The organism is Streptomyces sp. NPDC096324 (assembly GCF_044763015.1).
Taxonomy (GTDB): Bacteria; Actinomycetota; Actinomycetes; order Streptomycetales; family Streptomycetaceae; genus Streptomyces.
This window is the reverse complement of the sequence record NZ_JBIWFK010000009.1, coordinates 230,687-286,867: the sequence shown is the minus strand read 5'-3', so window position 1 is coordinate 286,867 and position 56,181 is coordinate 230,687. Positions and strand designations below refer to the sequence as shown.

The 56,181-nt window shown below is 72.4% G+C and carries 54 protein-coding genes (2 of these 54 only partly in view); 30 read left to right on the top strand and 24 right to left on the bottom strand.

What is annotated here, in order from left to right; all coding sequences use genetic code 11:
* The 4 genes from ACIQ7M_RS26255 to ACIQ7M_RS26240 all read right to left on the bottom strand — a co-directional run.
* Positions 1–292: the 5' portion of a choline/carnitine O-acyltransferase gene (locus ACIQ7M_RS26255; RefSeq protein WP_403648630.1), read on the bottom strand. It extends 1,532 nt beyond the left edge of the window; 292 of the gene's 1,824 nt are visible here — the first part of the coding sequence; it begins with the start codon at positions 290–292; the stop codon falls past the left edge of the window.
* Positions 289–1,134, bottom strand: coding sequence for a class I SAM-dependent methyltransferase (locus ACIQ7M_RS26250; RefSeq protein ID WP_355770705.1), 846 nt, complete (start codon positions 1,132–1,134; stop codon positions 289–291). Before ACIQ7M_RS26250 ends, ACIQ7M_RS26255 begins: the two co-directional genes overlap by 4 nt.
* A gap of 88 nt (positions 1,135–1,222) precedes the next feature.
* The gene (locus ACIQ7M_RS26245; protein ID WP_355770703.1) at positions 1,223–2,092 is read right to left on the bottom strand and encodes an arpA protein; all 870 of its coding nucleotides are present in this window, start codon (positions 2,090–2,092) and stop codon (positions 1,223–1,225) included.
* Between the two features lie 259 nt (positions 2,093–2,351).
* Entirely contained in the window at positions 2,352–3,251 is a 900-nt protein-coding gene (locus ACIQ7M_RS26240) for a phosphotransferase family protein (RefSeq protein ID WP_403648626.1), read from the bottom strand.
* Between the two features lie 210 nt (positions 3,252–3,461).
* Between ACIQ7M_RS26240 and ACIQ7M_RS26235 the strand changes: the two genes are divergently transcribed.
* Positions 3,462–4,856, top strand: a complete 1,395-nt coding sequence (locus ACIQ7M_RS26235; RefSeq protein ID WP_403648623.1) for a hypothetical protein — start codon at positions 3,462–3,464, stop codon at positions 4,854–4,856.
* A gap of 108 nt (positions 4,857–4,964) precedes the next feature.
* Here ACIQ7M_RS26235 and ACIQ7M_RS26230 read toward each other — a convergent pair whose 3' ends face one another.
* Positions 4,965–5,249, bottom strand: coding sequence for a hypothetical protein (locus ACIQ7M_RS26230; protein WP_355770692.1), 285 nt, complete (start codon positions 5,247–5,249; stop codon positions 4,965–4,967).
* A 241-nt stretch (positions 5,250–5,490) separates the two neighbouring features.
* Complete coding sequence (locus tag ACIQ7M_RS26225) at positions 5,491–6,642, bottom strand: TDT family transporter (protein WP_403648620.1); 1,152 nt, start codon at positions 6,640–6,642, stop codon at positions 5,491–5,493.
* A gap of 95 nt (positions 6,643–6,737) precedes the next feature.
* Here ACIQ7M_RS26225 and ACIQ7M_RS26220 point away from each other — a divergent pair, with 95 nt between their 5' ends.
* A complete protein-coding gene (locus ACIQ7M_RS26220; protein WP_403648617.1) occupies positions 6,738–7,661 on the top strand; it encodes a LysR family transcriptional regulator in 924 nt (307 codons plus the stop codon).
* 238 nt (positions 7,662–7,899) lie between these two features.
* On the opposite strand, the gene ACIQ7M_RS26215 is transcribed toward ACIQ7M_RS26220, so the two are convergent.
* Positions 7,900–8,580 carry a gamma-glutamyl-gamma-aminobutyrate hydrolase family protein gene (locus ACIQ7M_RS26215; protein ID WP_403648614.1) on the bottom strand — a complete coding sequence of 227 codons (681 nt, stop codon included), beginning with the start codon at positions 8,578–8,580 and terminating at the stop codon, positions 7,900–7,902.
* Positions 8,581–8,775: 195 nt separating this feature from the next.
* Positions 8,776–9,513, bottom strand: coding sequence for a FadR/GntR family transcriptional regulator (locus ACIQ7M_RS26210; RefSeq protein WP_403648611.1), 738 nt, complete (start codon positions 9,511–9,513; stop codon positions 8,776–8,778).
* A gap of 77 nt (positions 9,514–9,590) precedes the next feature.
* On the opposite strand from ACIQ7M_RS26210, the gene ACIQ7M_RS26205 reads away from it, so the two are divergent.
* The 4 genes from ACIQ7M_RS26205 to ACIQ7M_RS26190 all read left to right on the top strand — a co-directional run bounded on the left by ACIQ7M_RS26205 (position 9,591) and on the right by ACIQ7M_RS26190 (position 14,250).
* Positions 9,591–10,961 carry a glutamine synthetase family protein gene (locus tag ACIQ7M_RS26205; RefSeq protein ID WP_403648608.1) on the top strand — a complete coding sequence of 457 codons (1,371 nt, stop codon included), beginning with the start codon at positions 9,591–9,593 and terminating at the stop codon, positions 10,959–10,961.
* Positions 10,962–11,059: 98 nt separating this feature from the next.
* Positions 11,060–12,415, top strand: coding sequence for an aldehyde dehydrogenase family protein (locus tag ACIQ7M_RS26200; RefSeq protein WP_403648605.1), 1,356 nt, complete (start codon positions 11,060–11,062; stop codon positions 12,413–12,415).
* The gene (locus ACIQ7M_RS26195) at positions 12,412–13,203 is read left to right on the top strand and encodes a 3-oxoacyl-ACP reductase (protein ID WP_361679419.1); all 792 of its coding nucleotides are present in this window, start codon (positions 12,412–12,414) and stop codon (positions 13,201–13,203) included. Before ACIQ7M_RS26200 ends, ACIQ7M_RS26195 begins: the two co-directional genes overlap by 4 nt.
* A gap of 129 nt (positions 13,204–13,332) precedes the next feature.
* Complete coding sequence (locus ACIQ7M_RS26190; protein WP_386988181.1) at positions 13,333–14,250, top strand: DUF2510 domain-containing protein; 918 nt, start codon at positions 13,333–13,335, stop codon at positions 14,248–14,250.
* Positions 14,251–14,316: 66 nt separating this feature from the next.
* Here ACIQ7M_RS26190 and ACIQ7M_RS26185 read toward each other — a convergent pair whose 3' ends face one another.
* Positions 14,317–15,519 (bottom strand): amino acid deaminase/aldolase, encoded by a 1,203-nt coding sequence (locus tag ACIQ7M_RS26185; protein WP_355772864.1) that lies wholly within the window; start codon positions 15,517–15,519, stop codon positions 14,317–14,319.
* Positions 15,520–17,743: 2,224 nt separating this feature from the next.
* Here ACIQ7M_RS26185 and ACIQ7M_RS26180 point away from each other — a divergent pair.
* Positions 17,744–18,577, top strand: a complete 834-nt coding sequence (locus ACIQ7M_RS26180; protein ID WP_403648600.1) for a hypothetical protein — start codon at positions 17,744–17,746, stop codon at positions 18,575–18,577.
* Positions 18,574–19,878, top strand: a complete 1,305-nt coding sequence (mycP, locus tag ACIQ7M_RS26175) for a type VII secretion-associated serine protease mycosin (RefSeq protein ID WP_403648597.1) — start codon at positions 18,574–18,576, stop codon at positions 19,876–19,878. Before ACIQ7M_RS26180 ends, mycP begins: the two co-directional genes overlap by 4 nt.
* A gap of 157 nt (positions 19,879–20,035) precedes the next feature.
* On the opposite strand, the gene ACIQ7M_RS26170 is transcribed toward mycP, so the two are convergent.
* Complete coding sequence (locus tag ACIQ7M_RS26170; protein ID WP_403648594.1) at positions 20,036–20,998, bottom strand: serine hydrolase; 963 nt, start codon at positions 20,996–20,998, stop codon at positions 20,036–20,038.
* 149 nt (positions 20,999–21,147) lie between these two features.
* On the opposite strand from ACIQ7M_RS26170, the gene ACIQ7M_RS26165 reads away from it, so the two are divergent.
* Positions 21,148–21,879: an SseB family protein gene (locus tag ACIQ7M_RS26165; protein WP_355772875.1), complete on the top strand. Its 732-nt coding sequence runs from the start codon at positions 21,148–21,150 to the stop codon at positions 21,877–21,879.
* Positions 21,880–21,932: 53 nt separating this feature from the next.
* Here ACIQ7M_RS26165 and ACIQ7M_RS26160 read toward each other — a convergent pair whose 3' ends face one another.
* Entirely contained in the window at positions 21,933–22,289 is a 357-nt protein-coding gene (locus ACIQ7M_RS26160; RefSeq protein ID WP_037628367.1) for a DUF1844 domain-containing protein, read from the bottom strand.
* A 390-nt stretch (positions 22,290–22,679) separates the two neighbouring features.
* Here ACIQ7M_RS26160 and infC point away from each other — a divergent pair, with 390 nt between their 5' ends.
* From infC to ACIQ7M_RS26110, 10 genes are all read left to right on the top strand, one after another.
* On the top strand, positions 22,680–23,396 hold the full coding sequence (infC, locus tag ACIQ7M_RS26155) for a translation initiation factor IF-3 (protein WP_355772878.1): 717 nt from the start codon (positions 22,680–22,682) through the stop codon (positions 23,394–23,396).
* A gap of 107 nt (positions 23,397–23,503) precedes the next feature.
* Positions 23,504–23,698, top strand: coding sequence for a 50S ribosomal protein L35 (rpmI, locus tag ACIQ7M_RS26150; RefSeq protein WP_006374321.1), 195 nt, complete (start codon positions 23,504–23,506; stop codon positions 23,696–23,698).
* A gap of 93 nt (positions 23,699–23,791) precedes the next feature.
* Entirely contained in the window at positions 23,792–24,175 is a 384-nt protein-coding gene (gene rplT, locus ACIQ7M_RS26145; protein WP_003970214.1) for a 50S ribosomal protein L20, read from the top strand.
* A 274-nt stretch (positions 24,176–24,449) separates the two neighbouring features.
* Positions 24,450–25,310 carry a TrmH family RNA methyltransferase gene (locus ACIQ7M_RS26140; protein WP_403648589.1) on the top strand — a complete coding sequence of 287 codons (861 nt, stop codon included), beginning with the start codon at positions 24,450–24,452 and terminating at the stop codon, positions 25,308–25,310.
* Between the two features lie 53 nt (positions 25,311–25,363).
* Positions 25,364–26,539 carry an ATP-binding protein gene (locus tag ACIQ7M_RS26135; protein ID WP_355774339.1) on the top strand — a complete coding sequence of 392 codons (1,176 nt, stop codon included), beginning with the start codon at positions 25,364–25,366 and terminating at the stop codon, positions 26,537–26,539.
* A 182-nt stretch (positions 26,540–26,721) separates the two neighbouring features.
* The gene (gene pheS / locus ACIQ7M_RS26130) at positions 26,722–27,849 is read left to right on the top strand and encodes a phenylalanine--tRNA ligase subunit alpha (RefSeq protein ID WP_355774336.1); all 1,128 of its coding nucleotides are present in this window, start codon (positions 26,722–26,724) and stop codon (positions 27,847–27,849) included.
* Positions 27,849–30,353, top strand: coding sequence for a phenylalanine--tRNA ligase subunit beta (gene pheT / locus ACIQ7M_RS26125; protein ID WP_355774333.1), 2,505 nt, complete (start codon positions 27,849–27,851; stop codon positions 30,351–30,353). The genes pheS and pheT overlap by 1 nt, the downstream gene beginning before the upstream one ends.
* 299 nt (positions 30,354–30,652) lie before the next feature.
* A complete protein-coding gene (locus ACIQ7M_RS26120) occupies positions 30,653–31,891 on the top strand; it encodes a PP2C family protein-serine/threonine phosphatase (protein WP_403648585.1) in 1,239 nt (412 codons plus the stop codon).
* A gap of 413 nt (positions 31,892–32,304) precedes the next feature.
* Positions 32,305–33,645: a transcriptional regulator gene (locus ACIQ7M_RS26115; protein ID WP_355775987.1), complete on the top strand. Its 1,341-nt coding sequence runs from the start codon at positions 32,305–32,307 to the stop codon at positions 33,643–33,645.
* Between the two features lie 120 nt (positions 33,646–33,765).
* Positions 33,766–34,311, top strand: coding sequence for an NUDIX hydrolase (locus ACIQ7M_RS26110; RefSeq protein WP_403648581.1), 546 nt, complete (start codon positions 33,766–33,768; stop codon positions 34,309–34,311).
* Positions 34,312–34,332: 21 nt separating this feature from the next.
* Here ACIQ7M_RS26110 and ACIQ7M_RS26105 read toward each other — a convergent pair whose 3' ends face one another.
* Together ACIQ7M_RS26105 and ACIQ7M_RS26100 are read right to left on the bottom strand one after the other, a co-directional pair.
* The gene (locus ACIQ7M_RS26105; protein ID WP_355775989.1) at positions 34,333–34,590 is read right to left on the bottom strand and encodes a hypothetical protein; all 258 of its coding nucleotides are present in this window, start codon (positions 34,588–34,590) and stop codon (positions 34,333–34,335) included.
* Positions 34,591–34,800: 210 nt separating this feature from the next.
* Entirely contained in the window at positions 34,801–35,661 is an 861-nt protein-coding gene (locus tag ACIQ7M_RS26100) for a 3-hydroxybutyryl-CoA dehydrogenase (protein WP_355774093.1), read from the bottom strand.
* Between the two features lie 168 nt (positions 35,662–35,829).
* Between ACIQ7M_RS26100 and ACIQ7M_RS26095 the strand changes: the two genes are divergently transcribed.
* On the top strand, positions 35,830–37,077 hold the full coding sequence (locus ACIQ7M_RS26095) for a glycoside hydrolase family 10 protein (RefSeq protein WP_403648578.1): 1,248 nt from the start codon (positions 35,830–35,832) through the stop codon (positions 37,075–37,077).
* Positions 37,078–37,113: 36 nt separating this feature from the next.
* Here ACIQ7M_RS26095 and ACIQ7M_RS26090 read toward each other — a convergent pair whose 3' ends face one another.
* Together ACIQ7M_RS26090 and ACIQ7M_RS26085 are read right to left on the bottom strand one after the other, a co-directional pair.
* The gene (locus tag ACIQ7M_RS26090; RefSeq protein WP_403648575.1) at positions 37,114–37,311 is read right to left on the bottom strand and encodes a DUF1918 domain-containing protein; all 198 of its coding nucleotides are present in this window, start codon (positions 37,309–37,311) and stop codon (positions 37,114–37,116) included.
* A gap of 93 nt (positions 37,312–37,404) precedes the next feature.
* Complete coding sequence (locus ACIQ7M_RS26085) at positions 37,405–38,376, bottom strand: DMT family transporter (RefSeq protein WP_403648572.1); 972 nt, start codon at positions 38,374–38,376, stop codon at positions 37,405–37,407.
* Between ACIQ7M_RS26085 and ACIQ7M_RS26080 the strand changes: the two genes are divergently transcribed.
* A complete protein-coding gene (locus ACIQ7M_RS26080) occupies positions 38,375–39,811 on the top strand; it encodes a PLP-dependent aminotransferase family protein (RefSeq protein WP_386985810.1) in 1,437 nt (478 codons plus the stop codon). The two genes, ACIQ7M_RS26085 and ACIQ7M_RS26080, sit on opposite strands and share 2 nt — an antisense overlap.
* 174 nt (positions 39,812–39,985) lie before the next feature.
* Positions 39,986–40,579, top strand: coding sequence for a histidine phosphatase family protein (locus tag ACIQ7M_RS26075; RefSeq protein WP_355774079.1), 594 nt, complete (start codon positions 39,986–39,988; stop codon positions 40,577–40,579).
* Here the strand turns inward: ACIQ7M_RS26075 and ACIQ7M_RS26070 are convergent.
* Positions 40,561–41,004 (bottom strand): DUF6314 family protein, encoded by a 444-nt coding sequence (locus ACIQ7M_RS26070; RefSeq protein WP_403648567.1) that lies wholly within the window; start codon positions 41,002–41,004, stop codon positions 40,561–40,563. The two genes, ACIQ7M_RS26075 and ACIQ7M_RS26070, sit on opposite strands and share 19 nt — an antisense overlap.
* A gap of 1 nt (position 41,005) precedes the next feature.
* A complete protein-coding gene (locus ACIQ7M_RS26065; RefSeq protein WP_386985815.1) occupies positions 41,006–41,818 on the bottom strand; it encodes a LysR family substrate-binding domain-containing protein in 813 nt (270 codons plus the stop codon).
* Positions 41,819–41,900: 82 nt separating this feature from the next.
* On the opposite strand from ACIQ7M_RS26065, the gene ACIQ7M_RS26060 reads away from it, so the two are divergent.
* Positions 41,901–42,290 carry a DUF5997 family protein gene (locus ACIQ7M_RS26060; protein ID WP_355774070.1) on the top strand — a complete coding sequence of 130 codons (390 nt, stop codon included), beginning with the start codon at positions 41,901–41,903 and terminating at the stop codon, positions 42,288–42,290.
* 57 nt (positions 42,291–42,347) lie between these two features.
* Here the strand turns inward: ACIQ7M_RS26060 and ACIQ7M_RS26055 are convergent, their stop codons facing one another.
* Both ACIQ7M_RS26055 and ACIQ7M_RS26050 read right to left on the bottom strand, forming a co-directional pair.
* Positions 42,348–42,692 carry a hypothetical protein gene (locus ACIQ7M_RS26055; protein ID WP_403648564.1) on the bottom strand — a complete coding sequence of 115 codons (345 nt, stop codon included), beginning with the start codon at positions 42,690–42,692 and terminating at the stop codon, positions 42,348–42,350.
* A 30-nt stretch (positions 42,693–42,722) separates the two neighbouring features.
* Positions 42,723–43,733, bottom strand: a complete 1,011-nt coding sequence (locus tag ACIQ7M_RS26050) for a SecDF P1 head subdomain-containing protein (RefSeq protein WP_403648561.1) — start codon at positions 43,731–43,733, stop codon at positions 42,723–42,725.
* Between the two features lie 287 nt (positions 43,734–44,020).
* On the opposite strand from ACIQ7M_RS26050, the gene argC reads away from it, so the two are divergent.
* The 5 genes from argC to ACIQ7M_RS26025 are packed head-to-tail and all read left to right on the top strand — an operon-like array spanning position 44,021 to position 48,876.
* Complete coding sequence (gene argC / locus ACIQ7M_RS26045; RefSeq protein ID WP_403648558.1) at positions 44,021–45,049, top strand: N-acetyl-gamma-glutamyl-phosphate reductase; 1,029 nt, start codon at positions 44,021–44,023, stop codon at positions 45,047–45,049.
* Positions 45,046–46,200 carry a bifunctional glutamate N-acetyltransferase/amino-acid acetyltransferase ArgJ gene (argJ, locus tag ACIQ7M_RS26040; protein ID WP_403648555.1) on the top strand — a complete coding sequence of 385 codons (1,155 nt, stop codon included), beginning with the start codon at positions 45,046–45,048 and terminating at the stop codon, positions 46,198–46,200. Before argC ends, argJ begins: the two co-directional genes overlap by 4 nt.
* Positions 46,197–47,111, top strand: a complete 915-nt coding sequence (gene argB / locus ACIQ7M_RS26035) for an acetylglutamate kinase (protein WP_386985823.1) — start codon at positions 46,197–46,199, stop codon at positions 47,109–47,111. The genes argJ and argB overlap by 4 nt, the downstream gene beginning before the upstream one ends.
* Positions 47,108–48,316, top strand: a complete 1,209-nt coding sequence (locus ACIQ7M_RS26030; RefSeq protein ID WP_403648551.1) for an acetylornithine transaminase — start codon at positions 47,108–47,110, stop codon at positions 48,314–48,316. Before argB ends, ACIQ7M_RS26030 begins: the two co-directional genes overlap by 4 nt.
* Before the next feature lie 23 nt (positions 48,317–48,339).
* Positions 48,340–48,876 carry an arginine repressor gene (locus ACIQ7M_RS26025; RefSeq protein ID WP_328454389.1) on the top strand — a complete coding sequence of 179 codons (537 nt, stop codon included), beginning with the start codon at positions 48,340–48,342 and terminating at the stop codon, positions 48,874–48,876.
* Positions 48,877–48,961: 85 nt separating this feature from the next.
* Here ACIQ7M_RS26025 and ACIQ7M_RS26020 read toward each other — a convergent pair whose 3' ends face one another.
* From ACIQ7M_RS26020 to ACIQ7M_RS26000, 5 genes are all read right to left on the bottom strand, one after another.
* Entirely contained in the window at positions 48,962–49,699 is a 738-nt protein-coding gene (locus ACIQ7M_RS26020; protein WP_403648960.1) for an FAD:protein FMN transferase, read from the bottom strand.
* A gap of 46 nt (positions 49,700–49,745) precedes the next feature.
* Complete coding sequence (locus ACIQ7M_RS26015) at positions 49,746–50,549, bottom strand: FMN-binding protein (protein ID WP_403648547.1); 804 nt, start codon at positions 50,547–50,549, stop codon at positions 49,746–49,748.
* Between the two features lie 19 nt (positions 50,550–50,568).
* Positions 50,569–51,906, bottom strand: a complete 1,338-nt coding sequence (locus ACIQ7M_RS26010) for a ferredoxin reductase family protein (RefSeq protein ID WP_355771228.1) — start codon at positions 51,904–51,906, stop codon at positions 50,569–50,571.
* A gap of 125 nt (positions 51,907–52,031) precedes the next feature.
* On the bottom strand, positions 52,032–52,532 hold the full coding sequence (locus ACIQ7M_RS26005; protein ID WP_355771192.1) for an FMN-binding protein: 501 nt from the start codon (positions 52,530–52,532) through the stop codon (positions 52,032–52,034).
* Positions 52,533–52,539: 7 nt separating this feature from the next.
* Positions 52,540–53,901, bottom strand: a complete 1,362-nt coding sequence (locus ACIQ7M_RS26000) for a ferric reductase-like transmembrane domain-containing protein (protein ID WP_403648543.1) — start codon at positions 53,899–53,901, stop codon at positions 52,540–52,542.
* A gap of 472 nt (positions 53,902–54,373) precedes the next feature.
* On the opposite strand from ACIQ7M_RS26000, the gene ACIQ7M_RS25995 reads away from it, so the two are divergent.
* Positions 54,374–55,063, top strand: coding sequence for a response regulator transcription factor (locus ACIQ7M_RS25995; RefSeq protein WP_403648541.1), 690 nt, complete (start codon positions 54,374–54,376; stop codon positions 55,061–55,063).
* Positions 55,064–55,167: 104 nt separating this feature from the next.
* Positions 55,168–56,181, top strand: the 5' portion of a protein-coding gene (locus ACIQ7M_RS25990; RefSeq protein ID WP_403648539.1) for a sensor histidine kinase. The gene runs 426 nt beyond the window's last position; only the first 1,014 of its 1,440 coding nucleotides appear in the window; it begins with the start codon at positions 55,168–55,170; its stop codon lies off the right edge, out of view.

Here is a 56,181-nt window from a genome sequence, read left to right as displayed (position 1 = left end):
GGTCCCGCCGGCCCAGGTAGCGGTACGGCCAGAAGACGTCGAGCCAGCTCTGCACGCCCTCCGTCGTGTCGTACTCCTCCAGCGCGGCGTGCAGCACCCGGCCGGGGCCGCCGGGTCGGAGGAAGGCGGCGACCTCCGCCTCGGTCGCCGACCGCTCGTCGGCGGTCAGCAGCGGCGTACACCAGGCGAGAAACCTCTCGCAGCTCGCTTCCAGCGTGGGCAGCGGCACACGCGGGAGGCTGTCCTCCTGGGCGAAGGTCGCGTTGTCCGCGCCATCCTGACTGGTCTTCAACTCTGTTCTCGATTCGGATCGTCGGTACCTGTGATGTCGTACGGCCGGGAAAGGTAGAGCTGTGCGTACAGCCAGCCTTCCGCCTCCAGACCCCGCGGATCCACCCCCGCGGCCGACATGCTGTCGAGCACGAGCGCCTGCTCCTGCGGGGAGGCGAACCGCCGCTGTCTGAACACCTCGTCGACGCGGACGGTCCGGTAGCCCAGACCCGCCAACGCGCTTTCGACGGGGTCGAACGGGAACATCCGCAGCACGAAGTGCGCCATCCAGGGCCGGTGGACGCCCTGCGCCCGGACGACGCGCGTGAGCGTCCGCTCGGTGACGTAGCCGACGCAGCCCGTCGAGATCACCAGGTCCGTGCCCGAGAGCTGGGCGCGCTGCCCTGGCGTGGGCTCGCACTCCTCCAGGTCGGCGTGCACCACGTCGTCGAGGAACCCGGCCTCACGCGCGTAGGACAGCGCGCTGCCGGAGGTGTCGAGGCCGACGAAGCGGATCGCCTGCGGGGGCCGGCGCGACCGGGCCAGTTCCCGGTCGCGGGCCAGGAGGGACTCGCGGCTCTCCTCCGCGCGTTCCTCGTCGCCGTAGCGCGCGTACAGCTCGTCCATGGTCGCGTCGTACTTGAGCAGGGCGGCGTTGATCCCGTACGAGCAGCCGATGTCCAGCACCTTCGGGACCGCGACCTGCCGGGACTCCCGGTATTCCGTGATGATCTTGGCGAAGTAGGGCTTGGCCTCCTGCGGAACGCCGTAGTCGAGCGGGCGCAGCACCCTGAAGTAGGTTCGCGGATCGGGCTGGTCGTAGATGTGGTCGAGTGTGACTTTTCCGGTCACGTCGAAACGCACAGGGCTCACTCCTCCGTGGGATCGCGCAAGGGGAAACGGCCTACGGCGACTAGGTGTTCTCGCCGCCCGCCAGGGCCGAAGCGGGCGACTAGTCCAGGAGCCCGTCGCCGCGGACCGCCCGGCCCTCGGCCGCCAGGTGCTCGGGCAGCACCCGGCCGAAGAGCTGCCGGGTCCGTTCCACGCTCCCGATGACGCCGGGGCGCTCGCTGTAGGCGAATATCGCGGAGTGGCGCGCGATCTCGCCGTGCACCGGGCTCACGCGGTGCAGCGAGTAGCGCCCTTTGAACAACTGGAGATCGCCCGGTTGCAGGGGGAGGCGTCGGATCAGCCGCTCGCCCCGGCCGTCCACGACGTCCCGGACGTCGTCGAAGTTCTCGTCCCGCGCGGTCCGGATGTTCGGGCAGTACTCGAAGTCGCCGCCGGACTGCGCCTGTTGGGTGAGCATGCTCACGGTGAACTCGTTGGTGTCGAAGTGCCAGGGGTGTTCCATGCCCGGCGCGACGACGTTGAGAACCAGCCCGGAGAGCGGGTCCGCCAGCTCGTGCAGTTCCGGCAGTTCGAAGCAGCGGGCGACGAAGTCCCGGAACACCGTGTCGGAGTAGAGGCGGCTGATGAGCGAGTCCGCGGGGACGCGGTCCCGCGCGACGAACGCGTTGCCCCGCTCGAAGGTCCTGCGGCCCGGATGGTCCTCCGGCAACGCCGAGTCCACCGCGATGTTGTAGACGTTCACGGTCTCGACGTCGTGGTGCGCCCGGGGCGCGATGGCCGAGCACTCCTGCCGCAGTACATCGCGCAGCGACGGACGGATGAAGTCCGGCAGCACGGTGCAGCCGAGAGCCGACAGTTCGTGCCGGGCACGGGAGACCACGGCCTGTCCGCGGGGGCTCGTGAGTTCCGACAGGGGATAGCGGGCCATGTCGACGACCTGATCGAGCGTCAGGGCTTCCAAAGAGCGCATTCGATCCTCTCCGCACGCGGGCCGCCCGGCCGGACCCACTCTCAGCGCCTCAGCAACTCGGCTGGCACGACGGGCACTTGAAGTTCCCACAGTGACGCCGCGTTGTCTGTGACACGTCACACTGCCCAACTGTGTGCTCCAGCATGCCTCCGTGGGCTCGACACGGGCCGGGTCGCCGTGCAGGTGCCGCGGGGGTCGGCGCACCCTGAGCGGGGGCCGACCGGGCCGTTCCCGACCGGGTCCGCTCGACATGAGGCGGCTATGCCGGAAACAGCCATTGCAGCGCGGCGAGGCTCTTGTCGACGTACTTGCCCTGTTCCGTCTCGATGCCGTGTGCGAGGTCCTCGAAGACACTGCACCTGGCGTAGAACGTGGCGCGCTCGCCGAGAGCCGCGAGGTCGTCGGCGTCGGTTCGATAGCCGCTGAGGGCGGCGCGGGTGGCAGCGGGGCCGAGATCGCGGTGGAGAAGCCCGAAGTCGTAGGCCGGATCGACGATGGCGGCATCGCTCCAGTCGATGATGCCGGTCACCGTCCATGCGACCGGGTCGATGAGAACGTGTTCGATCCCCAGATCGTTGTGGGAGAACGCCGGGGTCCATTCGTCGTGCGGTGGTGCGGCCTCCAGGAACGCCTCGACGGGTCGACGGTAGGCCGCCGGTATCCGCCCGGCCACCGTCACATAGGTCTCCGCGGCCTCATGCAGCCACGCGGCCGACGGCTGGTGGTCCGCGTCCACCACACCGGCCAGCCGTTCGACCGGAACAGCGTGCAGCGCGGTGAGCAGTCCACCGAGCGGGGCGGCGATCGACGCGCCGTGGGCCGATCGCCGGTGCCGCGGTATATCCAGCAGTGGCACGCCGGGGAGCTTGCGGTACGCCAGACATCCCTGCTCCGCGACCGTGAACGCCGGTTCGGGGACGGGCAGCGGCGAGATACCGGCTACGGCGGCGAGCACGCGTGCCTCCCGGCCCACCAGCGCGGTCCGCCGTGCCAGGTCGGGCTCCTTGCTGAAGCGCACGACCAGCTCACCGTTGACCTCGTACGCCAGGTTGTCCTGGCCCTCACCGAGCGGCACGACGGAGTCGATCCGACAGTCGCGCAGGTGCCTGACCACGACGCCGTGGACGTCGGCGAGGCGGTCGCGGCCGCGACTGGTCATGTGCCGAGTATGGCACCCCTCCAGGCACGGAAAAGGGCCGGTGAAACCTGCTGGGTGATCTATGCCAGGCCGTGTTCAAGGACTCCGGAAGGTCGCTCACCATTCTGCGGATGCGCGGCGGAGCATGATCACCGACGTTGACCTTGGATACGTGGCATGTGCACACTCTGCGGGCCCGCGACGGTCGCCGGCGTGCAAGGAGGCCCCGCCATGTACGGAGATCGCGGTCACCGCGAGACCCTCGCCGCGATCGCGAGAAATCCCGCGGCGCCGGCCGACGTTCTGACCAGGCTGCTCTGCGAGGAAGCCGCCTCGGCCTGGAACACGATCGCCTGGCGCGCTCTGCCGGACGAGGTGGTCGACGCCATCGTCGCGCATCCCGACCGCAGGCTGCGGAGTGCGCTGACGGAGAACGTCTCGGTGTCGGCGGAACAACGTGCCAGGCTCGTGAACGATCCCGATCCACGCGTCCGCCTCGGGCTGGCCCTCGGACCCGGCTGGTTCCGGATCCCTACGCCACCCCTGCCCCTGGCCACTCAGCAGCGGCTGCTCGCCGACCCGGAACCGGGAGTCCGCCGAAACGCGGCCTTCTGCCACGACACCGCCCCGAGCCTGGTCGCCGGGCTTGCCGACCACCAGGACGCGAACCTCCGACAGGCAGCCTGCCGCCAGTGGACCTCGCTGTCCGAGGACACCCGAAGCCGTCTGCTCCACGACGCCGCTGACGAAGTCCGCCGAGCGGCCATGTTGGAGGCTTGCCGCGATGACGCGGCCTGCACGGACCTGCTTCTCGACGCAGGGATCGGCGGCCTCGACCGGTGGCGAGTGATCCGGTGCGGAGCCATGAGCAGGTCGACCGCCGAACAGCTCGCGGCAAGCACCGAGGAGCAGGACCGCCGAGAGTTGGCGGCCAACCTCGGCGTTCCCATCGACATCGTCAGGCCGTTGGCGAACGACGACGCGCACGGAGTCCGGCTGGCGGTCTCGGTACGCCCCGAGTTCACGGAGGCCGAACGCGCCGCCATCGATGTCACCATCAGCCCGTCCGACCGGCTCCATCCCGTCGAATGGGTTCGCCTCTGTGCTGATCCCGACGTCCTGCTCCAGTGCGCCAAGTCGGCCAGCACCCTGCTGCGGCGCAGCGCCGCCTACAGCCGGCACCTGCCTGCCGAAGCCGTCGACCTGCTCTCGAAGGACGACGACTACGCCGTACGGCTCCTCCTGTGCGAGAACCAACCGACCGTCGACGGCGAGGTCGTGCTGCAGACGTATCTCGACTGCAAGGTCATCACCAAGGGCGCTCTGCTGGGCCACCCGAACTTCCCGGGCGCGGGCAGCGCGCAACGCTTCGCCGACGACCCGAATCCAGAGCTGCGACGGCTGGTGGGGATGGACCCCGAAGCGCCCGTCGACGCTGTGACCCGGTTGCTCTCCGACCCCGACGTCCGTGTACGTGCCATGGCGGCCGGGCACCCCGCACTGCCAGTCGATCTCATCCTCGAAAGCCGCGGGAATCCGGAGACCTCCTCCAGCGCCCTCGGCAACCCGAGCCTTCCCGCGGAAGCCATGCACGCATACCTGGATGACGCGGGCATCCCTCGCTAGTCGCACCAGCTCGTCTCAGGTACGAACGGCCACCGAGTGGGCGGAGGCGTTGATCAATTCCCGGCAGGTGCGGGCCCGGGAGGCTTCATGTGGCCGGTCCGAACGCTGTCATGCGGAAGCGACCACCTCGCCGGCCATGACCTGGGGAGGGTTGGGGAGCAGTGACGCAAGGTTGTCCCGCACGAAGTCCGCGGCCCTCGAGATCGATTCCTCGGCACCGGCCCGGTCCCGGAAGACGCTGGTCGAGACCATCACCCCGTCCCCGGCGTCGATCCAGTAGTAGGCCACGAAGCCGGGGACCTGGCGCATGAGTGCCACGAACCCCTCGTTCACGAGACGTGCCGCCTCGGCCGAATCGGTCACCCCTTCGTACCGCCGGACTGCTGCGTACATCGCCAAGCTCCTCACGGCGTTGCGGGTTCGTTCTCTGCTGAGACGTCGTACCCCTGCGACGGCTGCCTGGCTCATGAGGCGTCCGGCCGTCACCTGAAGGGCCCCCTCGGGTGATCCGAACGGCGGCCGCCGGCCCGGACACCCGGCCCCGCGCATGTCTGCCACGAGAGGGCATCGACGTGGAGCAGAGCAGCCTCGGGCGGTGACTGCCCGCAGCGTGGAAGAGGCCGTGAACGGTGCTTCAGCGAGGCGCCGCGAGCAGCTTGCCGGTGAGCAGGCCGTGGGTGGTTCGGGCCGCGGCCACCGACCAGGCGGTCAGCAGGAGGGCGTACAGGGCGACGGCCAGCACCTCGAAGGCGGCCAGACCGGTGTGCCGGGCCAGGGCCTCCGCGCCGGTGACGCAGGTGCCCACCGGGAAGGTGAAGGCCCACCAGGTCATCGCGAAACCCATGCCCTGGCGGCGGGCCCGTACGACCATCGCGACGGCCAGCGCGAGCCACAGCAGCGCGAAGCCCAGCACGGGGACGCCGTAGAGCACGGCGAGGAGCGCGAAACCCTGGTCGTAGGGGGCAGGCACGACGCCGGGGGCGACGTCCGCGAACTTGCCCACCGCGGTCGTCGACTGGCCCAGCGGGCCGAGCACGAGGAACAGCGTCGGGGTGAGCGCGAGCGGCAGCGGACCCGAGGTGACGAGCCGGGCGAAGACCATCGGCAGCATCACGAAGGTGGCCACCAGGCTGATCCCGAACATCGCGACACAGGCGAGGAGCAGCGTCTCCCGCGGCTGTCCGGCCGGCAGGTGCGGAACGAGGAGGGGGCCGAGCGCGGCCGACACCATCGGGGCGACGATCGGCAGCAGCCACACGGGGGAGGCCTGTCCGGGCTCGATGCGATGCCGTACGACCATGAGGTACGGGACGGCCACGGCGGCGGTGAGTCCGATCAGCGTCCCGGCGGTGAACAGGACGGCGTCCACGGCGAGGGCCGCCGATGTCCCGATCCAGTCCCGGCCGACCAGCAGAGTGCCGCCGCCCACGGCGAGCAGGGCCATCGACAGGCAGCCGTAGAAGGGGGCCATGGCCGGGTCGAGGAGGTGCGCGCGGGCCTGGTCGCGGTGGTAGGTCCAGTGCAGGGCGCGGGCGGTGAGCAGCGAGAGCAGCAGGGCGAGCGAGAGGGCCCACACGGCGGTGCAGGCGGTGCGCAGGCCCGGGACGTCCCCGGGAAGTCCGGCTCCCGCCGTGGCCACGATCGCCGTACCCATCACGGAGGCGTACCAGTTCGGGCCGAGATGCCGGACCGCGGCGACGGCGCGGTTTGCCGGGACACGGGGGGTGTTCGTGTCGGGGACGATTCCCGCCTGATGGGCGGACAGGGGCTGGGCTGCGGTGACCATGACACCACGGTCGTCCGCCCGGGGGCTCCCCACCAGGGAGTGCGGGCCTATGACGGCATAAGCTGGCTTTATGAGCAGCAGCGCTGAGGATCGTCATGAGTAGCGGTGCTGAGGATCGGCCCGGCGCCGGGATCGCGCACCGGGTGCCCGACCTGGGTGCGCTGGAACTGCTGCTGGCGGTGGCCCGCCTCGGCAGTCTCGGGCGCGCAGCACGGGAGGTCGGGATCACCCAGCCGGCGGCCAGCAGCCGTATCCGTTCCATGGAGCGGCTGCTCGGGGTGGCGCTCGTCGACCGGTCGCCGCGCGGGTCCCGGCTCACCCGCGAGGGGGCGCTCGTCACGGACTGGGCCCGGCGGGTGGTGGACGCGGCCGAGGCCTTCGACGCCGGGGCGCAGGCCCTGCGCGACCGGCGAGACTCGCGGCTGCGGGTGGCCGCGAGCATGACCATCGCCGAGTATCTGCTGCCCGGCTGGCTGATCGCCCTGCGCGCGCAGCGTCCCGACACGGCCGTGTCGCTGCTCGCCGGGAACTCCGTCGCCGTCGCCGAGCGGCTGCTGGCGGGCGAGGCGGACCTCGGTTTCGTCGAGGGGCTCTCGGTGCCGTCCGGTCTCGACGCCACCGTCATCGCGCACGACCGGCTGATCGTGGTGACGGCGCCCGGGCATCCCTGGGCGCGTCGCCGGGCGCCCCTCGCGGCGGCGGAGCTGGCGGCCACGCCGCTCATCCTGCGGGAGGAGGGGTCCGGTACGCGTCAGGTGCTCGACGCCGCCCTCGGTGGGCTCGCCCGACCACTGATCGAGCTGTCCTCCACGACGGCGGTCAAGGCCTCCGCCGTCAGCGGCGCGGGACCCGCCGTCCTGAGCGAACTCGCCCTGGGCGAGGAGCTGTCCGCCCACCGGCTGGTGGGCATCCCGCTCGCCGACGTGCGGCTCACCCGCGCCCTGCGGGCCGTCTGGCCGAAGGGCCACCGGCCCACCGGGCCGGCCCGCGATCTGCTGTCCCTGACGCGGGGTGCGTAGCGGGACGGATTTTTTCGCCCCCTCCGCCCCTTCCCGTCCCGTTCCCGGGGGCGCTGCCCCCGGACCCCCGCTCCTCAATCGCCGGAGGGGCTGAACTTTTCCCGCCGGAGAGTTTCAGCCCGTCCGGCGATTGAGGGCGAGGCCGTCAGGCCGAAGCGGGGGGCCGGGGGCAGCGCCACCGTGGTGGGACGGGTAGGGGCGGAGGGGGCGAGCGGCGTTGGTGCGGGGCCCGGTCCGTTCAGGTCGCCGCTGTCACCAGGCCCCGCATCACCCGCACGTCGTCTCCCATTTCCGGGTGCCACTGGACTCCCAGGACCCAGGCGGAGCCGGGGAGTTCGATCGCCTCAACGGTGCCGTCGGCCGCGTGCGCCGAGGCCAGCAGGCCCGCGCCGAGGCGGTCCACCGCCTGATGGTGGTACGTCGGCACGGCGCACGGCTCCGGTACGAGCCCGGCGTACCGCGTCCCCGGTACGGGTGTCACCTCGTGGTGTCCGATGACGCCGGTGTCCTTCACATGCCCGTCGAGGTGCTGGACGAGCGTGCCGCCGAGGGACACGTTCAGGAGCTGGTGACCCCGGCAGATGCCGAGGAGCGGGGTGCCGGAGTCCAGCGCGGCCCGGATCAGGGCGAGTTCCCAGGCGTCGCGCTCCGGGGCGGGCGGGCCCGTACGCGGGGAGCGCTCGGCGCCGTACCGGGCGGGGTCGACGTCGGGGCCGCCCGCGACGACCACCGCGTCGAGCCGGGCGACCGTCTCGCGCGCCAGGTCCGGATCGTCCGGCGGCAGCATCACGGCCAGTCCGCCCGCCCGCTGCACGAGCCGCGGATAGCCGGCCGGCAGCAGCGCGGCCTCCAGCTCCCACACGCCCCAGCGCGCCCCGGCCTCCAGATACGTGCTCACACCGATCAGCGGCCTGCCCACGCGCTACTCCCTCGGATCCGGATCGCCACCACGCCCACGAACGGCGACGGCTTCCATGGCGGCAATGGCGTCCACGGCGTTCATGGCCTCCATGGCCTCCATGAGTTCCATGACGTCATGGCTTCAATGGAAAGGTCTCATACCTTTGCGGGGCGGGGGAGCGGAAACACAGAGGCTCCACGCGTCACTTCCCGCTCATGCCAGGAACCCCCGCAGCAGTGCCGCCGTGCCCGCGCAGTGCTCCCGCATCATCTCCCGGGCACCGTCCGCGTCCCCGTCGAGCACCGCCTCGACGATCGCGGTGTGCTGGCGCTGCGAATGCTCCAGATTGCGGACGAGGAGCGGGATGCAGTCGAGGAGGTCGTTGACGCCGGCGCGGACGGCCGCGTACCGCGCGGTGAGGGACGGGGAGCCGCACAGCTCGGCGAGGGTCAGGTGAAGCATGGTGTCCAGGCGCCGGTACTCGGCCAGCGGGGCGTCGTTCGTCCGCTCCAGCGCCTCGCGCAGCCGCAGCGCCTGGTCCGCGCCGAGCCCGTGCGTCGCGCACAGCCCGGCCGCGCCCACCTCCAGGACCTCGCGGAACCGCAGTACGTCCTCGATGTCGACCGCGGCGACCCGGCGGCGCAGCTCGTGCTCGCCGGGTGTGTCCGTGCGGGCCAGCACGAAGGTGCCGCCGTACCGGCCGCGCCGCGACTCGACAAGACCCTGGTCCTGGAGCACTTTCAGGACCTCGCGCAGCGTCACCCGGCTGATGCCCAGCCGGTCGGCCAACTCCCGCTCCGAGGGCAGCCGTTCGCCGCCCGGAACCAGGCCGAGCCGGACGATCTGGAGGATCTGCTCCAGTGCCTCCTCGAAGCCGTTGCCCGCCCGCACCGGCCGCAGGACCGGCGTCAGCCGGTCGTCCGTCCCACGGTCGGGTTGCGCCCGCGTCATCAGGTCGCGCCCCCTTCCCAAGCAATGGTTCTCCGCAATACCTTATGGCCCTCGGCTGACCCAAGGAGGCTTTTCCGGTGGCAGACCGCACACCCCCGCTCTCCGTCGACGAACTGCGCGTCCTCGTCGAGGCCGGTGACATCGACACGGTCGTCCTGGCCTTCCCCGACATGCAGGGGCGGCTCCAGGGCAAGCGGTTCGCCGCGGCCTTCTTCCTCGACGAGGTCCTGGAGCACGGGACGGAGGGCTGCAACTACCTCCTCGCCGTCGACACCGACATGAACACCGTCGACGGATACGCCATGTCCTCCTGGGACCGCGGCTACGGCGACTTCGCCATGCACCCCGATCTCACGACCCTGCGACGCGTGCCCTGGAACGCTGGCACCGCCCTGCTCGTCGCCGACCTCGCCTGGAACGACGGCTCCCCGGTCGTCGCCGCGCCCCGCCAGATCCTGCGCCGCCAGCTCGAACGCCTCGCCACGCTCGGCTACACCGCCCAGGTCGGCACCGAGCTGGAGTTCATCGTCTTCAAGGACACCTACGAACAGGCCTGGGACAGCGGCTACCGGGGGCTCACCCCGGCCAACCAGTACAACATCGACTACTCCGTCCTCGGGACCGGCCGCATCGAGCCCCTGCTGCGCCGCATCCGCAACGAGATGCAGGCCGCGGGCCTCACCGTCGAGTCCGCCAAGGGCGAGTGCAACCCCGGCCAGCACGAGATCGCCTTCAAGTACGACGAAGCCCTCGTCACCTGCGACCAGCACGCGATCTACAAGACCGGCGCCAAGGAGATCGCCTCGCAGGAGGGTGTCTCCCTCACCTTCATGGCCAAGTACAACGAGCGCGAGGGCAACTCCTGCCACATCCACCTCTCCCTGGCCGACGCCGACGGCACCAACGCGATGGCGGGCTCCGCCCAGGACCCCGGCGGCATGTCGGAGGTCATGCGCCACTTCCTCGCCGGACAGCTCGCCGCGCTGCGCGACTTCTCCCTCCTGTACGCGCCCAACATCAACTCGTACAAGCGATTCCAGCCCGGCTCCTTCGCGCCGACCGCCGTCGCCTGGGGACACGACAACCGCACCTGTTCGCTGCGCGTCGTCGGTCACGGCCGGTCCACACGCTTCGAGAACCGGCTGCCCGGCGGCGACGTCAACCCGCACCTGGCCGTCGCCGGACTCGTGGCGGCCGGCCTGTACGGCATCGAGCGGAAGCTGGAACTGCCCGAGGCCTGCTCGGGCAACGCCTACACCGCCGAGTACGCGCACGTCCCCACCACCCTGCGCGAGGCCGCCGAACTCTGGGAGAACAGTCCGATCGCCCGGGCCGCCTTCGGCGACGAGGTGGTCGAGCACTACCGCAACATGGCGCGCGTCGAACTGGAGGCCTTCGACGCCGCGGTGACCGACTGGGAGCTGCGCCGCTCCTTCGAACGCATGTGAGGACCCCCTTGCCGCACCCGCACGCATCCCAGCCACCCGCATCGCCATCACCCGCGTCGCACCCGTCCACCTCACCCCCGAACGGCCATGAACTCCTGGTGCTCGACCCGGCCACCGAGGAAGTCGTCGCCACCGTCCCGGCCGCCACCGCACAGGACGTGGCGGACGCCGTCGTACGGGCCGGCCGGGCGCAGGCCGGATGGGCCGCCCTCGCACCCGCCGACCGGGCCAGGCTGCTGCGCCGCTTCGCCTCCGTGGTCGACGCCCACCTCGAGGAACTGGCCCGCCTGGAGGTCCGCGAGGCCGGACACACCCTCGGCAACGCCCGCTGGGAGGCGGGCAACGTGCGCGATCTGCTCGACTACGCCGCCGGGGGAGTCGAGCGGCTGACCGGCCGTCAGATCCCGGTCCCCGGCGGCCTCGACATCACCCTCCTCGAACCGCTCGGCGTCGTCGGTGTCATCGCGCCCTGGAACTTCCCGATGCCCATCGCCGCCTGGGGCACCGCACCCGCCCTCGCCGCGGGCAACGCCGTCATCCTCAAACCCGCCGAGACGACCCCGCTCACGGCACTGCGGCTGGCCGAACTCGCCCTGGAGGCGGGCCTGCCCGAGCACCTCTTCCAGGTCCTGCCCGGCGCCGGGCCCGTCGCGGGCGACGCGCTCGTCTCCCACCCCGGCGTCGCCAAGATCGTCTTCACCGGGTCGACCACCGTCGGCAAGCGGGTGCTGGCGAAGGGCTCCGCCCTCCTCAAGCGCGTCACCCTCGAACTCGGCGGCAAGAGCCCGAACATCGTCTTCGCCGACGCCGACATCGAGGCCGCCGCCGCCTCCGCCCCCATGTCCTTCCTCGACAACTCCGGCCAGGACTGCTGCGCCCGCACCCGCATCCTCGTCCAGCGCTCGGTCCACGACCGCTTCCTCGAACTCCTCGCCCCGGCCGTCGAGTCCGTCGTCGTCGGCGACCCCTCCGACGAGCGGACCCAGATGGGCCCGCTGATCTCCGCGGCCCAATTGGAACGCGTACGGTCCTACGTCGACGCGGACGCCCCCGGCATCCGGGGCAAGGCCCCCGGGGGCCCCGGGTTCTGGTTCCCGCCCACCGTCCTCACCGGCGTCGAACCCGGCGCACGCGTGGCCGTGGAGGAGGTCTTCGGCCCCGTCGCCGTCGTGCTCCCCTTCGAGGACGAGGCCGACGCCGTCCGGCTCGCCAACGCCACCGACTACGGCCTGTCCGGCTCCATCTGGACCCGCGACGTCGGCCGTGCCCTGCGCGTCTCCCAGGCCGTCCGCGCCGGCAACCTGTCCGTCAACTCCCACTCCAGCGTCCGCTACTGGACCCCCTTCGGCGGCTACAAGCAGTCGGGAATCGGCCGTGAACTCGGCCCGGACGCTCTCACCGCGTTCACCGAGACCAAGAACGTCTTCATCAGCACGGAGGGTCCCGCACAGTGACTTCAGACACCCCCGAGACCATCTGCCGCCGCCTGGTGGGCCGCACCGCCGTCATCACCGGCGCAGCCAGCGGCATCGGCCTCGCCACCGCGCGCCGGCTCGCCTCCGAGGGCGCCCACGTCGTCTGCGGCGACATCGACGAGCAGCACGGAAAGGCCGTGGCCGCGGAGGTCGGCGGAACCTTCGTCAAGGTCGACGTGACCGACCCGGAGCAGGTCGAGACCCTGTTCAGGACCGCGTACGACACCTACGGCTCGGTCGACATCGCCTTCAACAACGCGGGCATCTCGCCGCCCGACGACGACTCCATCCTGGACACCGGCCTGGAGGCGTGGAAGCGCGTCCAGGAGGTCAACCTCACCTCCGTGTACCTCTGTTGCAAGGCCGCCATCCCCTACATGCGCCGCCAGGGCAGGGGTTCCATCATCAACACCGCCTCCTTCGTGGCTCGCATGGGCGCGGCGACCTCCCAGATCTCGTACACGGCCTCCAAGGGCGGGGTGCTGGCCATGTCCCGTGAACTGGGCGTCCAGTTCGCCCGCGAGGGCATCCGGGTCAACGCCCTGTGCCCCGGCCCGGTCAACACCCCCCTGCTCCAGGAGCTGTTCGCCAAGGACCCCGAGCGGGCCGCGCGCCGGCTCGTGCACATCCCGGTCGGACGGTTCGCCGAGGCGGACGAGATCGCGGCGGCCGTCGCGTTCCTCGCCAGCGACGACTCCTCCTTCGTGAACGCCACCGACTTCCTGGTGGACGGGGGCATTTCGGGCGCGTACGTCACACCGCTGTAGCGGAGACGGTGGGTCCGCGGGGAGGGCGGCCGCCGGTCGCGCCCGACCCGCGGACCCTGTGCGACCGGCGCTCCGAGGACGTCCTGATGCCGTGGCGAACACCGCCCGCCACGGCACTAGAGTGCCGGGATGAGCATGACGCCTCCTCCCGGCTGGTACCGCGACCCGTCGTACCCGCTCGTCGAGCGCTGGTGGGACGGAACCGCGTGGACCGACCACCGGCGTCAGCCCGAGACCCCGCAACAGCCCCTGATACAGGCCCCGTCGCCCGGCGGATCCGGCTCCGGCCGGGCCAAGGCCGTCGCCCTCGTGACGGCCGCCGTCGTCCTCGTGGCCGCGATCGTCACCGGCGCCGTACTGCTGCGCGACGACGGCGGTGACGAGGCCGCGACACGGACCGACTCCGCGACCGCGTCGCCCACCCCGTCCGACGACCCCGCACCGTCCCCGTCCGGCGCCTCGCCGTCCGCCGGTGACCCGTCCGTCGTCGTGGACGAACTCGACGGCATCACCTTCCCGGTCCTCGACGGCTGGGCGAAACCGCAGTACGTCGCCGACCACGACACGGTGCTGACGACCCCGAGGACCTACGACTGTCCGGGCGACCCCGGTCTGTGCCGGCACGGCCGGGTCGACGTCCGTACCGCGACGGCCACCGACGAGACCTCGCCGAAGGTCCTCGCCGAGGGGGACATCGAGGACGCCGCCGACAGCGCGTACGGCCACGACCTCGTCGGCAGCCGGCCCTTCCGGGGCATCACCTCCCACCGGCTGGTGAAGTCCGGCTCGGTCGCCGTCGCCGGGCGCGCCGGGTATCTCGTGCGATGGAAGGTCACGACCGGTGTGGGGCCCGGGGGCTACGTCGAGTCGCTGGCCTTCCCGTCCAGCGTGGGCTCGCAGTCCCCGGTCATCGTCCGGTTCGCCGTCGACGCCGGCGCCGACGCGCCACCGGTGGCCGACATCGACCGGATCACCGAAGGCATCCGTTCGGTGGGCCAGAAGGACGCCGGCGGCGGTGTGGGCAGCAGCATCGGCCCGTCCGACTGAACGACGCCCACCCGGCCGGAGGGACGGACAGGCGTCGGCCGGGCCGGGCGGGCGTGGTCCCGCGGATCAGAGGAACGTGTGGCCCTCGCCGCGATAGGTCGGGACGGAGGCCGTGACCGTGTCGCCCTCCACGAGGTGCAGGGTGTCGAACCGCTCGCACAGCTCACCGGCCTTCGCGTGCCGGAACCACACCTTGTCGCCGATGAGCAGATCGTCCGCCGGGGAGCCGAGCAGCGGGGTCTGCACCTCGCCGGGACCCTCCTGGGGGTCGTACGACAGTCCCTCCGGCAGATACGGGACGGGCAGCCGGTCCGCGCCCGCGGCCCCGGACGCGGGGTAGCCGCCGCCCAGCACCGTCACCACGCCCACGCCCGGCCGCCGCACCACGGGCTGGGCGAACAGCGCCGCCGGGCGTCCGCTGAAGGACGTGTAGTTGTCGAAGAGCCTCGGCACGTACAGCCCCGAACCGGCCGCGATCTCGGTGACCGCGTCCTCGGCGGCCGTGTGCTGGACGCTTCCGGTGCCGCCGCCGTTGACGAACTCCAGGTCCGGCTCCACGGCCCGGACCGCCCGGACGACGTCCGCGCGCCGCTGGGCGAGCTCCTTGCGGGCGGTGGCCTGCATCAGCCGCACGGCACGCGAGCGCAGCGGCCGTCCCGAGACCGCGTCGCCGACACCGGCGATGTGGCCCTCGTACGCCATGATCCCCACCAGCTTGAAGCCCGGGGCGCGCTTGACGGCACGGGCCATCTCGGCCACCTGGGCGGGGGAGTACAGCGGCGAACGCAGCGCCCCGACCCGGACCCGGCCGCCGAACAGCTTGAGCGAGGTGTCCAGCTCCAGGCAGACCCGCACGACCTCGGTGCCGCCCTCGCGCGCCTCGTCGATCAGACGGAGCTGCGCCGGGTCGTCGACCATCACCGTCACCGCGGCGGCGAGCTTGGGGTCGGAGGTCAGCTCGGCGTAGCCCTTGCGGTCGGCCGACGGATAGGCGAGCAGGACGTCGTCGAAACCGGACCTGGCCAGCCACAGCGACTCGGCGAGGGTGAACGACATGATCCCCGCGAAACCCTCGCGTTCCAGGACGCGTTCCAGGAGGGTCCGGCAGCGGACGGACTTGCTGGCGACACGGATCGGCTTCCCGCCGGCCCGGCGGACCAGGTCGTCCGCGTTCGCGTCGAAGGCCTCCAGGTCCACGATGGCGACGGGGGCGTCGAGGTGAGCGGTGGCCCGGTCGTAGCGGGCCCTGTCGGCGGCACGGGCAGTCATGCACGAAGACTGCCAGACTCCATTACCGCAGGGTAGGGGGACGTTCCGGGCAGATGCCCCGGGGCCTCGGACTGGTTCCCGTCCGGGGCGCGTCAACCCGTAGAGTGACGCGGACGCAGGGAGGAACGACCTTGCCCCGGCGGGCCCTGCCCGGGGTGACGGTCTTCCGGCGCGGGTATGCGTGCCCGTGGCGACCTCTCGCGCGACACGAGACGGCTCGCCGAGTCACGGGGCGTCCGACAGCCCGGTGCGAGGAAACGGGGGGTGCATGAGTACGGAAGCGCGGCGCGCCTCGAATCCCCGGCGTCCCTCCACCCCTCCGGCCGCTGCCCCGCCGGCCCCCCTGACTCCGCCGCCCCCGGCCGACCCGCCGGCCGCTCAGGCTCCGGCCCAGCCCCCGGTTCCGGCTCCGTCGAAGCCCGTCCGGTCGCCCGGACCGGACCTCTCGGCCGGGGAGGACTGGTCCGCCGAGGAACCCCCGCCGGGCGCTCAAAGTTTCCCTTCCGGATTCGGGCAGCCCGCGTCCGACGGCACTCCGTCGGCCCCGCCGCGCCCCGCGAGCCCGCCCCGCGGAACGGTCCCGTCGGTGCCGCCCCAGCCCGTACGGCCCCCGTCCGCGCCGGAACGGTCCGCCGCACCGGAATCACCGGCGCCGAGGCCCACCTCACTGGTCCGTCCGAGAGCGGCCTCGACGAGCGGGTCCGGTCCCACCGGCGCCCCCTCGCCCGGCGCCCCCTCGCCCGGCGGCCCGGCGCCCACAGGCGCGGCCGGCTCACCGGGGCGGCCCGCTTCCCGCACGCCGGCAGGTCCCGCCGCACCCGCCGCCCCGGGTTCCGCCGCACCCGCGGCACCGGAGTCCGTCTCACCCGGCAGACCGTGGTCGACCTCGGCGGGTACGCCGGGATCCGATGAGCGACGGCCGGCTTCGACGGGTTCGGGGTCCGATGAGCGACGGCCGGCTCCGACCGGTACGGGGTCCGACGCGCCCCGAGCCGCTTCCCCGAGCGCACCGGGGTCCGACCCGCGACGATCCGCGCCGACCAGTACTCCAGCCTCCGGCGTGCCCGGCTCCGTCTCGTCAGGGGCACCGGGTTCCGCGCCGCGACGGCCGGCGCCGACCGGTACGCCGGGGTCGGACCCCTCGCGGTCCGCGCCGACCAGTACTTCAGACTCCGGCGTGCCCGGCTCGGTTTCGTCCGGTGCACCGGATTCCGCCCCACGACGGCCGGCGCCGACCGGTACGCCGGGGTCGGACCCCTCGCGGTCCGCGCCGACCAGTACTTCAGACTCCGGCGTGCCCGGCTCGGTCTCGCCCGGTACACCGGATTCCGCCCCACGACGGCCGGCGCCGACCGGCACGCAGGGGTCCGCTCCGGCCGGTTCGGCGTCCTCCGGTGTGCCGCGCACCGTGGCGCCGTCCACCGGGCCGCGCCCCGCGTCGGACGGTGCACCGTCGGACCGCCCGGTCCCGCCGTCGGTGGCTTCACAGCGCTCCGCGTCGGACGCCGCTCCGCAGGGTCCCGGATCCGCGTCGCGGCCGGAGGCCCGGCGCTATCCCCACCTGCGCCCCGAGGGCCGGCCGGGGACGCCGGCCCCGCCGCCCCCCGCGGCCTCCGCACGATTCCCGGACGCCCCGCCCGCGTCCGCCGCACCGGCACGCCCCGACGGGGCGCCGCACCCCGCGGGCCCGTCGCGGCCCGGCGGAACGCAGCGCCCCGCGCCCCGCCCCGCCCGGTCGTCGCACCCCGCCGCGCCGCAGCGCCCGTCCGAGCCCCCGCGTGCCTTCGAGGCTCCGCGCCCCTCGGAGTCCGCGCCACCGTCGGAACCCGCCCGGTCCTCGGACCCGTCGCGCCCCTCCGGCGCCGCGCGGACCCCGGAGTCCGCGCACCCGGCCGGGCTCCAGCGCCCTTCGGTCCCCTCACGCCCGTCCGGGATCTCGCACCCTTCCGTCCCTTCGCGTCCCTCCGGGCCCCCGCGCTCCGCCGATCCGGCACGCGCCGTCGAGCCCTCGGGTCCGTCCCGGCGGACCGCGGCGTCCGATCGGGCTGCCGAAGCCCCGGCGCCGGTCGGAGCGGCCGGGCCTGACCTCGGTCTCGGGGAGCGGTTCGGGGAGGTCACGCGGGAGACGTGGGCCGGGCGGGACGGAGCCGGTGCGGGCTCCGCGAGCGCCCCGCCCTTCATTCCGGCCCCGTCGCCGGCGGCGCCCGCCGAGGCCACCCCGGGCGTGCGGCGCCCCTACGTCTCGTTCGCGGAGCCCGAGACGTACGGCCGCGACACCGCGCGGACGCGTCCGTTCCGCGGGCGGATCCGGCCGGGTGCCGTGACCGCCGCGACGTGCCTCGTGCTCGGACTCGGCCTCATCGGCGGCGCGGTGACCGGCAGTTGGCTCACCGGCGACGACACGGACGCACCCGGTTCGCCCGGCGCGTTCACGGCCGCCGGAGGCCTCTGGCACAGCGTCCCCGTGGACCGGCTCTTCCCGCCGACCGTGCGCGGCGACGGCGCGGGCCCCGGCGGTTCCGACCGCACCTGGACACGGATCGCCGTCGCCCCCGACACCGGCTGCGAGGACGCCTTCGACCCGCTGCTGCGCCAGGCTCTCGCCCCCGTCGGCTGCCTGCGCCTGCTGCGTGCCACCTACGTGGACGCGACCCGCAGCCATGTCACCACCGTCGGCCTGCTGTTCACCAAGGCGGACGCGGCGGGCATGACCTCCCTGAAGGCCCGCTTCCGCAAGGAGGGCCTGGACCGGCGCACCGACCTGCTGCCCCTCCCGTACGCGGCGAAGGACACCGCCGCCGAGGGCTTCGGCAAGGCGCAGCGTGCCGCGTGGACCGTGTCCGTCCTGACGGACGCCCCCGTCGTCGTGTACGCGGTCTCCGGGTTCGCCGACGGGCGTACGGTCCCGGCCCCGCAGCCCGCCGCCGAGGCGATGAAGCCGGAGGCGACCACGGCCGCGGCCCAGTCGGGCCTCGGCCATGAGGCGCGGGGCCTCGCCGACCGGGTCGAGCGAGGCCTTCGCAAGACCGTCACCTCGTCCACGGAGGAGCCGTCATGACCCGCGACGTCGGCCCCGACGGCCGCACCCGGCAGCCCCGCACGACCGGACCCGCCGGCACGACCGGAGCGACGGCCCCCGTCGGCCGCCCCCGGCGCCCGGCCCGGACAGCCCGAGGGCTCCGGCTCTCCCGCAGGTCCGGTGCCCTCGCCGCGTTCCTCGCCGCCTCCCTCGCGCTGGTGCCCTCCGCCACCGCGCACGCCGACGGCATACGTGCCCAGCAGTGGGGCCTCGACGCGATGCACACGCAGCAGGCGTGGCGCACGACCAAGGGCAAGGGCATCACCGTCGCCGTCCTCGACACCGGCGTCGACGCCCAGCACCCGGACCTCAAGGGCAATGTGCTCGGCGACAAGGACCTGGTCGGTTTCGGCGCGAGCCGTGGTGACGTGACCTGGGCCCGGCACGGCACCGCCATGGCGGGCATCATCGCCGGGCACGGTCACGGGCCGGGCCACGCCGACGGCGTGATGGGGATCGCCCCCGAGGCGAAGATCCTGCCCGTCCGCGTCATCCTCGAGGACAAGGACCCGGCCCGCTCCAAGGCCCGCAACACCCGTGGCAACGCCCTCGCGGACGGCATCCGCTGGGCCGCCGACCACGGCGCCGACGTCATCAACCTCTCCCTCGGCGACGACTCCCGTTCGGCCCACCCCGAACCCGCCGAGGACGAAGCGGTCCAGTACGCGCTGAAGAAGGGGATCGCCGTCGTCGCCTCCGCCGGCAACGGCGGGGAGAAGGGCGACCACATCTCGTACCCCGCCGCCTACCCCGGCGTCATCGCGGCGACCGCCGTGGACCGCTACGGAACGCACGCCTCCTTCTCCACCCGCCGCTGGTACGCCACCGTCAGCGCCCCGGGCGTCGACGTGGTCATCGCCGACCCGGACGACCGGTACTACGAGGGCTGGGGCACCAGCGCGGCCTCCGCGTTCGTCTCCGGCGCGGTCGCGCTCGTCAAGGCCGCCCACCCGGGTCTGTCCCCGGCGCAGATCAAGCGGTTGCTGGAGGACACCGCCCGCAACGTTCCCTCCGGCGGCCGCGACGACTCCCGCGGCTTCGGCTTCGTCGACCCGGCCGCGGCCATCAAGGCGGCCGGCCGCATCGATCCGGAGGGCGGCCCCAAGGCGGCCAAGTACGGCCACGAGTACTTCGGCACGGGGCCCGACGCCCCCGAGGACGGCGGCGGTTCGGCCGACTGGGCCGCTCCCCTCGCGGGCGCCCTGGGACTGGGCCTGCTGGTGGCGGCGGTGTTCCTGTGGCGCGGTCGCAGACCCTCGAATCCTTTCGAACGGCCCTAGCCAGCAACGCCGTTCGGGACCCTCGCACCCCCGGCCCCGGTCGCGCCGAGTCCCACCGGCCGATCCGTCGAAGGCCCGTCCTCGAACGGCCGCTCCAGGGCGGACCGTCCTCGAACGGCCGCTCCGGGTCTCCGGGTCGGCCCTCGACGGCCGGCCCTCAGTCCTCGGCCGTGTCCCGGAACGCGGACACCGCCGCCTTCGACACCGCTTCCACCAGCGAAATGCCCTTCGCCTGCGTCGAGTTGCCGTTCGACAGCGTCGCCACCAGAAAGACGTGGCCGTCGGCCGAGATCCGCCCGATGCTGTTGATGTCCCACAGCCCGGTCGTGCTGCGGGCCAGCCACCCGTTCTTCAGCGCCCAACGGGACCCGTCGCCGGCGGCGGACACCCCCCACCGCTGATCGGTCTCGATCTCGCCCATCAGCCCCTGGAGATAGGACCGCGAGGCAGCGCTCAGTTCGGAGTCGTCACCGAACACCTGGCGCAGAAGCGTGAGTTGGTCGCTCGCGGTGGTCTGGGTCAGACCCCACAGCTCCCCGTCGCCGCCCTGGGTGTCCGTCAGACCGAAGCGCTTGTTCGCGGCGTCCAGCCCGTCGGCCCGGCCGATGGAGGCCCACAGCGCGGTCGCCGACGCGTTGTCACTGTTCTCGATCATCGCGGTGGCGTTCGTCTTCTCCCGCGCGGTGAGGTGCCGGTCCGCGTCCTGCGCCTGGAGCAGCAGCGCGGCCAGGATGTTCACCTTGACGATGCTCGCGGTGTCGAAGGCCGCGTCGCCGTAGGCCGCGCTCTCGCCCGAGGCGACGTCGAGGACGGCGACCGACGTCTTCGCACCGGCCGCCACCGTCACCGACTTCAGCGCCTTGGCGAGCAGCGCGTCCCGGTCCACGGAGGGCTCCGCCACGGGTTCCACCGATGCCTCCTCGCTCCCGGCGGGCGACGCGGAGGGCGCCGCCGACGCCGCCGACGATACGACCGCGGGGCCGTCGTGCGCCTGCGCCTTCATGTACACCGTCCCGGCGGCCGTGGCGCCGACGAGGACGACCGAGGCCACCGCGGTGTACAGAAGTGGCGTGCGTCGGGAGGGCCGGGCGCGACGCCCGCGTGCTCTGTGACGGTCCATCCGGCGATGCTCGACGGCCGGGCTGTGTCGTCCGTTAGACGCGTGTGAAAGACGTGTCAGGGAAAACTGAGAAACTCATGAATCCCGTCGCCCGCGCGTTACGGGGGCCGCACAAGCGCAGCAGCATTCCCCCGATAGGGTCGGGGACCGTGGCGAACAAGAACATTCCCGACCCCGGCTTCCCCGACGACGACGGCTCCGCCGACCCCCGGCTGAGCGCCGCGCTCGCGGCCTGGTCCGCCGACCGCAAGGCCGTGCCGGCGGTCCTGGAGGCGCTCACGGGTGCCCGGCTCCTCGTCCCCGTCGTGGCGATGCTCGGTGAGGTCGAGGAGGACGAGAACGGGCTGCGCCGCGAGAAGACCAGTGACATGGCGGTGCCCACGCTCAAGGCCGGGAACCGTACGGCGCTGCCCGCCTTCACCTCCACGGATTCGCTGGCCCGCTGGGATCCCGAGGCCCGCCCCGTCGCCGCGCGCCTGAACCAGGTCCTGGAGGCCGCGGCCCACGAGAAGGCCGACACGATCGTGCTGGACCTGGCCGGGCCCGTGTCGTACGAGCTGACGGGTTCCGCCCTGCTGGCGGTCGCCGAAGGGCGTACGACCGCCGATCCGCTCGCCGATCCCTCCGTCGTCGAGGCGGTACGGGCCGCGGTCGCCGCCGAGCCCCTCGTGGCCCGCGCCCATCTCGGCCCCGGTCCGGCGGACGGCACCCTCGCGCTCGTGCTCGACCCGTCGGCCGCCCCCGCCGAGACCGCTCGCGCGGTGGCCGAGCGGCTCGCGGCCGACGAAACACTGAGGGCCCGCCTGGTGCGCGGCCTCGACCTGGCACTGCTGCCGGCCGAGGCGACGCCTCCGGGCGAGCCCCTGTACGTACGCGGTTAGGCACGCGGGCGGGTCCGTGTCCGTACGGCGGCCCGTACGGACACGGGTACGGGTCAGCCGTAGACGGGTCCCGTGTACTTCTCGCCGGGGCCCTGGCCCGGCTCGTCCGGGACGAGGGACGCCTCGCGGAAGGCGAGCTGGAGGGACTTCAGGCCGTCGCGCAGCGGCGCGGCGTGGAAGGAACTGATCTCGGTCGCGCTCGCGTCGAGCAGACCGGCGAGCGCGGTGACCAGCTTGCGCGCCTCGTCCAGGTCCTTGTGCTCGTCGCCCTCCTCGGTGAGACCGAGCTTCACGGCGGCGGCGCTCATCAGGTTCACGGCGACCGTCACGATGACCTCGACCGCGGGGACCTCGGCGATGTCGCGGGTCATGGTGTCGAAGTCGGGGTTCTGGGGAGGGGTGTCACTCATGCCTCACACGATAGGCCCCGGCGCGCGCGGTCCCGTCCACGGGAGCCCTCCGCCCGGTGAGCGGCGGTGAGGAGGCCTCCGGTTAGCGCGTACCCGGCGGAACTGCTAACCTTGTGTAACGACCGGCCGGATACTTATGTGCTCGGCCCACAAGTGGAGGCTCCGATCTCCCACCTGACCGTCCTCCGGGACGGCGGGTCACCCGGTCAGACGGCCGCCATCGTTCCGTACGGACGATGGAGTCGTCCGAATGCGCGCCCCGCGGTAGACCGCGGCGGTGCTCCGGTTGCCATGGAGCCCCGCCTGTGTCCCGTCCGGGGCATTTTTCATGCCCCACGGCGGTTGGTCAAAATGTCATCAGAGACATACGCGGCTGTCCGCCAGACCGCCGTGTGGTGCTACCGAGGAGGATCCATCAGCACCGAGCCCCGCATCAACGACCGGATTCGCGTTCCCGAAGTGCGACTTGTCGGTCCCAGCGGCGAGCAGGTCGGGATTGTTCCGCTTGCCAAGGCCCTTGAGCTTGCTCAGGAGTACGACCTCGACCTGGTCGAGGTGGCGGCGAGCGCACGCCCGCCCGTCTGCAAGCTCATGGACTACGGCAAGTTCAAGTACGAGTCGGCCATGAAGGCCCGTGAGGCGCGCAAGAACCAGGCGCACACGGTCATCAAGGAAATGAAGCTCCGGCCGAAGATCGACCCGCACGACTACGACACCAAAAAGGGTCACGTCGTCCGGTTCCTCAAGCAGGGCGACAAGGTCAAGATCACGATCATGTTCCGTGGTCGCGAGCAGTCCCGGCCGGAGCTCGGCTACCGACTGCTGCAGCGTCTCGCCACGGACGTCGAGGACCTCGGGTTCATCGAGTCGAACCCGAAGCAGGACGGCCGAAACATGATCATGGTTCTCGGTCCGCACAAGAAGAAGACCGAGGCGATGGCCGAGGCCCGTGAGGCTCAGGCGGCTCGCAAGGCGGACGCGAAGGCCAACCCCGGTCGCTCGCAGAACGCAGCCGAAGAGGCCGAAGCCGACGGTGACACCACCGAGGGCGCGCCCGCTGAGGCCGAGTCCACCGAGACCCCGGCCGAGGCGTCAGCCGAGGCCTGATCCCAGGGCCCCCGCCCCGGGATGTCAATCGATACATATGACGTTCCATCCGTGCCCGGTCCTGCGACCGGGCACCGGAACGCCACTGACGAGGAGAGAACGGCGCTATGCCGAAGAACAAGTCGCACAGCGGTGCCAGCAAGCGCTTCAAGATCACCGGCTCCGGCAAGGTGCTCCGTGAGCGCGCCGGCAAGCGCCACCTGCTCGAGCACAAGTCGTCCCGCGTGACGCGCCGTCTCACCGGCACCGCCGAGATGGCCCCGGGCGACGCCGCGAAGATCAAGAAGCTTCTCGGCAAGTGACGTACCGGCGCCCAGCGCCGTACGTCTGATCCGGGACCCAATCGATTTCGGGCCGTGTGAGTCCAACCACGGCCCCGCTACAAGGAGTTAAAAGTGGCACGCGTCAAGCGGGCAGTCAACGCCCACAAGAAGCGCCGGGCGATCCTCGAGGCGGCCTCCGGCTACCGCGGTCAGCGTTCGCGCCTGTACCGCAAGGCCAAGGAGCAGGTCACCCACTCGCTGGTCTACAACTACAACGACCGCAAGAAGCGCAAGGGCGACTTCCGTCAGCTGTGGATCCAGCGCATCAACGCTGCGGCCCGCCAGAACGGCATGACGTACAACCGCCTCATCCAGGGTCTGAAGGCCGCCAACATCGAGGTGGACCGCAAGATCCTCGCGGAGCTGGCCGTCAATGACGCCAACGCGTTCGCCGCGCTCGTCGAGGTCGCGCAGAAGGCCCTGCCGTCGGACGTCAACGCGCCGAAGGCCGCGTGACGCTGCGCCGGCTTTGGCCGATGTGACTGAAGGACCCGCAGGTTCGCCTGCGGGTCCTTTGCTGCTCACGCCGCTGCGGCCGGCCGTTCGGGTGCCGCAGGGCGGGGGCTGATCGCTCCCCCGAGTTCTCGGCTCCGCTCGAACAGGGGGGACCCCCATCGCGGCGGAGCCGCAGATCGACAGAGCCTCGCGCCCCGAAGGGGTTGCAGTCACCCCCGCTGCCATGCGAGCCGCACGGATACCGGCCGCACAGATACCGAAGGTGAACCAGAACATGGCCTCCGCCAGCCCCGAGCTGATCTCGCCCCGTTCTCCCCGTGTCTCCGCCGCGCGGCGGCTGGCCCGGCGGAACTTCCGGGGCAAGGAGCGGCTGTTCCTCGTCGAGGGGCCGCAGGCCGTCCGGGAGGCCGCCGCACACCGCGCCGACGGCACGCCCACCCTCGTGGAGCTGTTCACCACCGTCGAGGCCGCGGAGCGCTACGCCGACATCATCGGCGGCGCCCGGCAGGCCGGCGCCCGGGTGCACCTCGCCGAAGAGCAGGTCATCGCCGACATCTCGACCACCGTCACCCCGCAGGGCCTCGTCGGGATCTGCCGTTTCCTCGACACCCCCTTCGAGGACATCCTCAAGGCCCGCCCGAAGCTGGTCGCCGTCCTCGCCCACGTCCGCGACCCCGGGAACGCCGGAACCGTGCTGCGCTGCGCGGACGCCGCCGGCGCCGAGGCCGTCGTCCTCACCGACGCTTCCGTCGACCTGTACAACCCCAAGGCCGTACGCGCCTCCGTCGGGTCCCTGTTCCATCTGCCCGTCGCCGTCGGCGTGCCCGTCGAGCAGGCCGTGGCCGGGCTCAAGGACGCCGGAGTCCGCATCCTCGCCGCGGACGGCGCGGGGGAGGACGACCTCGACGACGAGCTCGACAAGGGGACCATGGGCGGCCCCACCGCCTGGGTCTTCGGCAACGAGGCCTGGGGGCTCCCGGAGGAGACCCGCGCGCTGGCCGATGCCGTCGTGCGCGTTCCGATCCACGGAAAGGCCGAGAGCCTGAACCTGGCCACGGCCGCGGCCGTATGTCTCTACGCGTCAGCCCGTGCACAGCGCGCCTCCACAGGGTGCCGCTCCGTCACCGGCAGCTAGTAGGGTGACGGGCCCGGGGGCCCTCTGTGCCGGACGAGAGGTGGGGTACGGGGATGAGTGTCGGCACGGGCGGTGCCCATGGCGCGCTGCGAGCGCGAGACGCGCGCGGCACTTCCGCGCCCTGGCACGATGACACGGCCGGAGCCGGTCCCGGCCTCGGCATAGACCCCGACGACCTGCCCGACGGGATCGTCGTCGCCGACGAACAGGGCCGGGTCGTCTGCTTCAACGCCGCCGCCGCCCGGATCACCGCGGTCCCCGCCGCCGAGGCCCTCGGCCGCCGGCTCGAAGCGGCCCTCCCGCTGGAGGACCTCGAAGGCCGGCGCTGGTGGCAGCTCACGGACCCCTACGGCGGACTCGCCATCCGCAACGGCCAGCCCGAACGGAACCTCCTGCTCCCCGGCGGCCGCGAGATCCTCGTCTCCGCCCGCTACGTGCGCACCCACCCCACCGGCCCGGTCCGCCGGGTCGTCGTCTGCCTGCGCGACACCGAGGCCCGCCGCCGCACCGAGCGCAGCCACGCCGAGCTGATCGCCACGGTCGCCCACGAACTGCGCTCGCCGCTCACCTCCGTCAAGGGCTTCACCGCGACCCTGCTCGCCAAATGGGAACGCTTCACCGACGACCAGAAGAAGCTGATGCTGGAGACCGTCGACGCCGACGCGAACCGCGTCACCCGGCTCATCGCCGAACTCCTCGACATCTCCCGCATCGACTCGGGCCGCCTCGAACTGCGCCGCCAGCCCGTCGACATCGGCGCCGCCGTCGGCCGGCACATCCAGGCCTACGTCGCCTCCGGCCAGCCCGCCGACCGCTTCCTGCTGCGCATGGAGCAGCCGCTGCCCGGTCTGTGGGCCGACCCCGACAAGATCGACCAGGTGCTCAGCAACCTGATCGAAAATGCGGTGCGCCACGGCGAGGGAACCGTCACCATCGACGTGGCACCCTCCACGTCCCCGCGCGAGCGGCCGGACGAGGAGGGCACGGCGAACGCCGTCACGTCGGTCACCGTGAGCGACGAGGGCACCGGAATCCCGGAGGAGTCCATGAACCGCGTCTTCACCCGCTTCTGGCGGGGCAGCAAGCGCGGCGGCACCGGCCTCGGGCTCTACATCGTCAAGGGCATCGTCGAAGCCCACGGCGGCACCATCACGGTCGGCCGCGCCCCCGGCGGGGGAGCGGAGTTCCGATTTACGCTGCCCGTGGGCACCCCGGCGTATCTGCTCTAGCGCCGCAGCGGCCCCCACGGGCGCCTCCGCACGGGAACACCGCGAGGACGCCCCGTCCTGGGCGGACCCTCACCCCCGTTAGACTCGGCCTTTGGCACCTTTGCGTCCACTCATCTGCGGACGATGCGTCTCCGAGTCGATGACGGGGACCCTCAGCCAGCCAACCGGAAGCACGGGAAGAGATGTCGGCACCTAATAAGTCGTACGACCCTGTAGAGGTCGAGGCCTTGAAACCGGAAGAGATCGAGCGCATGCGGGACGAGGCGCTCGCCGCCTTCGCCGCCGCCGGCGACCTCGACGCGCTCCAGGAGGCCAAGGTCGCCCACACCGGCGGCGCCTCTCCGCTGGCCCTCGCCAACCGCGAGATCGGCGCACTGCCCCCGCAGGCCAAGGCCGCGGCCGGCAAGCTCGTCGGCCAGGCCCGCGGCGCTGTGAACAAGGCCCTCGCCGGCCGCCAGGCCGAACTGGAGGCCGACCGGGACGCGCGCGTCCTGGTCGAGGAGGCGGTGGACGTCACCCTGCCGTACGACCGTGTGCCGTCCGGCGCCCGGCACCCGCTGACCACGATGATGGAGCGGGTCGCGGACGTCTTCGTGTCCATGGGATACGAGGTCGCCGAGGGCCCCGAGGTCGAGGCGGAGTGGTTCAACTTCGACGCCCTCAACTTCGGCCCGGACCACCCGGCCCGGCAGATGCAGGACACCTTCTTCGTCCAGGGGCCCGAGGGCACCCACGGCGACGAGTCCGGCGTCGTGCTGCGCACCCACACCTCGCCGGTGCAGGCCCGCGCCCTGCTCGACCGGGAGCCGCCCGTCTACGTCGTGTGCCCCGGCCGCGTCTACCGCACGGACGAGCTCGACGCCACGCACACCCCGGTCTTCCACCAGATCGAGCTGCTGGCCGTCGACGAGGGCCTGACCATGGCCGACCTCAAGGGCACCCTGGACCACATGGTCCAGTCGCTCTTCGGCTCGGACATGAAGACCCGGCTGCGCCCGAACTACTTCCCCTTCACCGAGCCGTCCGCCGAGATGGACATGCTCTGCTACGTCTGCAAGGGCGAGTCCGTCGGCAACCCCGACCGCCCCTGCCGGACCTGCTCCTCCGAGGGCTGGATCGAGCTCGGCGGCTGCGGCATGGTCAACCCGCGGGTGCTGGTCGCCTGTGGCGTGGACCCGGAGAAGTACAGCGGATTCGCCTTCGGGTTCGGCATCGAGCGGATGCTGATGTTCCGTCACAGTGTTGAAGACATGCGAGACATGGTCGAGGGTGACGTCCGGTTCACCCGGCCGTTCGGGATGGAGATCTGATGCGGGTCCCGCTTTCTTGGCTGCGGGAGTACGTCGACCTGCCGGCGACGGAGACCGGGCGCGACGTCCAGGCCAAGCTCATTTCGGCAGGCCTCGAGGTCGAGACGGTCGAGCAGCTGGGCGCCGACCTCAAGGGCCCCCTGGTCGTCGGCCAGGTGCTCACGATCGAGGAACTGACGGAGTTCAAGAAGCCCATCCGCTTCTGCACCGTCGACGTCGGCACCGCCAACGGCACCGGTGAGCCCCAGGAGATCGTCTGCGGCGCGCGCAACTTCGCCGTCGGCGACAAGGTCGTCGTGGTCCTGCCCGGCGCCGTCCTGCCCGGCAACTTCGCGATCGCCGCGCGCAAGACGTACGGCAAGACCTCGCACGGCATGATCTGCTCCGGCGACGAGCTGGGCATGGGCGACGACGGCTCCGGCGGCATCATCGTGCTGCCGCCGGAGATGGAGCCCGGCACCGACGCGATCGAGCTGCTCCAGCTCGTCGACGAGGTCCTCGACATCGCGGTCACGCCCGACCGCGGCTACGCCCTGTCGCTGCGCGGGGTGGCCCGCGAGGCCGCCATCGCCTACGGTCTGCCGCTGCGCGACCCCGCGCTGCTCGACGTACCGGCCCCGAACGCGTTCGGCCACCCGGTGCGGATCAGCGACCCGATGGGCTGCGACCGCTTCACCGCGCGCACGGTGACCGGCCTCGACCCCGACGCCCAGTCCCCGATCTGGCTGCGCCGCCGGCTCCAGAAGGCCGGCATGCGCCCGGTCTCGCTCGCCGTCGACGTCACCAACTACGTGATGCTGGAGCTCGGCCAGCCGCTGCACGCCTACGACCGCAGCCGGGTCCAGGGCACGATCGGCGTGCGCCGGGCCGAGCAGGGCGAGAAGCTCACCACGCTCGACGGCGTCAAGCGCACGCTGGACGCCGGCGACCTGGTGATCACCGACGACCGCGGCCCCATCGGCCTCGCGGGCGTCATGGGCGGTGCCCACACCGAGATCGACGACACCGAGGGCACCACCACCGAGGTCGTCATCGAGGCCGCGCACTTCGACCCGATCACCATCGCGCGCACGGCCCGCCGGCACAAGCTGGCCTCCGAGGCGTCCAAGCGCTTCGAGCGCGGCGCCGACCCCGAGGCCACCTCGGCCGCGGCCCAGCGGACCGTCGACCTCCTCGTGCTCCTCGCGGGCGGCACCGCCGACGCCGGGGTCACCGAGGTGATCGCGCCGTCCGCGCCGCACACCATCACCATCCCGGCGAACCACCCGGACAAGGTGGCCGGTGTCGACTACGGCCGCGAGACCGTCGTACGCCGCCTCCAGGAGGTCGGCTGCGACGTCTACGGGCAGGACGAGCTCATCGTCACCGTGCCGTCCTGGCGGCCCGACCTGACCGACCCGAACGACCTCGCCGAAGAGGTCATCCGGCTCGAGGGCTACGAGAACCTGCCCTCCACGCTGCCCAAGCCCCCGGCGGGCCTCGGCCTCACCGACCGGCAGCGGCTGCACCGCCGGGCCGGCCGTGCGCTGGCCGGCGCCGGTTACGTCGAGGCACCGAACTACCCGTTCATCGGCGAGCACGTCTTCGACCAGTTCGGCCTCGCCGCCGACGACCCGAAGCGCAAGGTCGTCAAGCTGGTCAACCCGCTCTCCGACGAGGAGCCCGCGCTCCGTACGACGCTGCTGCCGGGCCTGCTCCAGGCCCTGCGCCGCAACGACGGACGCGGCAGCCACGACCTGGCGCTCTTCGAGACCGGTCTGGTCTTCCACCCGCGGGAGGAACTGCGTGTCGCCGGGCGGCTGCCCGTCGACCGCCGTCCCACCGACGAGGAGATCGCGTCCCTGACCGCCGCGCTTCCCGCGCAGCCCCGGCACGCCGCCGTCGTCCTCGCTGGCGCCCGCGAGCAGGCCGGCTGGTGGGGCAAGGGACGTCCGGCCGACTGGGCCGACGCGATCGAGGCCGCACGCGTCCTGGCCCGCGAGTCGGGGACCGAACTCCTCGTCCGCTCGGGTCAGTACGGGCCCTGGCACCCGGGCCGCTGCGCCGAGCTCGCGGTCGTGGTGGACGGCGCGGAGCAGATCGTCGGGTACGCCGGTGAGCTGCACCCCGGTGTCCTGAAGACGCTGGGCCTGCCCGCGCGCACCTGCGCGATGGAGCTGGACCTGGACGCGCTGGAGCGGGCGAGCTCGGGCCACCCCAAGGGCCCGAAGATCTCGACCTTCCCGGTCGCCACGCAGGACGTCGCCCTCGTCGTCGACAAGAGCGTCCCGCACGCGGACGTCGAGGCGGCCCTGCACGAGGGTGCCGGTGAACTCCTCGAGTCCATCCGGCTGTTCGACGAGTACGAGAGCGCCCAGCTCGGCGAGGACAAGAAGTCCCTCGCCTACGCGCTGCGGTTCCGTGCCGACGACCGCACGCTGACCGTCGACGAGGCCTCCGCGGCCCGCGACGCGGCGGTGGCGCTCGCCGCGGAGCGCACGGGCGCCGTGCTGCGCGGAGCCTGACGGCTCACCGGATCGCGCCGGGGAACCGTGCGCCGTGTTCGCGGACCGTTCCGCGACCGGGGCGCGCGGTTCCCCGCTCCCGTTCTCGGGGGTACCCGGGCCCCTGAGCGGGGTTTTCCGGACCCCTGAGCGGGGTTCCCCCGGCCTCTGCCTGCATAAATGCGGCTGTCCGAAGACACCTCACTCATTTGGGTGACATGTCCTGGTGACCCTGCCCGGCCGGGTCGGCGCTCGACAGAATCGGAGCGGTCTCTCCGAGGCCGTCTGCGCTGTCAGTGCCTATTGGGGGGCCAATCGGCATGATCCGTAACAAGGCTGGGGCTCCCCGCAGGGCGACGCTCCAGACGCATTCGCGGAACCCGGCCAGAGCGGTCCCCGGACCGCGCCGTTGCCGTGACCGGCTGAGGGCCGGATTCGACCGTGCGGTACGCGGTCGCAGATCACGCGCAGGATTCCTCCGCGAGGACTGCGGACGCGGCCTCCTCGGCCACCGGGTCCCGCGCGCCACCGACCGGCCGCCGCTGCGCCGGGCGGTGAACCTGGGGCTGCCCGCGGTCTGGGGCGCGCTGGCGATCTCGTACAAGATGGCCTGTCCGCTCGCGCAGGAGAACGGGCTCGGTGCCCACGTCGTCACCAGCGCCGTCTTCTTCGCGGTCGGAGCCGGCCTGATGGTCCACGTCAGACGAGCGCTGCTGCGCGAACTCCGGCAGATCCGCAGAATCGCGGGAGCCGCGCAGAACGTCCTGCTGCGCCCGTTGCCGCCGCGCATCGACGGACTGGACATCGCCGCCGCCCAGCTCTCCGCGGACCACGGTGCGAGCATCGGTGGCGATCTGTACGAGGCGATCGCCACCGAGCACGGCGTGCGGGTCGTGATGGGGGACGTCCGCGGGCACGGACTGGGGGCCATCGGCACGGTCGCCGCCGTCCTCGGCAGCTTCCGCGAGGCCGCGCACGACGAACCCGAACTCGGCGGCGTCCTCAGAAGACTCGAGCGGGCGCTGGCCCGGCACCTGCGCGAGCGGGACCGGGCCGAACACGCCTTCGCCGGGCCCGAGTCCGACCACCACGCCGCCGAGGAGTTCGTCACCGTCCTGCTCCTGGAGATCCGCGGGGACGGCGAGGTGCACGCCCTCAACTGCGGCCACCCCTGGCCGTATCTGCTGGCCAGGGGCCACGTCCGGCCGTTCGTACACGCCGAACCGCTGCCCCCGCTCGGGCCGTTCCCGCTGCCCGCCCGCCTGCCGGCCGAATCCTGCGGCCGGCTCCGGCCCGGCGAGGGGCTCTTCCTGCACACCGACGGCGCCGAGGACGCCCGGGACGCCCGGGGCCGGTTCTTCCCGCTGCTCCCGGCACTCGCGGCGGTCGTACGCGACGGACCCGTCGAACCGCAGGCCGTGCTGCGCGCCGTGTTCGCCGGCCTGCTGCGCCACACCGGCGGCCGGCCCGACGACGACGTGGCCCTCCTGGTCCTGCACAACGACCGCCGCCCCCTCGCCCTGAACCACGGCCGTGTCTCCCAGCACGTGCCCCGCTAGGCCGTGTCCGTGACGTCCAGGCCGCCCGGCCGATCCCGGGAACGACCGGCCACGGGACCCACTCCCGGACGTCCGGAGTCCCGCGGCCGACCCGGCCGGACCGGCTCTGCCGTCCGCCCGGCCACGGAGTGTCGGGCAGGCGGCCGGGCGGACGGCGCGGAGCGGGCCGCCGTACTGTACGAGGGGGAGCCGGCGGCCCGGCCGGCCTCTTGCGAGGCATTTCAGTCAACCGGTGCGAAACTCTCCGCGACAGCGAGCGCACAGCGCGGATACGGGCATTCCCATCACACCCCGTGTGAAAGGGGACGCACTACTCTCTCTGGTGCGGTCGGGAGAGGTCGCCTCTCTCTGGTGCGGTTGGGGAGAGGTCGCCCGGCGGCGCCGCCGGCAACGAGCCACTCGGGGGGCCTCCCATGCAGCCCAACACTCTGCTCGACGCGATCCTCGACGAGGCGGGGATCTCGCACGCGGGACTCGCGGCCCACGTCAACCAGGCGGGCCGGGCCCGTGGTCTGGCCCTGCGCTACGAACACACCGCCGTGGCACGGTGGTTGAAGGGCCAGCGACCGCGCGGACAGGTGCCCGACCTGATCTGCGAGGTGCTCGCGGGACGGCTGCACCGGCCCGTCACGCTCGACGACATCGGACTCGGGGTCCCCGGCGAGCCCTCCACCCCGCACGCCGGCTCGCTCTCCGGCTTCGTCGAACGCGCCACCGCCCTGTGGCGCTCGGACGAACAGCAGCGCCCGCACATCCTCGGCGCCCCGGCCGTCACCGGAACCCCCGCCGTGATGCCCGTGTGGGAGTGGGAGAACCCGCCCGAGGACGTGGACGTCTCGCGCGGCGGCCGCCATCAGGTCAGCATGGCCGACATCGAGATGCTGCGCGCGGCACGGGCCCACTACGAGCAGATGTACCGCAAGGCCGGGGGCATGGCGACCCGCACCCGGATCGTCGGCTTCCTCAACTCCGAGACCGCGCCCCTGCTGCGCGGCAGTTACACCGACGCCACCGGGCGCCAACTCCACCGCGCGACGGGCGGGTTGGTGGCCATCGCCGGCATCTGCGCCTACGACTCCGACGCGCACGGACTCGCCCAGCGCTACTTCCACCAGGCGCTGCGCCTGGCGAAGGCCAGCGGGGACAGGGGACTCGGCGCCTACGTCATAGCCCTGCTGGTCAACCAGTCGCTGTTCATGCGCGAGTACCGGCAGGCGGTCGCCTTCGCCGAGGCCGCGCTGCGCGCCGCGGGGCGCCACATCACGCCGGCGCTCGCCTCCGACCTCTACGCCATGCAGGCGAAGGCGTACGCGCACCTCGGCGACGGCAGCAGCGCACTGTCCTGCATACGGCGTGCCGAGCAGGCCGCCGAGCGCATCCGGCGTGGTTACGAGCCCGACGAGACCGGCTATGTCCAGCCGGGACTGGTCAACGTACAGGTGGCGGAGGCGCTGCTCAGCCTCGGCGACCTGGTGGCCGCCGCGGAGCACGCCGCGGCCGCCGTCGACAATCCGGCGCACGACCGGGGCCGGGTGCACCGGCTGGCCATGCTCAGCCAGATCGAACTGCGCCAGGGCAACGCCGACAAGGCGGTGGCGACGGCCGTCCAAATGGCGGAGCAGGCACGGGGAATGGAGTCCCAGCGGCTGCGCGACAGACTGCGCGCGGTACGCGAACACCTGGTGCGCAGCGGCTGTGCGGGGACGACCGAGGCCGCTGAACTCATCGACGGCGCACTGCGCGTACCGCTGTAGGAGCGGCCCGGCACATTCCCTCGTTCACCGCCGCCGTGCTGCGTCCCGACCCCAGTGAGCCCTGCTGTCGGGACCCGGCTGCTGCGATATTGCCTTCACTCGGCGGAAGGTGGCAGAACCGTGCAGTGGACGAAACAGAACGAACAAACTGTGTATGAAAACCGCTGGTTCAGCGTCAATCTCGCAGATGTGGAGCTGCCGGACGGGCGGCACCTCGATCACTTCCTGATACGGCTGCGGCCCGTCGCCGTGGCCACGGTGGTGAACGAGGCCAACGAGGTGCTGCTGCTGTGGCGGCACCGCTTCATCACCGACAGCTGGGGATGGGAGCTGCCGGCGGGCGTCGTGGAGGACGGCGAGGACATCGCCGTGGCGGCGGCCCGCGAACTGGAGGAGGAGACCGGCTGGCGGCCGGGACCCCTGCGGCATCTGATGACTGTCGAGCCCTCCAACGGGCTCACCGACGCCCGGCATCACATCTACTGGGCCGACGAGGGCGCGTACATCGGACACCCCGTGGACGACTTCGAGTCGGACCGCCGGGAATGGGTTCCCCTCAAACTCGTTCCCGACATGGTCGCCCGCGGTGAGGTCCCGGCCGCCAACATGGCGGCCGCACTGCTGCTCCTGCACCATCTCAGGCTCGGACAGGACGTGTTGCCCTGATCGGCCCCCGGCGTCCCGGCGCTAGTGGCCGAGAGCCTGCCAGACCGCCACGGCCAGGGCGCCCACGGCCGCGACGACGGCGACGGTGGGCAGTGGCCAGCGGGTGTGTTCGAGCGCGACGATCCGTGTGCTCAGGTCATCGAGATCCTTGGCCGTCTGGTCGTCGCGCTGGGTGAGCAGCGCCAGTCCTCCCTCGATGCGGGTGAACCCCACTTCGAGCGACCGGCGTAACTCCGCGATCTCCCTCGGTGCCGCGGGATGCTCGGGGTCGGCGGTCACGAGTCCGCTCCTTTCCGTGGTCGGCACATCCCTGTGTCTGCGCACGGAAAGTCAACTCGCCTGGTGGGCGCGTGGGGAGAGTGTGCGCCGGGCATATGCGAGCCCGGTGCGCACACGGCGTGTGAACAGCGCGGGCCCGGCACCGCGAAGGGTGCCGGGCCCGCGCGAACTCCGCGAAGCGGAGCGGGTGTTCAACCGGTGGCCGGCAGGTCAGCCGTAGGTGTAGAACCCGGAACCGGACTTGCGGCCGAGGCGGCCGGCGTCGACCATGCGCTGGAGCAGCGGGGGAGCGGCGTACAGCGGCTCCTTGTACTCCTCGTACATCGAGAACGCGACCGAGGCCACCGTGTCCAGACCGATCAGGTCGGACAGCTTGAGCGGACCCATCGGGTGGGCGCAGCCCATCTCCATGCCGTTGTCGATGTCCTCGCGGCTCGCGATCCCCGACTCGAACATCCGGATCGCGGACAGGAGGTACGGGATCAGCAGCGCGTTGACGACGAAGCCCGAGCGGTCCTGGGCGCGGATCGCGTGCTTGCCGAGCGCCTTCTCGGCGAAGAGCTGGGCGCGGCCGATGGTGCCCTCGGAGGTGGTCAGCGCCGGGATCAGCTCCACGAGCTGCTGCACCGGGGCCGGGTTGAAGAAGTGGATGCCGATGACCTGGTCGGGACGCGAGGTCGCGACGGCCAGCTTCACCAGCGGGATCGAGGAGGTGTTGGAGGCCAGGATCGCGTCCGGCCTGGTCACCACCTGATCCAGCACCTGGAAGATCTCGGTCTTCACCTGCTCGTTCTCGACGACGGCCTCGATCACCAGGTCACGGTCGGCGAACTCGCCGAGGTCCGTGGTGAAGCTCAGCCGGTCCTGGGTGGCCTTGAGCTCGTCCGCGGAGATCTTTCCGCGCTCGGCCGCCTTGGAGAGGGAGGAGAAGAGCCGGGTCCGGCCGATCTCCAGGGCTTCGCCGGTGGTCTCGGCGACCTTCACGTCCAGTCCGGCGCGGGCGCACACCTCGGCAATGCCCGCTCCCATCTGGCCGCAGCCCACCACTCCGACGCGTTCGATGTCGGTCACATCGTCCCCTTCGCTGATCCGCACTGCCTGGCAGGTCGTCCGTTGTTCGGGCCCTGCTCCGAACGTGCACGTTACTCCCAAGTATCGATGATCGATCGTCGGGGTGGTGCATGCTGTGTCCCGATACGGCACGTAACCGGACGGATTCGCGACGTGAGGGGTACGGACATGGGGCGACTGCCACGCCGGGCGTTCGCGGCGGCCGCGCTCGCGACACTGTCGGGGTTCGGCACGGCGGGGGACGCGGCGGCCGCCCAGGACACGGCCGCGTCGGGGAGCGCGACGGCCCCGGCCGCCATGCGGGGCATGTGGCTCGCGACCGCCTCGAACCGCGACTGGCCCTCCCGAACCGGCCTGAGCCCCGCACGCCAGCGCGCCGAGCTCCTCGGCCACCTGGACACGGCCGTACGCCTGCGCCTGAACACCGTGATCCTCCAGGTCCGTCCCGCCGCCGACGCCCTGTGGCCCTCGCCGTACGAGCCGTGGTCCCGATACCTGACCGGCGTCCAGGGCGAGGATCCCGGCTGGGACCCGCTGGGCACCGCGGTGCGCGAGGCCCACGCGCGCGGTCTGGAACTGCACGCCTGGTTCAACCCGTACCGCGTCTCGGGACAGCCGGACCCGCGCAAACTCGCGGCCTCCCACCCCGCGCGTCTCCACCCGGACTGGATCGTGCGGTACGGCGGGAAGCTCTACTACAACCCCGGGCTGCCCCCCGTCCGCACGTTCGTCCGGGCCGCGATGCTCGACGCGGTGCGCCGGTACCCCGTCGACGGCGTGCACTGGGACGACTACTTCTATCCGTACCCGGTGCGGGGCGAGCGCTTCGACGACGACGCGGCGTACGCCGGGCACGGGGCGGACTTCACGGACAGGGCGGCCTGGCGGCGCCACAACGTCGACCTGCTGGTGCGGGAGATGGCGGAGGGCATCAGGAAGGTCCGGCCCGGGGTGCGCTTCGGCATCAGCCCCTTCGGCGTCTGGCGGAACGCCTCGACCGACCCGCTCGGCTCACCGACCCGGGCCGGCATCGAGACGTACGACGATCTGTACGCCGACACCAGGAAATGGGTCGCGCGGCGCTGGGTCGACTACATCTGCCCCCAGCTCTACTGGAACATCGGCTTCGCCGCCGCCGACTACGCGAAGCTGCTGCCCTGGTGGGCGGGGGTCACCCGCGGCACGGGCGTCCAGCTCTACGCGGGCGAGGCGCTGTACAAGGCGGGCGACCCGGCGCAGCCCGCGGCCTGGCAGGACCCGGCCGAACTCTCCCGCCATCTCACCCTCGCCCGCCGTCACCCCGAAGTGCGCGGGCATGTGTTCTTCTCGGCCTCGGAGACCGGCGCCGACCGGATCGGCGCGATGGCGCGGGTCGTCGCCGACCACTACCGGCAGCCGGCGAAACCCCCGCGCTGAGCGTCCGCCGGCCTCCCGGCGCCCGTCCGGGTCGTCCTACTGCGGCGGCATCTCCCGGTGACGGATCTCGGAGTCGGGGCCCGGCGAGCACACCGCCTCGTGACCGTCCTCGAACCGCACGCGGTAGGGGGGCGAGCCTTCCGATCCCATGACCTCGGTGATCTCCGCGACCTTGTCGTGTTGGCCGACGGTCCGGCCGTGCTGCACCAGCTTGTCGCCTTTGGTTGCGTGCATCTGAACGGTCTCCTCGCCTGTACGGGAGCAACGGTTCCTGGCCTTGGGGCCGAGGCCCGGGGGGCGCGCCGCGCGGCGCGCCCTGCGGGCGGTTCAGCCCCGTGCGCGCTGGGTCAGAGCGATGCAGACGAGGACGGCGGCCGCCGTCAGGGGTGCCGCCGGGGTGAGCCGCTCGCCCAGGAGCAGTACCGACCACACCAGTGTGAGCAGCGGCTGGGCGAGCTGCAACTGGCTGGCCTTGGGAATCCCGATCGACGCCATCCCCCGGTACCAGACGACCAGGCCGAGGAACTGCGAGCCGACCGCGACCCACAGCAGCCCGGTCACGCTGTGTGCCGTGAGATGCACCGGTTCGTACGACAGCGCCACCAGCGCGCCCGGAACGCTGAGCGGCAGACACAGGATCAGGGCCCAGCCGATGACCTGCCAGCCCGGCATCACCCGGGCCAGCCGGCCGCCCTCGGTGTAGCCGGCCGCGCAGATCAGCAGGGCCCCGAAGAGATAGGCGTCCGCGCCGGTCAGGGCGCCGCCGCTCTGCTGCACGGTGAACGCGATCACGGCCGCCGCGCCCGCGCAGGCCGCCACCCAGAACGTCCGTGACGGCCGCGCGCCGGTGCGCAGTGCCGAGAACAGCGCCGTCGTGAGCGGCAGCAGCCCGACGACGACGGCCGCGTGGGCGGTGGTCGACGTCCGCAGCGCGAGCGTCGTCAGGAGCGGGAAGCCGAGGACGACCCCGGCGGCGACGACGGCGAGGCCCGCCAGATGCCGCCGGTCGGGCCGGGGGACCCGCAGCGCGAGCAGACAGCCGCCCGCGACGACCGCCGCGAGGACGCAGCGCACGGTCACCAGTGACCAGGGGCCGAAGCCCTCCAGGCCCCAGGCGGTCGCGGGGAAGGTGAGGGAGAAGGCGGTGACACCCAGGGCCGCCTGAACGGTGCCCGGGCGGCGGTTCGCCGGAGCGGGGCCCGCCGGAGCGGGGCTCCGGGACGGGACGGAGGCCGGGGCCTCGACGTCGGCGCCGACCGCTATCCCGGTCCGCTCGATAGCGCTACTCTGTGCTCTCATGCAAGAGCGTAGCAGTGTGGGCGATCTGGCGGAACGGCTGCGACAGGAGCTGAACCGCTACTCGCCAGGTGGAAAGCTGCCGTCCAGCCGGGCACTCGTCGAGCGGTTCCGTGTGAGCCCGGTGACCGTGTCACGCGCGCTGGCGCAGCTCGCCGCCGAGGGGCTCGTGGTCACCCGGCCCGGCGCGGGCGCCTTCAAGGCCCGGCCCCGGCCCGCCCTCACCTCCACCGGGGACACCTCCTGGCAGGAGGTCGCGCTCAGCGCGGACACCTCGCCCGAGTCCGTCCCGCGCACCGTGGACGCCTCCGGCGTCCTCGTCTCGCTCGCCGCGCCGGCACCCGGAGTCGTCGAGTTCAACGGCGGCTATCTGCACCCCTCGCTCCAGCCCGAGCGGGCGATGGGCGCGGCCCTGTCCCGGGCCGGCCGCCGCCCCGGGGCCTGGTCCCGGCCGCCCATGGAGGGACTGCCCGAACTGCGCGAGTGGTTCGCGCGCGGTATCGGCGGGGCGATCGGCGCCGCCGAGGTGCTGGTCGCGGCCGGCGGCCAGACCGCCCTGACGACAACCCTGCGCGCGCTCGCGCCGCCCGGCGCCCCGGTCCTGGTCGAGTCGCCCACGTATCCGGGAATGCTGGCCATCGCCCGGGCCGCCGGTCTCCGCCCCGTACCGGTCCCGGTGGACCCCGACGGGGTGAAACCCGAGCTCCTGGCCGACGCCTTCAAGGCCACCGGCGCCCGCGTCTTCGTCTGCCAGCCGCTGTTCCAGAATCCGACCGGCGCCGTGCTCGCGCCCGAGCGGCGCGGCGAGGTGCTGCGCATCGCGCGGGAGGCCGGGGCCTTCGTCGTCGAGGACGACTTCGTACGCCGCCTGGTGCACGAGGACGCCGGCCCGCTGCCGCGTCCACTGGCCGCCGAGGACCCGGACGGCGTCGTGGTGCACGTCGGCTCCCTCACCAAGGCGACCTCGCCGAGCTTCCGGGTCAGCGCCCTCGCGGCGCGCGGCCCGGTGCTGGAGCGGCTGCGCGCCATCCAGGTCGTCGACACCTTCTTCGTGCCGCGCCCGCTCCAGGAGGCCGCGCTCGAACTCGTCGGCTCACCGGCCTGGCCGCGTCATCTGCGCACAGTTTCGGCCGAGTTGAAGGCCCGTCGGGACACCATGACCGCCGCTCTGCGGCTGCGCCTGCCCGAACTCGCCCTGCCCCACGTCCCGTTCGGCGGCTACCACCTGTGGGCGCGGCTGCCCGACGGCACCGACGAGTCCGCGTTCGTCGCCGCCGCCCTGCGCGCGGGGGTGGCCGTGACCCCCGGCCGCCCCTACTACAGCGCCGAACCCCCCGCCGCCCAGATCCGGTTGAGCTTCGCGGCGGTGGCGGGGACGGAGGAGATCACGGAGGGCGTACGACGACTGGCGGCGGCGTACGACGAGGTACGGACCTGAGCGGACGCGACCCGACTCCGCGACCCGGGGAACCGCGGCGCCGCGTCGGCGGGAGAACCGGATCCGGGGCGCCCGCACAGCGGACGCACAGACCACTGGCCGATGTTCTGTGCATATTCGGATACTCAGGGTGACACCCTTGACCTGCGGAGGTGGGCGCTCCACGATCTGCGCATGCATCTTCGGGTCACGTTCGTCGCCGCAGCGCGAAGCTCCGCGCTGCTGGCGGAGCGCTTCGAGGACGACCGGCCGCTGGACCAGGCGGGGTGGGAGGAAGCACAGCGCGCCGCCGCCGGGCTGCTGCCGCTGGCGGCGGCCGAGCTGCGCTACTGCGCTCCGACACCCCGCAGTCGGGCCACCGGTGACGTCCTCGGCTACGCCCCGCTGGTCCAGCTCGCGCTGCGTGACTGCGACATGGGCCGATGGCGGGGCTTCACCCTGGGCGAGGCCATGGCCCGTGAGCCCGAGGCCGTGGACTCCTGGCTCTCCGATCCACGCTCCACACCCCACGGCGGTGAGAGCCTGCTGACCTTCATCGCCCGGGTCGGCGCCTGGCTCGACACACGGCCCGGGGAGGACGGCGGAAGCATCGTCGCGGTGGCCGAGCCGTCGGTGGTGCGGGCCGCGCTGGTCTACGCGCTGAAGGCGCCGCCCTCGACCTACTGGAACATCGATGTCCGTCCCCTGTCGGCGATCACCGTGACGGGCCGGGCGGGCCGCTGGAATCTGCGCGTCGACGGGGCGCCCGCTCAGGTCGGGCGCGTGTAGCCGGTGGTCAGCACCAGGTCCTTCGCGGGCCCCCGCACCCGCCAGACGGAACGCCAGTGGTTCTCGTCCCGCACGGTGAACTCGCCCCGGTAGAGGTCCGCCGCGCACGGATGGTCGGCGACGTACCGCCCGCCCGTCAGGTCCAGGTCGTGGAACGGGCGGCCGTCGGCGAACCGTACGAGCGCGGTCCCGCGGGTGGGGCCCGGCAGGAACCGCAGTGTCCGCTCGGCGGGCCGCGCGACGCCCTGCCACACGAACGTGCCCGACTCCCGGTGCAGCAGCCCGCCGTCGTTCAGCGGCCCGAAGACCGTCGTGCCGGTGAAGCGGCCCTCGGCGTCGTTCGCGAGGTCCCGTACGGTGCGTTCGACCCGCCAGCTTCCGGCCAGGTACGTCAGCACGTCCTCGACCGGCCAGAACTCGCCCACGTCAGGAAGCGCGGCGGGGCTTGCCGCGCTTCGCGCCGCCCTTCGGGCCGCCGTTGCCGCTCCGGGGGTTCTTGGCCGTGGCCCTGCCGCCGCCCTTGCCGGGTGCGGGCTTGCGCCGGGCGCCGCCGCCCGCGTCCGACTTCCGGGAGGCGGCCTTCGCGGCCTTCGCCGCGCCCTTCTGCTGGGCGGCGGGCGGGGTCTGGGAACGCCCTCGCGTGCTGTTGACCGTGCGTCCGCGCACGATGCCGATGAGGTCCTCCACCAGATCGGTCGTCCGCTCCTCGGGCCAGGCCAGCGCGACCCGCGACTCGGGGGCGTCGGTGACCGTCCGGTAGGTGAGGTCCTTGCGGTGGTGGAGCCGGGCGAGGGACTGCGGCACGATCACGACGCCGATGCCCGCCGCGACGAGTTCCACGGCATCCACGGTCTCGGCGGGCCGCTCCAGCGCCGGCCTGCCCGGCAGCCGCTCCCAGTCCAGCGGGTCGTCCTCGGGGTGCAGCACGATGTCGTCGGCGAGGTCCTCGCCGCTGACCTGCTCGACCGCCGCCACGATGTGGTCCTTGGGGACCACGACGACCGTCGTCTCGGTGTAGAGGGGGATCGCGCTGAGATCGGTCCCGTCGACCGGCAGCCGGACGAAGCCCGCGTCGGCGTCGCCGCGCCGCAGGACGTCGTACACCTCGGCGGCGGACACCGGGACGAGGACCAGGGAGACGTCGGGCAGGCGCTCGTTCCAGATCCGCACCCACTTCGAGGGTGTCACCCCCGGAACGTAGGCGAGCCTGAACGAGGGGGGTGCTTCGGAGCCGGTCACCCCGTCAGATTACCCGGCGTGGCCGTCGACGCCGTACCGGCGATGGTCGGCGGGGGCCCGAGCGCTCGATACCCTTGACCCCATGAGTTCGCACCAGACCGCCCAGACCATGAAGCCCGCCACCGCGGCGAAGAAGCTGGGTGTGTACCTCGAGGCCACCCCCGCCGAGTTCCAGGAGGGTGTCGTCTCCCGTGCCGAGCTGAACGCGCTGCAGACCGACCCGCCCACGTGGCTCCAGGAACTGCGCCGCACCGGCCCGCACCCGCGGCCCGTCGTCGCCGCCAAGCTCGGCGTCTCCATCGCGGGACTCGCCCGCGGCGGCGTCAGCGAGGCCCTCACCACCGAGCAGATCGAGGCGCTGAAGACGGAGGACCCCGAGTGGCTGCGGCGTGAGCGCGCCACCCAGGCGGAGGTCCGCAAGGAGTCGGCGCGCATCAAGCAGAAGAACGCGGACCGGAACGCCGGCTCCTGACCGAAGGCGCCCCGCCGGTGCCGCCACCGGGCGGCACCCGGGCACCCCGCGGATGGCTCAGCCACCGGCCCCCGGGGTGCCGTGGCCGTCGGAGCCGGGCGCTCCGGAGCCGCCCGCGCCGGGCGGGGAGCTCTGGCCGGCCGAGTTGCCGAACGCCTTGACCAGCAGGTAGATCACCGCGCCCGGCGGGATCAGGAAGATGACGACGGGGAACTGGAACGTGCCCGTCGTCTGATGGGCGACGTACCACCCGTAGCAGGCGAGGAAGATCCCGCCCAGAGCGGCCCAGGCACGGTTCTTGACCGAGTTGCCGGGTACGAAGGCCGCTCCGATCAGGATGATGCCCGACAGGACGGCGAAGATCTCGTACGCGCTCCAGTGAGCGGACGACGACGATGACACGGGCGGTCCTCCAGAGGTTCTCGGGGCGGGTCAGGGGCGCCTGAGCGAGGTCACGCTCATGACGGTCAAGGGAGTGGGGAGCGCGCCCGAGCCGAGGGTGGCGGCGAGCTGCTCGGCCGACTCCCGGGTGAAGCTCCCGTAGATGTCGGCGGTGCCGCCGTCGAGCCGCCGGCCGACGGACGGGGCGGAGATCACGGAGCCGTCCAGGACGACGGCCATCCGGTTCCGCGGCGCGGCGTTCGTGGCCAGGCTCCTCGTCATGCCGGAGAACTGCCGACCACCGACGGAGTCGAAGTCCAGCCGGACGATCCAGCCCGGGACCCGCTTGTCGCGCACGGCCACCGCCGAGATCACGTGGACCCCCTCCACGGCCGTCGGACCCAGGATGAACTTGGCGTGCGCCGCGGATCCGTCACCGGTGGTGCCGCAGGCGACGACGGCGTGATCCGCGGGGGCCTCCCGCCGTGTCGCGATCCTCTCCTGTGTCGAGCAGCCGAGCGCCGCGTAGCGTGCCTGGAGCGCCGCGTCCGGCGCGTTCCCCTCCGCCGGCACCGGCGCCGGCGCCGCGCTCGCGCTCGCCGACCCGGCGGCGCGGGGGAGCAGCCCGTCGGTGACGGCACGACCTCGTGTGGGGTCGGCACTGGCCGAGGGTGTCGGCGTCGGCGTCGTTCCGACCGTCTCCTCGGCCAGGACGGGGCGGAAGCCGAGGTGCCCGGACATGCCCAGTCGGGTCAGCTGATCCACGTCGGCCGCACGGCCGGTGACGGTGACCCCGTTGCCCCGGGTGTCGACCCGCACGTCCTTGAGCTCCAGCGCATCGGCACGTGCCCGCATGCGGTCCGCGGTCCGGCGCAGGCGCTCGGCCCCGAGCGGTGAGGCCTCGGAGAAGGTCACCACCGTCCGGCGGGAGTCCCCCGCGGCGGAGGCCGAGGCCCCCGGCGAGCGGTCGGCGGATCCGGAGCCGGACACGGAACAGCCCGCGAGCGTGACCGCGACGGCGCAGACGAGGAGAGCCCTGTGCGGGGCCCGGGGGAGAGGCATGCGGGGGATGGTTCCAACCGACGGCCCCCCGCCGAGAGGGATGCCACCCTTTGACCGGAATTCATCCGGCGGGTGCGCTCTGTTACTCCAGATTCGATCGTGTGATGCGCGAGTGGGGAGTGCGACGGTGACGGGTATACGTCTTCGGTGACCGTCGTCCGCGCCGGTCGCACGGACCCGGGTGTCGTCGCCCCCTCACGCCGGGCGATGCCCCCGGCCGGCCATCGCGGAGGATTGCATAAACGTGCAGCGAAACGTATAGTCATGCCATCCAAGAGGAGGGTTCCATGGCGATGCGTGCGGCGGTGGCGGGAGCGAGTGGATACGCGGGCGGGGAACTGCTGCGTCTGCTGCTGGCACACCCCGAGATCGAGATCGGCACCCTGACCGGCAACTCCAACGCGGGCCGGCGGCTCGGCGGCATCCAGCCCCATCTGCTGCCGCTCGCGGACCGCGTCCTCACCGAGACCACCGCCGAGGCGCTGCGCGACCACGACGTGGTGTTCCTCGCGCTGCCCCACGGCCAGTCCGCCGAGGTCGCCGAGCAGCTCGGCGCCGAGGTCCTCGTCGTCGACATGGGCGCCGACTTCCGGCTGACGAACCCGGCCGACTGGGAGCGGTTCTACGGCTCCCCCCACGCCGGGACCTGGCCCTACGGCCTCCCCGAACTGCCGGGTGCCCGCGCCGCGCTGGAGGGGTCCAAGCGCATCGCGGTACCCGGTTGCTACCCGACGGCCGTCTCGCTCGCCCTGTTCCCCGCCTACGCGGCCGGACTGGCGGAGACCGAGGCCGTGATCGTCGCCGCCTCCGGCACCTCGGGTGCCGGCAAGGCGCCCAAGGCGCACCTGCTCGGCAGCGAGGTCATGGGGTCTATGAGCCCCTACGGCGTCGGCGGCGTCCACCGGCACACCCCGGAGATGATCCAGAACCTCTCCGCCGCCGCCGGGGAACCCGTCACCGTCTCCTTCACCCCCACCCTCGCGCCCATGCCCCGCGGCATCCTCGCCACCTGCAACGCCAAGGCGAGGCCCGGCGTCACCGCCGAGTCCGTCCGGGCCGTCTACGAGAAGGCCTTCGCCGACGAACCCTTCGTCCACCTCCTCCCGGAGGGGCAGTGGCCCGCCACGGCGTCCGTCTACGGTTCCAACGCCGTTCAGGTCCAGGTCGCGTACGACGCCGCCGCGCACCGCATCATCGCGATCAGCGCCATCGACAACCTGACCAAGGGCACCGCCGGCGGTGCCGTCCAGAGCATGAACCTCGCCCTCGGCCTTCCCGAGGAGCTGGGGCTTTCCACGATCGGAGTCGCACCGTGAGTGTCACGGCAGCACAGGGATTCACCGCGGCCGGCGTCGCCGCAGGGATCAAGGAGAACGGCAACCCGGACCTGGCCCTGGTGGTCAACACCGGGCCCCGCCGCGCCGCCGCGGGCGTCTTCACCTCCAACCGTGTGAAGGCCGCGCCGGTCCTGTGGTCGGAACAGGTCCTCAAGAGCGGCCGCCTGGACGCGGTCGTCCTCAACTCGGGCGGCGCCAACGCCTGTACGGGACCCAAGGGCTTCCAGGACACCCACGCCACCGCCGAGAAGGTCGCCGAGGCCCTCGGTGACATCGGCGCGGGCGGTGTCGCCGTCTGCTCGACCGGCCTCATCGGCGTCCTGCTCCCGATGGACAAGCTCCTCCCGGGCATCGACCTGGCCGTCGCCCAACTCGCGCCGCACGGCGGCGAGAAGGCCGCCATCGCCATCAAGACCACCGACACCGTGCACAAGACGGCCGTTGTCGCCAAGGGCGGCTGGACCGTGGGCGGCATGGCCAAGGGCGCCGGCATGCTCGCGCCGGGCCTGGCCACCATGCTGGTCGTCCTCACCACCGACGCGGACGTGGAGGGCGCGGACCTCGACCGGGCGCTGCGCGCGGCCACCCGTACGACCTTCGACCGCGTCGACTCCGACGGCTGCATGTCCACCAACGACACCGTGCTGCTGCTCGCCTCCGGAGCCAGTGAAGTCACCCCGGACCAGGCGGAGTTCGCCGAGGCGGTCCGAGCGGTCTGCGACGACCTGGGCCAGCAGCTCATCCGGGACGCCGAGGGCGCGAGCAAGGACATCAAGGTCGAGGTGATCAACGCCGCGACCGAGGACGACGCCGTCGAGGTGGGCCGCTCCATCGCCCGCAACAACCTCCTCAAGTGCGCCCTCCACGGCGAGGACCCCAACTGGGGCCGCGTCCTGTCCGCGATCGGCACCACCCGGGCCGCCTTCGAGCCCGACCGGCTCAACGTCGCCATCAACGACGTGTGGGTCTGCAAGAACGGCGGGGTCGGCGAGGACCGCGACAAGGTCGACATGCGCTACCGCGAGGTCCACATCGTCGCGGACCTCGCCGCCGGCGAAGCGACCGCCACCATCTGGACCAACGACCTCACCGCCGACTACGTCCACGAGAACAGCGCGTATTCCTCATGAGCAACACGACCCGCAAGCACACCGCTCTGCCCAAGGCGCAGATCCTCATCGAGGCGCTGCCCTGGCTGACCCGGCACCGAGGCAAGACCGTCGTCGTCAAGTTCGGCGGCAACGCCATGATCGACGCCGAGCTGAAGGCCGCCTTCGCCCAGGACATCGTCTTCCTGCACCACGCGGGCCTCAGGCCGGTGGTCGTGCACGGCGGCGGCCCGCAGATCAGCTCCGCACTCGACCGGCACGGCATCGTCAGCGAGTTCAAGGCGGGCCTGCGCGTCACCACCGAGGACGCGATGGACGTCGTCCGCATGGTGCTGGCCGGACAGGTCCAGCGCGAACTGGTCGGACTGCTCAACGAGCACGGACCGCTCGCCGTCGGCCTCACCGGCGAGGACGCGCACACCATCACCGCCACCAAGCACCGGCCCAGGATCGACGGCGAGTTGGTCGACATCGGGCGGGTGGGCGAGATCACCGCGATCGACACGGGCGCGATCGAGGCCCTGCTCGCCGACGGCCGCATCCCGGTCGTCTCCTCGATCGCCCGGAGCCAGGACGACGGACATGTCTACAACGTCAATGCTGATACGGCGGCTGCGGCACTCGCTGCCGCGCTGGACGCCGAGACCCTCATGGTCCTCACGGACGTCGAGGGTCTCTACGAGGACTGGCCCGACAGCGACGAGGTGATCAGCCGCCTCACCGCCTCCCAGCTCGAAAAGCTCCTTCCCGAGCTGGCCAGCGGCATGGTGCCGAAGATGGAGGGGTGTCTGCACGCCGTACGCAACGGCGTCACCACCGCCCGAGTCATCGACGGCCGGGTCCAGCACTCGATCCTGCTGGAGATCTTCACCGACGAAGGCATCGGCACGATGGTCGTGCCGGACGACGAGGAAGCGGGGGACGCCGAATGACCGGCAGTGCGACGAACGCGGAGCTCACCGAGCGGTGGCGGGGCGCGCTCATGGACAACTACGGCACCCCCCGACTGCCGCTCGTCCGCGGTGCCGGGACCAGGCTGTGGGACGCCGACGGCAACGAGTACCTCGACTTCGTCGGCGGCATCGCGGTCAACGCCCTCGGACACGGCCACCCCGCGATCGTCGAGGCCGTGAGCCGGCAGATCCGCTCGCTCGGCCACGTCTCCAACCTCTTCGTCGCCGAACCGCCCGTCGCCCTCGCCGAACGGCTCCTCCAACTCTTCGGCCGCGAGGGCCGGGTGTACTTCTGCAACTCGGGCGCCGAGGCCAACGAGGGCGCGTTCAAGATCGGCCGGCTGACCGGCCGGACGCACATGGTCGCCACCACCGGCGGTTTCCACGGCCGGACCATGGGCGCCCTCGCGCTCACCGGCCAGACCGCCAAGCAGACGCCCTTCCTGCCGCTGCCCGGCGACGTCACGCACGTCCCGTACGGCGACGCGCAGGCCCTCGCCGAGGCGGTCACCGAGGACACCGCGCTGGTGATCATCGAGCCGATCCAGGGCGAGAACGGCGTGGTCGTACCGCCCCCCGGCTACCTGAAGGCGGCCCGCGCCATCACCGCGGCCCACGGCGCGCTGCTCGTCCTGGACGAGGTGCAGACCGGAATCGGCCGCACCGGCCACTGGTTCGAGTACCAGGCCCACGAAGGCGTCCTGCCCGACATCGTCACGCTCGCCAAGGGCCTCGGCGGCGGACTGCCGCTCGGTGCCACCGTCGCCTTCGGCCGCGCGGCCGGGCTGCTGGAGCCGGGCCACCACGGCACGACGTTCGGCGGCAACCCGGTCGTCTGCGCCGCCGGGCTCGCCGTGCTCGACACCATCGAGTCCGAGGGGCTCCTGGAGAACGTGAAGCGCGCCGGTGAGAAACTGCGGGACGGGATCGAGGGTCTCGGCGACGGTTCCGGCCATCCGCTGATCGACCACGTCCGGGGTGCCGGGCTGCTCCTGGGTATCGTGCTCACCGAGCCGCTCGCGCCCCAGGTGCAGCAGGCGGCTCAGGACGCCGGTCTCCTGGTCAACGCGCCCGCCCCCGATGTCGTACGGCTGATGCCGCCGCTGAACCTCGGCGACGACGAGGTGGACGCGTTCCTCCGGGCCCTTCCCGGCATCCTCGACGCAGCCAACGGGGACGGGTGATCCCGGGAAATGGGACGACGACGATGAGTCAGGCGCAGGACCACGAGCACGCAGGGCCTGCCGTGCCGCAGACCCGCACCGCACGCCACCGCCGGATCGTGGACATCCTCAACCGGCAACCGGTGCGCTCGCAGAGCCAGTTGGCGAAGCTTCTCGCCGACGACGGGCTGAACGTCACCCAGGCGACGCTCTCCCGGGACCTCGACGAGCTGAACGCGGTGAAGATCCGCAACAACGACGGCGACCTCATCTACGCGGTGCCGAGCGAGGGCGGTTTCCGCACCCCGCGCGCACCGCTGGGGGAGTCGGCGAAGGAGGAGCGGATGCGCCGGCTCTCCTCGGAGCTGCTGATCTCCGCGGAGGCCTCGGCGAACCTCGTGGTCCTGCGCACCCCGCCGGGCGCCGCGCAGTTCCTCGCGTCGGCGATCGACCAGGCCGAGCTGCACGACGTCCTCGGCACGATCGCGGGGGACGACACCCTGATGCTGATCAGCCGCGATCCGACGGGCGGGCAGGCGCTGGCCGATCATCTGCTGCGGCTGGCCCAGAACGATCACTGACACGTACGACGGTGGAGGCGCACCCCGCAGCGGGGTGCGCCTCCACCGTCGTACTCCCGCCCTCCCGGGGTGAGGTCGGCGTCGCTCACCCCAGGCGCCGGGCGAGGCCTCCCGTGCAGCGGACCTCGTTGCCCGCCGTGATGAGCAGCGCCTCGACGTCCGGGAGCGACTCCAGCCAGTCCAGGCCCGCCCGCGAGCCCATCGCGAAGGCGGCGGTCGCCCAGGCGTCCGCCCAGGTCAGCCGGGGGGCCACCACGGTCACGGCCACCAGGTCGGTGACCGCCGGCTTCCCGGTGCGCGGATCGACGATGTGGGCGCCGCGTTCGGCGGTGCCCGAGGTCGCGACGGCCAGCTCGTCGGCGCCGGCCGCGGAGACCACCGCGGCGAGGGCGCCCGGGCGGAGCGGGTCGGACACGCCCACCCGCCAGGGGCGGTGCGGCGCGGGGACGCCGCGGAGCTGGACGTCGCCGCCGCCGTTGACGCTCACTCCGCTCGCCCCCGCCGCGGCGAGACCGAGGGCCGCGCGCTCGGCCGCCCAGCCCTTGACGATCCCCGTGGGGTCGAGCCGCCCCTCGTAACGCGTGCTGAACCAGCCGTCGCTGGCCCGTTCCGCCTCGGCTCCCAGCTCCAGGACCTCGGCGACCTGCGGGTCGCACTCCTCGACGGTGATCTCTCCACGTGCCAGCCGCGAGATCTGACTGTCCTCGCGGTAGGTGCTGAACACCTCGTCGACGCGGTGCAGTTGGGCGACCGCCTCCTCCAACGCCGTCCGCACGGCGCCGGGTTCGCCGCCGCGCACGTCGAAGGAGAAGACCGTGCCCATCACCTCTTCGGCGTGGCGCAGCTCCTGGGGCGCGTCCTGCGCGGGCTCAGACACCGGCCTTGTCCAGGGCCGACTGGAGGGACTTCTTGTAGCCCTCGCTGGTGTAGGTCGCGCCGGAGACGCTGTCGATCTGGGCGTTGCCCGCCGCGACGGCTTCCTGGTTGAGCTTGGGGACGGCGAGTTCGGTCTTCTGGGTGCTGGTCCCGCCCGAGGGCGCCTGGACCGCCTCGGCCTTGGTGATCTTCTTGCCTTCGAGCGTGAGCCGGACCTGGACCGGTCCGTACTGGGTGTTCGTCGCGGCCCCGGTGACGACGCGGGCCTGCGCGGCCGGTGCCGCGGGCGATGCCCCGGCCGCGCCCGAGGACCCGGAGGTCCCCGACGCGCCGCCGGCGGTCTTCGCCTTGTCGAGGGCCGACTGGAGGGACTTCTTGTAGCCCTCGCTGGTGTAGGTCGCGCCGGAGACGCTGTCGATCTGGGCGTTGCCCGCCGCGACGGCTTCCTGGTTGAGCTTGGGGACGGCGAGTTCGGTCTTCTGGGTGCTGGTCCCGCCCGAGGGCGCCTGGACCGCGTCCGCCTTGGTGATCTTGCCGCCGCTCATGGTGAGCCGCACCTGGACCGGACCGTACTCGGTCCGCACCACGTCACCGAGGACATTGCCGGCACCCGCCTGCTCGGCGGCGCCGCCCTGGGCCGCCCCCTGGGCGGCCCCCGTCTGCTGGGGCGCGGCGCCGGCCTGCGCCGACGCGGCGGCCGGGTCGGACGCCGGCTTGAGCGCCAGCAGCAGCACGATCCCGGACACGGTGGCGGCGCTGGCCAGCATGAAGCGGCGGATGGGGTGATTCTTCTTCATCGTTCCTGACTCCCGTCGCTCACATCTCGAACGACTCGTGATGGATGCGGCGGGCGGGGACCCCCGCGCCGCGCAGTGCCGCGTACACCTCCTGGGCGAAGCCGGGCGGCCCGCACATGAAGACGTCGTGGTCGTCTATGTCGGGCAGCTTGCGGCGCAGGGAGTCCGCCGAGATGTCCGGGCGTTCGCCCTCGGGGCTGTTCACCGCGTACATGAGCCGCGCCCCGCGTTCCTTGGAGATGGCGGCCAGTTCGTCCCACAGGGCCAGGTCCTGGGTGGTGTTGGCCCGGTAGAGCAGCGTGAGGTCGCCGGACGCGCCGGGAAGGGTCTCGAACAGCGTCCGCATCGGCGTGATGCCGACGCCGCCCGCCACCAGGAGCACCTTGCCGCGGCTGCGCTTGCCGGCGGTCAGCGCGCCGTACGGGCCCTCGGCCCAGACCCGGGTGCCCGGCTCCAGATCGCGCAGGGCGGCACTGTGGTCGCCGATCGCCTTCACGGTGATGCGCAGCATGTTGGGGCGGGGCGACGCCGAGAGGGAGTACGGGTGGGAACTGAAACGCATCCCGGGCGCCAGGAAGCGCCAGCGGAAGAACTGGCCGGCCTCCGCGCCCATCCGGTGCAGCTTGCGTCCGCTGATCAGCACCGACACGATGCCGGGCGTCTCCTCGATGACCGCCTGGACCCGCATCTGGTGCTTCAGGTTCAGCCGGATCGGAGAAAGGATTCGGTACCACAGGACCAGGGCGGTCACCGATCCGTAGAGCCCGTACCAGACCGTCTTGGCGAGGGGCTCGACCGCGAAGTCGTTGCCGGTGGAGAGCTGGTGCCAGAACGTCAGGAACACCGCGGCGTACGTCAGCAGGTGGACGTGGTACCAGGTGTCGTACGGGATCAGCCGGCGGAGCCAGCCCATGGAGATGAACCCGATGAGCACGAGCAGACCCGTGCCGATCGCGGCCTTGCCCATGTCGGGAAGCTGGTTGACCGAGTCGACGGTCTGCTGCACGATCCCGCCGAGCCCCTTGCCGGACTGCAGGGCGTAGCCCCACATCGTCAGGAAGAGATGGGCGAGGACCATGCAGATGGTGTAGCGGCCGGTCATCGCGTGCCAGCGCGCCACCCGGTCGGAGCCCACCCGGCGTTCAAGGGCGGGGACACGGGCCATCTGGAGCACCACGAGGGCCATCAGGTATCCGGCGAGCAGCCCGGTGATCCGGCCGGCGTTGAGGATCCTGCTGTTGTTGTCCGCGATGGACGGGGTGTTGTTCCACCACAGCCACAGGACCGCGGCTGCGCCGGCCCAGACGGCGATCAGCAGCGGGACGGCGGGCGAGCGGCGAGGGCGGATTCGGCGCATGGTCTGGCGCCGCGCGGCGCGACCACCGGCGATCGTGGACACGGTTCCTCCGTGTTCGTCCTGGAGAGACGGGGTGAGGGGAGTGGCCCCCTGGCCCAGAGATACGGTCCACGACGCCCGTGCGTTCAGAGGCCTGCCGAGTCGAGTGCGGACTGGAGTGACTGCTTGTATCCGTCACTCGTGTACGTGGCTCCGGACACCGAGTCGATCCGGGCGCTCTGCGCTGCCAGCGTCTCGCGCCTGAGCGTGGGAATCGCGTAACTGTTGATCTCCTGGTCCTTGGGATTGCCGGAAGGATAGACGATCGCCGTGGACTCGGTGATCTTGCCGTTCTTCACGGTGACGCGCACCTGGACCGGACCCCAACGGGTCTGCACCGCATCGCCGGTGACGGTCCTGGTCCCCGTGCTCCCCGACCCGCCGGACGTCCCCGAGGAGCTTCCGGAGGAGTCCCCGGACGAGCCTCCCGGGGACGAGGTGGAGGATCGACCCACGGACGACGAGGCGTCGGCCGCCGTCGGCGCCGTGTGCGGCTTCAGCGACAGCAGCAGGACGAAACCGGTGACCGTGGCGGCGGCCGCCAGCGTCACCCGGCGCAGCGGACGGTTCTTCTTCAGGGCGTGCACGGCGGCCTCACAGCTCGAACGACTCGTGGTGGATACGGCGGTCGGGGACACCGGCTGCGCGCAGTTCCCCGTACAGGTCCCGGGCCATCGCGGGGGGCCCGCAGAGATAGACGTCGTGCTCGGCGATGTCCGGAACGGCCTCGCGCAGGAACCCTGCCGTGAGCCGCGGGCGGCTGCCGTCGGCGGAGTTGAGCGCGTACAGGACCCGGGCCCCGCGCCACCGCGCGATGTCCTCCAGTTCGCCGCCCAGTGCCAAGTCCTCGGCCGTGCGGGCCCGGTAGAGCAGCGTGACCCGGCCGGGCAGTGTCTCGAACAGGGCCCGCAGCGGTGTGATGCCGACGCCGCCCGCGATCAGCAGTGCCTTCGACGACGTACTCCGGTCGGATGTGAGCGAACCGTAGGGGCCCTCCGCCCAGACCCGGGTCCCGGGACGCAGCATCCCCACGGCGGCACTGTGGTCACCGAGCGCCTTCACCGTGATCCGCATCCGGTCCGGCCGGGGCGGCGCCGACAGCGAGTACGGCGTCGAGGTCCAACGCAGTCCGTCCGCGAGGAACCGCCAGCGGAAGAACTGGCCCGCCCGCGCGTCCAGTTCGTCCAGGCGCTCCCCGCCGACCACGATGGAGAAGACCCCGGGCGACTCCCGGTGCACGGACTCCACGCGCAGCCGGTGGCGCAGGTTGAGCCGCACCGGGGTGAGCAGCCGGAACCACACGACGAGCGCGGCCGTACCGAGGTAGAGGGTGTACCAGGCGAACCGGGCCGCCGCGTCGCCGACGAAGTCGGAGCCGAGCGCGAGCTGGTGGAAGAAGGCCAGGAAGACCGCCACGTACGTCAGCAGGTGCACGTAGTACCAGAACTCGTGGCTGATCCGGCGGCGGGCCGCGCGCGCCGAGGTGATCCCGACGGCGAACAGGATGAGCGTGCCGATCGTCGCCTTGAGCATGTCCGGATAGTCGAGGACCACGCTCAGCGTCTCGTCCACGACGCCGGACCCGTCCTGGGCCGCGTAGCCGAAGAGGATCAGTGTCACGTGCGCGACCAGCAGGCAGATCGTGTACCGGCCGGCCATGGCGTGCCAGCGGGCCACCCGGTCGGAGCCCACGCGCCGCTCCAGGAGCGGGACCCGGGCCATCAACGCCACCAGGACGGCACAGGCGTACCCGCACAGCAGACCGGCGATCCGCCCGGCGTCCGTCAGCCAGCCGGCCAGGCCCACCACCGACCGTGTGTCGGCCCACCACAGGGCGAGGGCACCGGCCGCTCCCGCCCACAGCAGGGCGAGCAGTGGCCCGGCGGGCGAGGGCCGGGGCCGCCCGCGCCCTCGTGTCGTGCGCGGGTCCGCCGCCCGCTCGTGCACCGTGGTCATCCGTCCGTCCTCTTTCCGTCGGTCCTTCTTTCCCGCGGTCCGGAAACTGTGCGTCGTGAACCTCTGAGGAGTCTCTGAACCGGAGTCCTCGGAGCGGACTCACAGGAAACTCAGAGCGGGTCCTCGCCCGGAGGCGGCTCGGCGCGGGTCCTCGCGCCGAGGCGACTCAGAGGAAACTCAGAGGCCGCGCGGAGGGAGGGGACCGCCGGGAGGAGCGATGCTGGAGGACGACATGAACGCTCCCACCCCAGACCCACGCGCTTCCCAGGACCCAGGCGCTCGCCCGGACTCAGGCGCTCGCCCGGACTCAGGCGCTCGCCCGGACTCAGGCGCTCGCCCGGACTCAGGCGCTCGCCCGGACTCAGGCGCTCGCCCGGACTCAGGCGCTCGCCCGGACCCAGGCACTCCCCGGTATCCCGGCACCGGCACTCCCCGCAGGGCGCCCTCGCTCACCCGGCCCGACGGCACCCCCGTGCGCGTCCTCGTCGTCGACGACGATCCGGACCTGGCCGAGGTCCTGTCCGGCGCGCTGCGCTACGAGGGCTGGGAGGTCCGTACGGCCTGCGACGGCGCCTCGGCCGCCGCCGCGGCGCGCGAGCTGCTGCCCGACGCCGTAGTCCTCGACGTGATGCTCCCGGACACCGACGGCTTCGCCGTGCTGCGCGACCTGCACAGCGTGCTGCCGGGCGTCTGCGTCCTCTTCCTCACCGCCCGGGACGCGGTGGAGGACCGCATCGCCGGCATCACGGCGGGCGGCGACGACTACGTCACCAAGCCGTTCAGCCTGGAAGAGGTCGTCGCCCGGCTGCGCGGGCTGCTCCGCCGCGCCGGGATGGCCCGGCGCGTCGACGAGGGCCCGCGGCTCGTCGTCGGGGACCTGTCGATGGACGAGGAGGCCCGGGAGGTGACCCGGGGAGGCGACCTGATCGAGCTGTCGCCGACCGAGTTCGAGCTGCTGCGCTTCCTCATGCGCAACCCGCGCCGCGTGCTCAGCAAGGCACAGATCCTCGACCGCGTCTGGTCGTACGACTTCGGGGGCCAGGCCCATGTCGTCGAGCTGTACATCTCCTACCTGCGCAAGAAGGTCGACGCGGGCCGGGAGCCGATGATCCACACGGTCCGGGGCGCCGGATACGTCATCAAGCCCGCGGCGGCCCGGTGAGTCCGGAGACGCGGGACCGGGCCGATGCCGGGCGCCGGACCGGGGCAGGGCGCCGGTGGGCCGGGCCCGCGGCGGCCGTGCGCACGCTGCCGAGGCCCCGCACGATGCGCGCCCGCCTCACCGCCGGCCTCGTGGTGCTCCTGGCACTGAGCTGCGCGGCCGTCGGCGTGGCCGCGGTCTACGAACTGGACGGCTTCCTGACCGGCCGCCTCGATCAGCAGCTCCAGGAAGCGGGCCCGCGGTTCCCGGCGAGCCTGGAACACGGTGCGGCGAACCCCTCGGGCAAACCGTCCGACCACGACGGCGACGAACACGGCGACACCCGGCGTCAGTCCACCGGTACGTTCGGAGCACGCCTGGTCGGCGACGACGTCACCAACGCCGCCGTCGTGCCGCCGGGCTCCGGCACGGCCGTCCGCAACGTGGATCCGACCGCCCACGACGAGGCGGTCCTCGCCGCGGTGCCGGTGGACGGACGGGCCCACACCGTGTGTCTCTCGGACCTGGGCGGCTACCGCGTCCTCGCGACCGCGGGCAAGGACGGTGACGTGCTGATCACCGGACTGCCCACGGAGCCGGTCGACGCGGCCGTCCACCGGCTGGAACTCGTCGCCTCCCTGGTCTTCGGCGTGGCCCTCGTGGTCGCCGGAGTCGCCGGGGCCCTGTGGGTGCGCTGGTCGCTGCGACCGCTGAACCGGGTCGCCGCGACCGCCACCCGGGTCAGCGAACTGCCGCTCGCCAGCGGTGAGGTGGCCCTGCCTCCACGGGCGCCCGAGTCGGACTCGCGCAGCGAGGTGGGCCGCGTCGCCGGCGCCTTCAACCGCATGCTCGGCCATGTCGAGGACGCGCTCACCAAGCGGCACGCGAGCGAGGAACGGCTGCGCACCTTCGCCGCCGACGCCAGCCACGAGCTGCGCACCCCGGTCGCCTCGGTCCGCGGCCACGCCGAGCTCGCGCTGCTGCATCCCGGCCCCGTGCCCCCGAAGGTGACGCGCGCCCTCGAACGGATCGCCGCCGAGTCGGCGCGCATGGGCGAGATGGTCGACGACCTGCTGCTGCTGGCCCGCCTCGACGCCGGCCGTCCCCTGGAACGCCGTCCCGTCGACCTCACCCGTCTC

What these genes read in the sequence shown, in the direction of transcription:
- ACIQ7M_RS26020 (WP_403648960.1), bottom strand. Translation starts at nt 49,699, where the DNA reads ATGGGCACGGTCTTCTCCTTCGACGTGCGCGGCGGCGAACCCGGCGCC.
- ACIQ7M_RS26185 (WP_355772864.1), bottom strand. Translation starts at nt 15,519, where the DNA reads ATGACTGCCCGTGCCGCCGACAGGGCCCGCTACGACCGGGCCACCGCT.
- ACIQ7M_RS26025 (WP_328454389.1), top strand. Translation starts at nt 48,340, where the DNA reads ATGAGTCAGGCGCAGGACCACGAGCACGCAGGGCCTGCCGTGCCGCAG.
- ACIQ7M_RS26120 (WP_403648585.1), top strand. Translation starts at nt 30,653, where the DNA reads ATGATCCGTAACAAGGCTGGGGCTCCCCGCAGGGCGACGCTCCAGACG.
- ACIQ7M_RS26160 (WP_037628367.1), bottom strand. Translation starts at nt 22,289, where the DNA reads ATGAGTGACACCCCTCCCCAGAACCCCGACTTCGACACCATGACCCGC.
- mycP (WP_403648597.1), top strand. Translation starts at nt 18,574, where the DNA reads ATGACCCGCGACGTCGGCCCCGACGGCCGCACCCGGCAGCCCCGCACG.
- ACIQ7M_RS26115 (WP_355775987.1), top strand. Translation starts at nt 32,305, where the DNA reads ATGCAGCCCAACACTCTGCTCGACGCGATCCTCGACGAGGCGGGGATC.
- ACIQ7M_RS26140 (WP_403648589.1), top strand. Translation starts at nt 24,450, where the DNA reads ATGGCCTCCGCCAGCCCCGAGCTGATCTCGCCCCGTTCTCCCCGTGTC.
- ACIQ7M_RS26230 (WP_355770692.1), bottom strand. Translation starts at nt 5,249, where the DNA reads ATGTACGCAGCAGTCCGGCGGTACGAAGGGGTGACCGATTCGGCCGAG.
- ACIQ7M_RS26225 (WP_403648620.1), bottom strand. Translation starts at nt 6,642, where the DNA reads ATGGTCACCGCAGCCCAGCCCCTGTCCGCCCATCAGGCGGGAATCGTC.
- argC (WP_403648558.1), top strand. Translation starts at nt 44,021, where the DNA reads ATGGCGATGCGTGCGGCGGTGGCGGGAGCGAGTGGATACGCGGGCGGG.
- ACIQ7M_RS26010 (WP_355771228.1), bottom strand. Translation starts at nt 51,906, where the DNA reads ATGCGCCGAATCCGCCCTCGCCGCTCGCCCGCCGTCCCGCTGCTGATC.
- ACIQ7M_RS26210 (WP_403648611.1), bottom strand. Translation starts at nt 9,513, where the DNA reads ATGACGCGGGCGCAACCCGACCGTGGGACGGACGACCGGCTGACGCCG.
- ACIQ7M_RS26075 (WP_355774079.1), top strand. Translation starts at nt 39,986, where the DNA reads ATGCATCTTCGGGTCACGTTCGTCGCCGCAGCGCGAAGCTCCGCGCTG.
- ACIQ7M_RS26015 (WP_403648547.1), bottom strand. Translation starts at nt 50,549, where the DNA reads ATGAAGAAGAATCACCCCATCCGCCGCTTCATGCTGGCCAGCGCCGCC.
- ACIQ7M_RS26050 (WP_403648561.1), bottom strand. Translation starts at nt 43,733, where the DNA reads ATGCCTCTCCCCCGGGCCCCGCACAGGGCTCTCCTCGTCTGCGCCGTC.
- ACIQ7M_RS26245 (WP_355770703.1), bottom strand. Translation starts at nt 2,092, where the DNA reads ATGCGCTCTTTGGAAGCCCTGACGCTCGATCAGGTCGTCGACATGGCC.
- pheS (WP_355774336.1), top strand. Translation starts at nt 26,722, where the DNA reads ATGTCGGCACCTAATAAGTCGTACGACCCTGTAGAGGTCGAGGCCTTG.
- ACIQ7M_RS26220 (WP_403648617.1), top strand. Translation starts at nt 6,738, where the DNA reads ATGAGTAGCGGTGCTGAGGATCGGCCCGGCGCCGGGATCGCGCACCGG.
- ACIQ7M_RS26000 (WP_403648543.1), bottom strand. Translation starts at nt 53,901, where the DNA reads ATGACCACGGTGCACGAGCGGGCGGCGGACCCGCGCACGACACGAGGG.
- pheT (WP_355774333.1), top strand. Translation starts at nt 27,849, where the DNA reads ATGCGGGTCCCGCTTTCTTGGCTGCGGGAGTACGTCGACCTGCCGGCG.
- ACIQ7M_RS26135 (WP_355774339.1), top strand. Translation starts at nt 25,364, where the DNA reads ATGAGTGTCGGCACGGGCGGTGCCCATGGCGCGCTGCGAGCGCGAGAC.
- ACIQ7M_RS26060 (WP_355774070.1), top strand. Translation starts at nt 41,901, where the DNA reads ATGAGTTCGCACCAGACCGCCCAGACCATGAAGCCCGCCACCGCGGCG.
- ACIQ7M_RS26240 (WP_403648626.1), bottom strand. Translation starts at nt 3,251, where the DNA reads ATGACCAGTCGCGGCCGCGACCGCCTCGCCGACGTCCACGGCGTCGTG.
- ACIQ7M_RS26170 (WP_403648594.1), bottom strand. Translation starts at nt 20,998, where the DNA reads ATGGACCGTCACAGAGCACGCGGGCGTCGCGCCCGGCCCTCCCGACGC.
- ACIQ7M_RS26085 (WP_403648572.1), bottom strand. Translation starts at nt 38,376, where the DNA reads ATGAGAGCACAGAGTAGCGCTATCGAGCGGACCGGGATAGCGGTCGGC.
- argB (WP_386985823.1), top strand. Translation starts at nt 46,197, where the DNA reads ATGAGCAACACGACCCGCAAGCACACCGCTCTGCCCAAGGCGCAGATC.
- ACIQ7M_RS26190 (WP_386988181.1), top strand. Translation starts at nt 13,333, where the DNA reads ATGAGCATGACGCCTCCTCCCGGCTGGTACCGCGACCCGTCGTACCCG.
- ACIQ7M_RS26090 (WP_403648575.1), bottom strand. Translation starts at nt 37,311, where the DNA reads ATGCACGCAACCAAAGGCGACAAGCTGGTGCAGCACGGCCGGACCGTC.
- ACIQ7M_RS26030 (WP_403648551.1), top strand. Translation starts at nt 47,108, where the DNA reads ATGACCGGCAGTGCGACGAACGCGGAGCTCACCGAGCGGTGGCGGGGC.
- ACIQ7M_RS26235 (WP_403648623.1), top strand. Translation starts at nt 3,462, where the DNA reads ATGTACGGAGATCGCGGTCACCGCGAGACCCTCGCCGCGATCGCGAGA.
- ACIQ7M_RS26095 (WP_403648578.1), top strand. Translation starts at nt 35,830, where the DNA reads ATGGGGCGACTGCCACGCCGGGCGTTCGCGGCGGCCGCGCTCGCGACA.
- ACIQ7M_RS26080 (WP_386985810.1), top strand. Translation starts at nt 38,375, where the DNA reads ATGCAAGAGCGTAGCAGTGTGGGCGATCTGGCGGAACGGCTGCGACAG.
- rpmI (WP_006374321.1), top strand. Translation starts at nt 23,504, where the DNA reads ATGCCGAAGAACAAGTCGCACAGCGGTGCCAGCAAGCGCTTCAAGATC.